58 protein-coding genes (2 of these 58 only partly in view) are annotated in these 55176 nt (G+C 63.5%); 37 read left to right on the forward strand and 21 right to left on the reverse strand.

Annotated elements, in window-relative coordinates:
* The 6 genes from ACOCG7_RS02365 to ACOCG7_RS02390 all read left to right on the forward strand — a co-directional run.
* Nucleotides 1–602: the end of a DUF3141 domain-containing protein gene (locus tag ACOCG7_RS02365; protein WP_073431544.1), read on the forward strand. 1720 nt of this gene lie to the left of the window's left edge; 602 of the gene's 2322 nt are visible here — the last part of the coding sequence; its start codon lies beyond the left edge, outside the window; it ends in the stop codon at nt 600–602.
* Nucleotides 527–1573, forward strand: coding sequence for a phosphate acetyltransferase (locus tag ACOCG7_RS02370; RefSeq protein ID WP_176035764.1), 1047 nt, complete (start codon nt 527–529; stop codon nt 1571–1573). The genes ACOCG7_RS02365 and ACOCG7_RS02370 overlap by 76 nt, the downstream gene beginning before the upstream one ends.
* A gap of 4 nt (nt 1574–1577) precedes the next feature.
* Nucleotides 1578–2756, forward strand: coding sequence for an acetate/propionate family kinase (locus tag ACOCG7_RS02375; RefSeq protein ID WP_073431542.1), 1179 nt, complete (start codon nt 1578–1580; stop codon nt 2754–2756).
* Nucleotides 2757–2768: 12 nt separating this feature from the next.
* Nucleotides 2769–3560 (forward strand): enoyl-ACP reductase FabI, encoded by a 792-nt coding sequence (gene fabI / locus ACOCG7_RS02380; RefSeq protein ID WP_073431541.1) that lies wholly within the window; start codon nt 2769–2771, stop codon nt 3558–3560.
* Between the two features lie 23 nt (nt 3561–3583).
* The gene (locus tag ACOCG7_RS02385; RefSeq protein ID WP_073431540.1) at nt 3584–3838 is read left to right on the forward strand and encodes a hypothetical protein; all 255 of its coding nucleotides are present in this window, start codon (nt 3584–3586) and stop codon (nt 3836–3838) included.
* A gap of 131 nt (nt 3839–3969) precedes the next feature.
* Nucleotides 3970–4887: a hypothetical protein gene (locus ACOCG7_RS02390; RefSeq protein ID WP_347142853.1), complete on the forward strand. Its 918-nt coding sequence runs from the start codon at nt 3970–3972 to the stop codon at nt 4885–4887.
* Between the two features lie 80 nt (nt 4888–4967).
* Here the strand turns inward: ACOCG7_RS02390 and ACOCG7_RS02395 are convergent, their stop codons facing one another.
* The 4 genes from ACOCG7_RS02395 to ACOCG7_RS02410 all read right to left on the reverse strand — a co-directional run bounded on the left by ACOCG7_RS02395 (nt 4968) and on the right by ACOCG7_RS02410 (nt 6546).
* Entirely contained in the window at nt 4968–5588 is a 621-nt protein-coding gene (locus ACOCG7_RS02395; RefSeq protein ID WP_277998139.1) for a serine O-acetyltransferase, read from the reverse strand.
* Between the two features lie 146 nt (nt 5589–5734).
* Nucleotides 5735–5911, reverse strand: a complete 177-nt coding sequence (locus tag ACOCG7_RS02400) for a hypothetical protein (protein ID WP_227470565.1) — start codon at nt 5909–5911, stop codon at nt 5735–5737.
* A 98-nt stretch (nt 5912–6009) separates the two neighbouring features.
* Nucleotides 6010–6219, reverse strand: a complete 210-nt coding sequence (locus ACOCG7_RS02405; protein ID WP_227470563.1) for an NAD-dependent epimerase/dehydratase family protein — start codon at nt 6217–6219, stop codon at nt 6010–6012.
* Nucleotides 6220–6234: 15 nt separating this feature from the next.
* Nucleotides 6235–6546, reverse strand: a complete 312-nt coding sequence (locus ACOCG7_RS02410; protein WP_073431537.1) for an H-NS family nucleoid-associated regulatory protein — start codon at nt 6544–6546, stop codon at nt 6235–6237.
* Nucleotides 6547–6681: 135 nt separating this feature from the next.
* Here ACOCG7_RS02410 and ACOCG7_RS02415 point away from each other — a divergent pair, with 135 nt between their 5' ends.
* Nucleotides 6682–7308, forward strand: coding sequence for a TetR/AcrR family transcriptional regulator (locus ACOCG7_RS02415; protein ID WP_073431536.1), 627 nt, complete (start codon nt 6682–6684; stop codon nt 7306–7308).
* 66 nt (nt 7309–7374) lie between these two features.
* Here ACOCG7_RS02415 and ACOCG7_RS02420 read toward each other — a convergent pair whose 3' ends face one another.
* From ACOCG7_RS02420 to ACOCG7_RS02430, 3 genes are all read right to left on the reverse strand, one after another.
* Complete coding sequence (locus tag ACOCG7_RS02420) at nt 7375–8679, reverse strand: SUMF1/EgtB/PvdO family nonheme iron enzyme (RefSeq protein WP_073431535.1); 1305 nt, start codon at nt 8677–8679, stop codon at nt 7375–7377.
* A gap of 130 nt (nt 8680–8809) precedes the next feature.
* Nucleotides 8810–9598 carry a helix-turn-helix domain-containing protein gene (locus ACOCG7_RS02425; protein WP_421376685.1) on the reverse strand — a complete coding sequence of 263 codons (789 nt, stop codon included), beginning with the start codon at nt 9596–9598 and terminating at the stop codon, nt 8810–8812.
* Nucleotides 9599–9808: 210 nt separating this feature from the next.
* The gene (locus tag ACOCG7_RS02430) at nt 9809–10288 is read right to left on the reverse strand and encodes a universal stress protein (RefSeq protein ID WP_421376687.1); all 480 of its coding nucleotides are present in this window, start codon (nt 10286–10288) and stop codon (nt 9809–9811) included.
* Nucleotides 10289–10576: 288 nt separating this feature from the next.
* Between ACOCG7_RS02430 and ACOCG7_RS02435 the strand changes: the two genes are divergently transcribed.
* Nucleotides 10577–11266: a FadR/GntR family transcriptional regulator gene (locus ACOCG7_RS02435; RefSeq protein WP_073431533.1), complete on the forward strand. Its 690-nt coding sequence runs from the start codon at nt 10577–10579 to the stop codon at nt 11264–11266.
* Between the two features lie 159 nt (nt 11267–11425).
* On the opposite strand, the gene ACOCG7_RS02440 is transcribed toward ACOCG7_RS02435, so the two are convergent.
* Nucleotides 11426–12019, reverse strand: coding sequence for an acyl-homoserine-lactone synthase (locus ACOCG7_RS02440; RefSeq protein WP_073431532.1), 594 nt, complete (start codon nt 12017–12019; stop codon nt 11426–11428).
* Between the two features lie 153 nt (nt 12020–12172).
* On the opposite strand from ACOCG7_RS02440, the gene ACOCG7_RS02445 reads away from it, so the two are divergent.
* Nucleotides 12173–12490, forward strand: coding sequence for a hypothetical protein (locus ACOCG7_RS02445; RefSeq protein WP_083082817.1), 318 nt, complete (start codon nt 12173–12175; stop codon nt 12488–12490).
* Here ACOCG7_RS02445 and ACOCG7_RS02450 read toward each other — a convergent pair.
* Entirely contained in the window at nt 12474–13178 is a 705-nt protein-coding gene (locus tag ACOCG7_RS02450; RefSeq protein WP_114163937.1) for a helix-turn-helix transcriptional regulator, read from the reverse strand. The two genes, ACOCG7_RS02445 and ACOCG7_RS02450, sit on opposite strands and share 17 nt — an antisense overlap.
* A 520-nt stretch (nt 13179–13698) precedes the next feature.
* Between ACOCG7_RS02450 and ACOCG7_RS02455 the strand changes: the two genes are divergently transcribed.
* The 6 genes from ACOCG7_RS02455 (at nt 13699) to ACOCG7_RS02480 (ending at nt 20081) form a co-directional block, all read left to right on the forward strand.
* Nucleotides 13699–14634 carry a dihydrodipicolinate synthase family protein gene (locus ACOCG7_RS02455; protein WP_114163936.1) on the forward strand — a complete coding sequence of 312 codons (936 nt, stop codon included), beginning with the start codon at nt 13699–13701 and terminating at the stop codon, nt 14632–14634.
* Nucleotides 14635–14697: 63 nt separating this feature from the next.
* The gene (locus tag ACOCG7_RS02460) at nt 14698–15636 is read left to right on the forward strand and encodes an SMP-30/gluconolactonase/LRE family protein (RefSeq protein ID WP_073432132.1); all 939 of its coding nucleotides are present in this window, start codon (nt 14698–14700) and stop codon (nt 15634–15636) included.
* Between the two features lie 276 nt (nt 15637–15912).
* Complete coding sequence (locus tag ACOCG7_RS02465) at nt 15913–17082, forward strand: ABC transporter substrate-binding protein (protein ID WP_421376690.1); 1170 nt, start codon at nt 15913–15915, stop codon at nt 17080–17082.
* A gap of 115 nt (nt 17083–17197) precedes the next feature.
* Nucleotides 17198–18277 (forward strand): ABC transporter ATP-binding protein, encoded by a 1080-nt coding sequence (locus ACOCG7_RS02470; protein ID WP_073432134.1) that lies wholly within the window; start codon nt 17198–17200, stop codon nt 18275–18277.
* On the forward strand, nt 18274–19152 hold the full coding sequence (locus tag ACOCG7_RS02475) for an ABC transporter permease (RefSeq protein WP_073432135.1): 879 nt from the start codon (nt 18274–18276) through the stop codon (nt 19150–19152). Before ACOCG7_RS02470 ends, ACOCG7_RS02475 begins: the two co-directional genes overlap by 4 nt.
* Nucleotides 19152–20081 (forward strand): ABC transporter permease, encoded by a 930-nt coding sequence (locus tag ACOCG7_RS02480; RefSeq protein ID WP_083082811.1) that lies wholly within the window; start codon nt 19152–19154, stop codon nt 20079–20081. The genes ACOCG7_RS02475 and ACOCG7_RS02480 overlap by 1 nt, the downstream gene beginning before the upstream one ends.
* 34 nt (nt 20082–20115) lie before the next feature.
* Here ACOCG7_RS02480 and ACOCG7_RS02485 read toward each other — a convergent pair whose 3' ends face one another.
* Nucleotides 20116–20721 (reverse strand): short chain dehydrogenase, encoded by a 606-nt coding sequence (locus tag ACOCG7_RS02485; protein WP_421376693.1) that lies wholly within the window; start codon nt 20719–20721, stop codon nt 20116–20118.
* Between the two features lie 216 nt (nt 20722–20937).
* On the reverse strand, nt 20938–21387 hold the full coding sequence (locus ACOCG7_RS02490) for a DUF3005 domain-containing protein (RefSeq protein WP_073432165.1): 450 nt from the start codon (nt 21385–21387) through the stop codon (nt 20938–20940).
* Between the two features lie 345 nt (nt 21388–21732).
* Here ACOCG7_RS02490 and ACOCG7_RS02495 point away from each other — a divergent pair, with 345 nt between their 5' ends.
* The 3 genes from ACOCG7_RS02495 (at nt 21733) to ACOCG7_RS02505 (ending at nt 23854) form a co-directional block, all read left to right on the forward strand.
* Nucleotides 21733–21966, forward strand: a complete 234-nt coding sequence (locus tag ACOCG7_RS02495) for a hypothetical protein (RefSeq protein ID WP_073432138.1) — start codon at nt 21733–21735, stop codon at nt 21964–21966.
* Between the two features lie 131 nt (nt 21967–22097).
* Nucleotides 22098–23024: a serine O-acetyltransferase EpsC gene (gene epsC, locus ACOCG7_RS02500; protein WP_073432139.1), complete on the forward strand. Its 927-nt coding sequence runs from the start codon at nt 22098–22100 to the stop codon at nt 23022–23024.
* A 29-nt stretch (nt 23025–23053) separates the two neighbouring features.
* Nucleotides 23054–23854, forward strand: a complete 801-nt coding sequence (locus tag ACOCG7_RS02505) for an AraC family transcriptional regulator (protein WP_421376695.1) — start codon at nt 23054–23056, stop codon at nt 23852–23854.
* A 3-nt stretch (nt 23855–23857) separates the two neighbouring features.
* Here ACOCG7_RS02505 and ACOCG7_RS02510 read toward each other — a convergent pair whose 3' ends face one another.
* The 3 genes from ACOCG7_RS02510 to ACOCG7_RS02520 all read right to left on the reverse strand — a co-directional run bounded on the left by ACOCG7_RS02510 (nt 23858) and on the right by ACOCG7_RS02520 (nt 26307).
* Nucleotides 23858–24373, reverse strand: a complete 516-nt coding sequence (locus ACOCG7_RS02510; RefSeq protein ID WP_421376697.1) for a metal-dependent hydrolase — start codon at nt 24371–24373, stop codon at nt 23858–23860.
* A 141-nt stretch (nt 24374–24514) separates the two neighbouring features.
* A complete protein-coding gene (locus ACOCG7_RS02515) occupies nt 24515–24871 on the reverse strand; it encodes a sugar ABC transporter ATPase (protein WP_084561516.1) in 357 nt (118 codons plus the stop codon).
* 284 nt (nt 24872–25155) lie between these two features.
* A complete protein-coding gene (locus ACOCG7_RS02520) occupies nt 25156–26307 on the reverse strand; it encodes a porin (RefSeq protein ID WP_073432143.1) in 1152 nt (383 codons plus the stop codon).
* A gap of 626 nt (nt 26308–26933) precedes the next feature.
* Between ACOCG7_RS02520 and ACOCG7_RS02525 the strand changes: the two genes are divergently transcribed.
* Nucleotides 26934–27464 (forward strand): hypothetical protein, encoded by a 531-nt coding sequence (locus ACOCG7_RS02525; protein ID WP_421376700.1) that lies wholly within the window; start codon nt 26934–26936, stop codon nt 27462–27464.
* A gap of 217 nt (nt 27465–27681) precedes the next feature.
* Nucleotides 27682–29634: a PhoX family protein gene (locus ACOCG7_RS02530; protein WP_073432145.1), complete on the forward strand. Its 1953-nt coding sequence runs from the start codon at nt 27682–27684 to the stop codon at nt 29632–29634.
* Nucleotides 29635–29899: 265 nt separating this feature from the next.
* Here ACOCG7_RS02530 and ACOCG7_RS02535 read toward each other — a convergent pair whose 3' ends face one another.
* Nucleotides 29900–30328, reverse strand: a complete 429-nt coding sequence (locus ACOCG7_RS02535; RefSeq protein ID WP_421376702.1) for a hypothetical protein — start codon at nt 30326–30328, stop codon at nt 29900–29902.
* Nucleotides 30329–30568: 240 nt separating this feature from the next.
* Here ACOCG7_RS02535 and ACOCG7_RS02540 point away from each other — a divergent pair, with 240 nt between their 5' ends.
* The 5 genes from ACOCG7_RS02540 to ACOCG7_RS02560 all read left to right on the forward strand — a co-directional run bounded on the left by ACOCG7_RS02540 (nt 30569) and on the right by ACOCG7_RS02560 (nt 35515).
* Nucleotides 30569–31261, forward strand: a complete 693-nt coding sequence (locus ACOCG7_RS02540) for a CDP-alcohol phosphatidyltransferase family protein (RefSeq protein ID WP_083082798.1) — start codon at nt 30569–30571, stop codon at nt 31259–31261.
* 4 nt (nt 31262–31265) lie between these two features.
* Nucleotides 31266–32087 carry a HalD/BesD family halogenase gene (locus ACOCG7_RS02545; protein ID WP_073432148.1) on the forward strand — a complete coding sequence of 274 codons (822 nt, stop codon included), beginning with the start codon at nt 31266–31268 and terminating at the stop codon, nt 32085–32087.
* Nucleotides 32084–33103 carry a flippase-like domain-containing protein gene (locus ACOCG7_RS02550; RefSeq protein WP_421376704.1) on the forward strand — a complete coding sequence of 340 codons (1020 nt, stop codon included), beginning with the start codon at nt 32084–32086 and terminating at the stop codon, nt 33101–33103. Before ACOCG7_RS02545 ends, ACOCG7_RS02550 begins: the two co-directional genes overlap by 4 nt.
* A 25-nt stretch (nt 33104–33128) precedes the next feature.
* A complete protein-coding gene (locus ACOCG7_RS02555) occupies nt 33129–33893 on the forward strand; it encodes an NTP transferase domain-containing protein (RefSeq protein ID WP_083082796.1) in 765 nt (254 codons plus the stop codon).
* Nucleotides 33894–34111: 218 nt separating this feature from the next.
* Entirely contained in the window at nt 34112–35515 is a 1404-nt protein-coding gene (locus ACOCG7_RS02560; RefSeq protein WP_083082795.1) for an MFS transporter, read from the forward strand.
* Between the two features lie 79 nt (nt 35516–35594).
* Here the strand turns inward: ACOCG7_RS02560 and ehuA are convergent, their stop codons facing one another.
* The 4 genes from ehuA to ehuB all read right to left on the reverse strand — a co-directional run bounded on the left by ehuA (nt 35595) and on the right by ehuB (nt 38786).
* Nucleotides 35595–36419: an ectoine/hydroxyectoine ABC transporter ATP-binding protein EhuA gene (gene ehuA, locus ACOCG7_RS02565; protein ID WP_083083086.1), complete on the reverse strand. Its 825-nt coding sequence runs from the start codon at nt 36417–36419 to the stop codon at nt 35595–35597.
* A gap of 62 nt (nt 36420–36481) precedes the next feature.
* Complete coding sequence (gene ehuD / locus ACOCG7_RS02570) at nt 36482–37141, reverse strand: ectoine/hydroxyectoine ABC transporter permease subunit EhuD (RefSeq protein WP_073432152.1); 660 nt, start codon at nt 37139–37141, stop codon at nt 36482–36484.
* Nucleotides 37138–37797 carry an ectoine/hydroxyectoine ABC transporter permease subunit EhuC gene (gene ehuC, locus ACOCG7_RS02575; protein WP_073432153.1) on the reverse strand — a complete coding sequence of 220 codons (660 nt, stop codon included), beginning with the start codon at nt 37795–37797 and terminating at the stop codon, nt 37138–37140. Before ehuC ends, ehuD begins: the two co-directional genes overlap by 4 nt.
* A gap of 134 nt (nt 37798–37931) precedes the next feature.
* Entirely contained in the window at nt 37932–38786 is an 855-nt protein-coding gene (gene ehuB / locus ACOCG7_RS02580) for an ectoine/hydroxyectoine ABC transporter substrate-binding protein EhuB (protein WP_073432154.1), read from the reverse strand.
* Between the two features lie 232 nt (nt 38787–39018).
* On the opposite strand from ehuB, the gene ACOCG7_RS02585 reads away from it, so the two are divergent.
* The 9 genes from ACOCG7_RS02585 (at nt 39019) to ggt (ending at nt 50376) form a co-directional block, all read left to right on the forward strand.
* Nucleotides 39019–40416 (forward strand): PLP-dependent aminotransferase family protein, encoded by a 1398-nt coding sequence (locus ACOCG7_RS02585; RefSeq protein ID WP_083083084.1) that lies wholly within the window; start codon nt 39019–39021, stop codon nt 40414–40416.
* Nucleotides 40417–40569: 153 nt separating this feature from the next.
* Nucleotides 40570–41574 carry a hydroxyectoine utilization dehydratase EutB gene (gene eutB / locus ACOCG7_RS02590; protein WP_083083082.1) on the forward strand — a complete coding sequence of 335 codons (1005 nt, stop codon included), beginning with the start codon at nt 40570–40572 and terminating at the stop codon, nt 41572–41574.
* Entirely contained in the window at nt 41571–42572 is a 1002-nt protein-coding gene (locus tag ACOCG7_RS02595) for a cyclodeaminase (RefSeq protein WP_073432155.1), read from the forward strand. Before eutB ends, ACOCG7_RS02595 begins: the two co-directional genes overlap by 4 nt.
* 9 nt (nt 42573–42581) lie before the next feature.
* Nucleotides 42582–43814, forward strand: coding sequence for an ectoine hydrolase DoeA (gene doeA, locus ACOCG7_RS02600; RefSeq protein ID WP_083082791.1), 1233 nt, complete (start codon nt 42582–42584; stop codon nt 43812–43814).
* A 5-nt stretch (nt 43815–43819) separates the two neighbouring features.
* Nucleotides 43820–44848, forward strand: coding sequence for a N(2)-acetyl-L-2,4-diaminobutanoate deacetylase DoeB (gene doeB / locus ACOCG7_RS02605; RefSeq protein ID WP_073432157.1), 1029 nt, complete (start codon nt 43820–43822; stop codon nt 44846–44848).
* Nucleotides 44849–44855: 7 nt separating this feature from the next.
* Complete coding sequence (locus ACOCG7_RS02610; RefSeq protein WP_073432158.1) at nt 44856–45347, forward strand: Lrp/AsnC family transcriptional regulator; 492 nt, start codon at nt 44856–44858, stop codon at nt 45345–45347.
* 144 nt (nt 45348–45491) lie between these two features.
* Nucleotides 45492–47012: an NAD-dependent succinate-semialdehyde dehydrogenase gene (locus ACOCG7_RS02615; protein ID WP_073432159.1), complete on the forward strand. Its 1521-nt coding sequence runs from the start codon at nt 45492–45494 to the stop codon at nt 47010–47012.
* A gap of 41 nt (nt 47013–47053) precedes the next feature.
* Nucleotides 47054–48451, forward strand: a complete 1398-nt coding sequence (locus tag ACOCG7_RS02620) for an aspartate aminotransferase family protein (protein WP_083082789.1) — start codon at nt 47054–47056, stop codon at nt 48449–48451.
* Nucleotides 48452–48642: 191 nt separating this feature from the next.
* On the forward strand, nt 48643–50376 hold the full coding sequence (gene ggt / locus ACOCG7_RS02625; RefSeq protein WP_244745856.1) for a gamma-glutamyltransferase: 1734 nt from the start codon (nt 48643–48645) through the stop codon (nt 50374–50376).
* A 136-nt stretch (nt 50377–50512) separates the two neighbouring features.
* Here the strand turns inward: ggt and ACOCG7_RS02630 are convergent, their stop codons facing one another.
* Entirely contained in the window at nt 50513–51559 is a 1047-nt protein-coding gene (locus ACOCG7_RS02630; protein ID WP_073432162.1) for a S1C family serine protease, read from the reverse strand.
* Between the two features lie 178 nt (nt 51560–51737).
* Here ACOCG7_RS02630 and ACOCG7_RS02635 point away from each other — a divergent pair, with 178 nt between their 5' ends.
* On the forward strand, nt 51738–52130 hold the full coding sequence (locus ACOCG7_RS02635) for a VOC family protein (protein ID WP_073432163.1): 393 nt from the start codon (nt 51738–51740) through the stop codon (nt 52128–52130).
* A gap of 364 nt (nt 52131–52494) precedes the next feature.
* Here the strand turns inward: ACOCG7_RS02635 and ACOCG7_RS02640 are convergent, their stop codons facing one another.
* A complete protein-coding gene (locus ACOCG7_RS02640; RefSeq protein WP_412534878.1) occupies nt 52495–53766 on the reverse strand; it encodes an IS256 family transposase in 1272 nt (423 codons plus the stop codon).
* Nucleotides 53767–54077: 311 nt separating this feature from the next.
* On the opposite strand from ACOCG7_RS02640, the gene ACOCG7_RS02645 reads away from it, so the two are divergent.
* Together ACOCG7_RS02645 and ppk2 are read left to right on the forward strand one after the other, a co-directional pair.
* On the forward strand, nt 54078–54701 hold the full coding sequence (locus ACOCG7_RS02645; protein WP_143326548.1) for a hypothetical protein: 624 nt from the start codon (nt 54078–54080) through the stop codon (nt 54699–54701).
* Between the two features lie 278 nt (nt 54702–54979).
* Nucleotides 54980–55176: the start of a polyphosphate kinase 2 gene (gene ppk2 / locus ACOCG7_RS02650; protein ID WP_073430479.1), read on the forward strand. 730 nt of this gene lie beyond the right edge of the window; the window shows 197 of its 927 coding nt (coding positions 1–197); it begins with the start codon at nt 54980–54982; its stop codon lies off the right edge, out of view.

The following is a 55176-nucleotide window of genomic DNA, read 5'->3' on the forward strand; positions in this document are numbered from 1 at the left end:
AACATCGCGGCGCGGAAATCGTCAGCGCCTCGCTCGACCACTATCGGGCGATGCGCGACGCCGGCACCGAGTCGCTGTTCTTCAGCCTCTACACCGCGCCCTTCCTGCTTCATTTCGCGCAACGGTATCGCAGTCGCGAGATCGCCGTGTCCACGGCTACTAATCCGCGCGAACTGCCTTTCGTGAAGGAGGCATTGGCGTCAATCGCGCAGGGCGGCTACGACGAAGCGGTTGCGCGCGCGGCCTTCCTGCTTGGACGCAGCGGCGAGCCGCTCTCGCTTGCCCGGCTTGCGACGCAGCGTGAACTGGCTGAAGCCTACGCCGAATATCTGCCGAGCTTGCCGCCCGATCAGTGGCGGCGCGTTCGCGGCGAACAGGAACTCATCGCGACTTATGAGCCGCAACAGGCCATCGCGACGCTTCCCGCGCTGCTCGCCAAACCGGACGACCGCCAGCGGCTGCTGACGTTGCTGGACAGTCTGCTGGCCGACACGCGCGTGCAAAGCGTGCCGCCGACCGCGCACCAATGGGACGCGTTGCAACGCATTCGCGCGGTGCTCGGCGCGGCTCCCGCGGTGCGGCCAGAGCACGCTCTGTCATGAGCGTGCCCATATTTCCCACTGAGGACTCGTCCGTGGAACCCAGACACGCGAAGTATCGCCAGCTCATTGCCCACTGTCAGACACTCGCGCCGATGCCCACGGCCGTGGTCCATCCATGCGACAGAAGCTCGCTGGAAGGCGCCGTGGAAGCGGCGCGCAGCGGCCTGATCGTGCCGATCCTCGTCGGGCCGCGCGCTCGCATCGAATCGCTTGCCGCCGAGTGCAAGCTTTCGATTAGCGATTATCAGATCGTCGACGCGCCGTTCAGCGAGGCCTCGGCAGCCGCGGCCACGCAACTGGTGCGAGAGGGCAAGGCCGAGGCGCTGATGAAAGGCAGCCTTCACACCGACGAGCTCATGGCCGAGGTCGTCCGGCGCGATGCGGGGCTGCGCACCGGCCGGCGCGTCAGCCATTGCTTCGTGATGGACGTGCCCGCCCACGCGGACGCGCTGATCGTCACCGACGCCGCCGTGAACATCGCGCCGACGCTGGAGGAAAAGGTCGACATCCTGCAAAACGCGATCGACCTTGCGCACGCGCTTCAGTTTCCGGAGGTACGGGTGGCGATTCTCTCGGCCATGGAGACCGTCAGCCCAAAGGTGCCCTCGACCATCGAAGCCGCCGCGCTATGCAAGATGGTGGATCGGCGGCAGATCACGGGTGCGCTCGTCGACGGCCCGCTTGCGCTCGATAACGCCATCGACCCCGAGGCCGCGCGCATCAAGCAGATCGATTCGCCCGTGGCCGGGCGCGCCAATGTCCTCATGGTGCCCGACCTCGAAGCGGGCAACATGCTTGCCAAGAGCCTGTCGTTCCTCGCGGGCGCGGACGCGGCCGGCATCGTGCTCGGAGCGCGTGTGCCGATCATCCTGACGAGCCGCGCGGATTCGCTCATTACGCGGCTCGCCTCCTGTGCGGTGGCGGTGCTCGTCGCGCAGGCGCGGCGCGAAGCCGCGAAGATCGTCGGGTGACGTCATGGCAGATGTGATTCTGGTTCTGAACGCAGGCTCGTCGAGCATCAAGTTCTCCGCATTCGAGGAGCAGGGCGACGCGCTCGATCTGGTCGTGCATGGCCAGGTCGAGGGCCTGTACACGAGCACCGCGCGGTTCGAAGCCGTCGACCGTCACGGCGAGCACCATGCGAGTGAACGGAGCGACGGCGGCGAGCTGGACCACCGGCAAGGATTGGAGATTATCGGCGCGTTCCTGAGCGAGCATCGCGAAGGGCACAGCCTCGTCGCGATCGGCCATCGCGTCGTACACGGCGGGCAGCGCTTCAGCGGTCCCGTGCGAGTCACGCCTGACATAACGGACGAGTTGGAGAAGCTTACGCCGCTCGCGCCGCTGCATCAGCCGCACAACCTGAAGGCCGTCCGCATTCTCGGCGAATTGCAACCGGGCGTGCCTCAGGTGGCGTGCTTCGATACGGCTTTTCATCGCACGCAACCCGAGGTGGCCCAGGCGTTCGCGCTGCCCAGATCGATCACCGGCCTGGGCGTGCGGCGCTACGGCTTTCATGGGCTTTCCTACGAGTACATCGCGAGTGTGCTGCCCGACGTCGCGCCGAAGGCGGCAAGCGGACGCACCGTGGTCGCGCACCTTGGCAACGGCGCGAGCATGTGCGCGCTCGTGGCGGGCAGGAGCGTGGCGAGCACGATGGGTTTCACCGCCGTGGACGGATTGCCGATGGGTACGCGGTGCGGCAGCCTGGACCCCGGCGTCGTGCTCTACCTGATGGAAGCGCTCGGAATGGATGCGCATGCCGTCGAGGATCTGATCTATCGCCGCTCGGGTCTGCTCGGCGTATCCGGCGTATCGAGCGACATGCGCGTGCTGCTCGCCAGCGACGATCCTCACGCCCATTTCGCCATCGAGCTTTACATCTACCGCATATCGCGCGAGCTTGGCGCGCTTGCCGCGGCAATGGACGGGATCGACGCGCTGGTTTTCACGGCGGGAATCGGCGAGCATGCGGCGGCGATTCGCGAGGGCGTGGTGCGGCACGCGGCCTGGCTCGGCGCGGAACTCGACGCCGAAGCGAACCGCAACGGCGGAGCGCTCATCACCACGGCATCGAGCCGGATGTCGGCGTGGGTCATCCCGACCAACGAAGAGCTGATGATCGCGCGCCATACGCGCGAGGTTCTCAAATGAAGGAGCAACGTCATGTCGTCTGAACCCGCCGAGGGATTACGTCCTGTACTAGCGGGCATGAAAGCGCTGGTCACCGGCATTGCCAACGAACACTCGATTGCATACGGTTGCGCCAAGGCGTTTCGCGAGCTCGGCGCGGATCTGGCCATCACCTACGCCTCGGAGAAGGCGAAGCCTTATGTCGAACCGTTGGCGAGCGAGCTTGGCGCAGAGCTTCTGCTGCCGCTCGATGTCGGTGACGCGGCGCAGCTTCAATCGGTATTCGGGCAGATCGGGCAGCGCTGGGGACGTCTCGACATTCTGCTGCACTCCATCGCGTGGGCGCCGAAAGACGATCTGCATGGCGGACTGCTGCATTGCTCCAGCGAGGGCTTTGCGCGCGCGATGGACATTTCGTGTCATTCATTCGTGCGCATGGCGGCGCTTGCCGCGCCGCTCATGGACCAGGGCGGCACCCTGCTCACGATGAGCTATTACGGCGCCAACAAGGTCGTGCCGAACTACAGCGTGATGGGGCCGGTGAAGGCCGCGCTCGAAGCCTGCACGCGCTACCTCGCCTATGAGCTCGGACCGAAGGGCATTCGCGTGCATGCGATTTCGCCGGGTCCGCTCAAGACGCGGGCGGCCTCCGGCCTCAAGGACTTCGACCTGCTCCTCAACGAGGCGGTCGAACGCGCGCCGCTCGGCGAGCTGGTCGACATCATGGATGTGGGCTACACCTGCGCGTTTCTCGCCACGCCCTACGCGCGGCGGGTTTCCGGCGAAACGCTGTATGTCGACGGCGGCGTCAACATCATGGCCTGATCTGGCTTTGGAGAGAAAACATCATGGCTGAGCTTTTACTGGGTAATGTCGAAGAAAGCGTTCTGGACGAGGAAATCAGCGAGTTCCTGCAGAGATACGGCTTCCCTCCGTTCGATTCGATCGAGCGCGTGCCCGCGGGAATCGGACGGCCCGTCGCGCTGCTAATGTTCAGCAACCTTTCGGCGGAGGCACTCAACCTGCTCCGGTCGAGAATTCACAACATGTTCTGGAAGAATCACACCATCACTGCGCAGATCCTGCTGGAACGGGAAGACTGAGCCGCAAAAGAGGGCGACCAATGAGCATTCTGATCAGGCTGTTTCATCGTGAAGGCGCATCGGAAAAGCACACCCGGAATTCCGCACAGGTGAGCGACACCATCGAGCGCATTGCAAAACTGACTCCGCAGTTGCGGCTCGCGGAGCATTATCGTGAGCGCCTCGCGGCGTCGGTCACGACTTCGCTCGACTATGTCCGGGCATTGGTGGACGACATGCCGCCGGCACGCGAGGCGAGCGCATCCGCCTGGATGACGGACCCGTATATTCGGGCCTTTTTCGCCACGCCGGAAGAGGTGCCGCGCGTCCTGAGTCATGCCACTGAACTGCATGCCTATTTCGATGCCCACCCCTTGGCGAACGAGGTCTTCGCCGTGCTCGGCATGTCGATGACTGAACGGCGGACATTCGGCGTGGCGCAACACGAATCGACGGCGCGTACCGACGTGCAACTCACCACCGTGAGCTTCAGCGATCACCGGGCACGCGTATGCGCCGACACCGAAGACACGCTTCGAGAGGAGATCGTGCGCCGTGTGGTGGATCAGCTCGTGCTCGTCGCCATCGAACGAATCGGGGCGGACGTGTCGCGCCGCGGCGAGCTCGAGCAGGAGCGTGCGCTGCTCAAGACGCGCCTGGCTCTGTTGCAGCGGCAAGGCAGCGGGATGAGCGCCGTGTTGGGCGCGCAGCCGTTGTCCAGTTTCGTGGAGGTGGCGCACCTGCAAGCGGAGCTGGAAAAGAACGACGCGGAGATGGCGCGTCTGGGACTCGCGACCGAGGCGATCGACCGTCGTCTGGAGACTATTGCCGAGGTACTCGGCTCGCCTGCGGAACACCTGCATGTAGTCAAGCGGGAACTGCGGCTCGATCACATGAACGTGATCGCGGAGAACGGATACGCTCGCGAGGGCGCAACGATCGAATTGAGGCTCGCAAGCATGCCGGAAACAGCGGGTGCGATGCGGGCGTTTGCGCTGGTGCGATTCGCACGCGTCGATTTACTGCCGGCGCCCAGCATGGCCGATGAAGAGCGAAAGTTCCTGGTCTGACGCCGCCGCGAACGCTATCGCATCGTGTGTCGGGGTGCCTTAAGCGTCAAAGGGGCGAATGTGTGAATGAAGGGCGGCGGCTAAACCTCTGATCGTTGACGAGGCTCGGGATGCGACGTCACCCAACGCCGCGTGATGTATCGCCCTTCCCGGTTCAGCGCCGCGTCGTTGGTCATGACGCGCGCCGGGCTACCGGCGACGGTTACGCCTGCGACCACGTCTCTCGTCACTACGCTGCCCGCTCCGATCGTGACGTTGTCGCCGATAGTCACTGCTTCGACGATGCAGACGTTAGGGCCGATATATACGTTGTTCCCAATCGTGGCGGCCTTGCCGTGATTGCTGCCAATCGTGGTGCATTGGGAAATATTGCAATTCGAACCGAACACGGCGGTTTCATTGACCACGATGCCGCCAAAATGCGAAATGAAGAAGCCCGGACCAATCGTGGTTCCAACGGGAATGACGATTCCAAATTTTCGTTGAGTCGCACGCAACTTTGCCCGAAGCATGAAACCGATTACGCCGTTCCGGTGAGCGCTCGCCAGGCGAAACCAGAACATGTAGTTGAAGCCCTCGTTGCCAATGAACTTCCTCATGAAGCATTTCAAGTCGATTCGCCCCGCCACGCGAAAGAGGTCGCTTTTTATCAGTTCAATAGTTGTTTTCATCGTTTTTGGCAACCGTTGAAAAGTCTTCACCTCCGGTACCTTATACCCATTCGACGCCAGGATATGTGAGGTACAAAACCATCCGTGGGAAGTAAAAGCAGGCCCCTGCCCCCTAGCGTAACGAGCATGCGGCGAATCCATTTGCGGCGAATCGCACCATCGGTACAGCAAGGAACTCAACCACGTTGCCCGGCATTCCGTAGCGCCGACGACCCATTCAGGTGCCATTCCAGCGTTCTTGCTATCCCTTTTTCACAGCTCTCGATCGGACGCCATTGCAGTTCGCGCATCGTCTTGCTCGCATCGATCGCGTAACGCCAATCATGACCAGGACGGTCGGCGACGAATTTCACGAGACGCGCATGCGGCGCTCCGTCGGGTCGAGCCGGTCCATCAGCGTGCAGATGAGCGCCACGATATCGACGTTTCTCCATTCGTTGCACCCCCGACGTTATAGGTTTCTCCCACCGTCGCGGATGTTGGAGCCATTGCCGCACACCGGAATATCGGCTCCCTCGAGGCAGCGCCTGACGACGGTCGGGATGAATTTCTCTTCATGCTGGTAGGGGCCGTAGTTGTTCGAGCAATGAGTGGTCGATACCGGCAGAGCCTCGTCGAGATCGCCCGGCGCCTCGGCGCACTCGTCTTGCGCTGGGCTCACTAGGACCGGCCACGGCTAGTCCGATTCGGCGTCGTCGGACGGCTTGACCAGAAAATCGTTGTAGCTCCGGTTCCGGATCCAGGACGGCGCGCGGCCGCGGCCGCTCCAGGTGGCACCGGTCACGGGGTCCTGGTATTTCATCTGAAGCGGTTTGGTGTTGTAGGTGCCTCGCCGGTCGACGCGTAACTGGTTAGGCACGAGGTTGAAGAAGTTCATGACCTGGCGGACGTGTTCGATAGCCGCGTTCTGCTCCTGCTGCCAGGCGACCGATATCCGCTCATCGAGTTGCGCGAGCTGCTGCTTCAGCATCTTTACCCTGCTGCTCATGTTCTCTTTCCGTAATACATGACCAAGTTGTCGCCAGAGTCCGATAACCACATTGTGAGATTTCAAGTGAGATGTGAAATGCAATCGTAATACTATCGAGTTGAATTTTAAATATCAACTGATATCCTTCCGGCCATGTACACGGCGACCAAACCCCAGCGGCTGAGCCGCGAAGAAAGTCGATTGCAGACTCGGGCAGATTTGCTTGCTGCGGCGAAGCGGCTGTTTGTCGAGAAAGGTTTCGGTGGTACGTCTCTCAGGGATATCGCGGCCGAGGCAGGTTATACGCAGGGCGCTTTCTATTCGAACTTCGCGAGCAAGGAAGATCTGTTCGTGGAACTGATGCGAGAGCGGTCGAGGACGCAAGTGAGCGACATTGGCCGAACGTTGAGCGACCCGTCTGCGTCTGCGGACGACATATTGAACGCGTTGGAGGTCTGGGCGCAGACGCTCGATGCAGAGCCCGAATGGTCTGTGTTGGGCGTTGAATTCAAGCTTCAGGGACGCCGCAACCCCGTTTTTGCAACGGCCTCACAGGCGCTGCTGGACGCTCATCGTGATGGCCTTGCCTATTGCATCGGGCAGATTTTCGCCAGGCTGGAAAAAGTGCCGCCCGAATCGCCGACCGTATTGGCGGCGGCCTTCATGGGTCTCTCACAAGGCCTCGCGCTGCAGCGGTCGATGCTGGCCGAGGCGCCCATTGGACACATGATCATGGTGTTCCTGCGCAGCCTGTTGGCCGCGGCGCCGCGGGTGCGCTGATCTGCAAGAATGACCTTCGTTAAAGCGGAAGCCGGAGTTTGTTTCCAACTTCCGCTTGATGAGTCATCACCTCACGCACCGGAACCCCGCATACACATGCTGATAATGCGGCTGAAACCAGTTGCGGAACGCCGGTCGCAACATGCACCGCGCGGTGCGCGACGACCCGCCCTTGATCACGTAGTGCTGCCCGTCGAAAAAGTTGGCCGAATAGCCGGGATAAAACGGAAACGCTTCAAACCCCGGCAGTGCGTCGAACAGCGTCGACGTCCATTCCCAGCCATTCCCGAATTGACCTTCGACACCGAACGCGCTGACGTTATCCGGATACGCGTCGACCGGCTGCGGGTCCCAACTGCGAAAATCGAAATTGCCCGACGCGGCATGCGGCGCACCCTGCGCCGCGCGTTGCCATTGCGCCTCCGTGGGCAGCGCCTTGCCGGTCCAGCGTGCGTAGGCGCTCGCTTCGGCGTGGCTCACGTAGACGGGCCAGTCGAGCGGCAGCGGCACTTCGTCGAACATCGTGCGCAGCATCCATGCGCCTTGATCTCCGTCGGGCCGCGACCAGCAGGCGGGGTGCTCGATCTGCTCGGCTTGCCTCCACGCCCAATCGTTATCCGACCACCATTTGCGCTCGCGATAGCCGCCTGCCTCGATGAACTCGCGAAACGCGCCGTTCGTCACCATGTAGCGATCGATCTCGAAGGCGGGCACGTCGACGCGCATTTCGCCGAACTCGTTGTCCCAGCCGAAGCGGCCGCCGTCGCGCGGCATGCCGAGCAGCGCGGCGCCGGCCGGCACGCCGACCATCGAAGACAATTCGCCGCCGCGTTCGCCACGTGTGCGTACCGGCTCGCGCAAGTCCGTGACCTTCTGTTCGAGCGGTAGCTGATGCAGCATGTACGCGAGCGTTTCGGCATGCATCAGCCGATGCTCGATCGCGACATTCAGCAACTGCTCCGACGCGTCGGCTTGCGTGCCGCCGCGGCCGACACGCGCCGAGTCGGTCAGCGCATCGAGCTCGCGGTCGATCTGTTCGCGCGCGCGCGAACCATATGCGCGCACCGTGTCGAGCGACGGCCAGTCGCCTGGCTGATCGGTCGGAAAACCGCCGTCGACGGGGTCGATGCCGAAAGCGAAGAGCTGATCGAGCCGCGGGTCGAACGCCGGCAGATCGCACAAACGCTGATCGAACAGATTGCGATCGAACGCTTCCAGATGGCCGATGTAAAACACGATCCGGTGGCGCTCCCGGATCGGCCGTTCGTACAGAAACTCGGGTTTGACGATGGAAAACAATGCGTCGGTGACTTGACGCGCGTCGATGAGACGCTGGACGAGCGGGTGGTGCGGGGCGGGGTCGCGATTCATTTCGCCGGGTCTCCTTGCGGGGGACGGACTAAGACTGTACCCGGTCGCAGCAGCCATGCCAAGGCGAAAGCGCGCCGAAAAAGCATGTGGACGGGGGTCCGGCGGCGCGAGCCAGTCCCCGGCTCGCGGCTCAGACCTGCCGCAATCCTTCGAAATCGACGATGCGGATGCGCTTGCCTTGCGTGTCGATCAGGCCACGCTTTTGAAATCTTGACAGGGTGCGGCTCACGGTTTCGAGCGTCATGCCGAGATAGCTGCCCATGTCCTCGCGCGTCATGCGCAAGTTGAATTCCGCCGATGAATAGCCCCGCTGCGCATTGCGCTCGGAAACGTCGAGCAGGAACGCGGCGACACGTTCGTCCGCCGACAGCGAACCGAGCACCATCATCTGCGCGGCCTCGCGCACGATCTGCTCGCCGAGCAGCTTATGCAAACGCTCCTGCATCGGGCCGCTTTCGCGGCACAACGATTTGAGCGCGTCGTACGGGACGATGCAAACGGTGCTGTCTTCGAGCGCGAGCGCGCTGCATGCATGCACGTCGTCGCTGATGCCGTCGAGACCGAGCGCCTCGCCCGCGATGCGCAGGCCGGTCACCTGATCGCGGCCGTCACGATGCGCCATGACGGTTTTCATCGAGCCGGAGCGCACGGCGTAAATGTTGTCGAAGCGGTCGCCGCTGCGATACAGCGCTTCGCCGCGCCGCACGGAGCGCGCGGCGCAGATCAGCGTTTCGAGCTTCGACAGTTCGGCGGACGACAAACCTTGGGGCATGCAGAGCTGCCGCATCGCACAGCTCGAACAGCGCGCGGCGGTGCGCGCGGTCGCCCTCGGCGGCGCGATGTGGCGGCCGCGCAGCGGCGATTGCGCGGCGGGTTCGGCACTGCCGATGGAGCGAGCAGCAACGGTGGGAGTCAGCATGTTCGGCAGCCATTGATCGGGATGACAACGGATTGTCCCACCGGCCATGCGCGCCGCTTAGCGGCAAAACGACGCGTTCGCACGGTCGGGTCGCTTGCGCGACGTCAGACTGTTTGGCGTCGCGAATTGCCGCGCGTCGTGAGAAGGCGGAGCTCGCGGCTCTAGCCGTCGACGCAGCGCCGCCGCACTCGTGATGCGCCGCGAAGCGCGTCACGACGCCGAGCCGGCTTCCTTGCTTTCCTTGGCCGCGGCGGATGGAATCAGCAGCACGGGCAAGCTCGCTTGCCGTACGCAACGCTCGGCCACGCTGCCGAGAATCAGACGCTGGAAACCGCGCCTGCCGTGCGTGCCCATCGCCAGCAGATCGGCGTTGAAATCGGCGGCCGCCTTCAGCACGACCGCGGAAACGTCGTCGAGCGACGACGCTTCGGTTACCACGAGTTCGCCCTTCACGCCTTGCGCGGCCATGAACCTGGCGAACTCCGCGCCGAGTTCCTTGCCTTCGTCGATGAGACGATTGCGCAGAACCGAAGGGTCGTAGCCCGGCGCTTCGAAGTACAACGGCGTGTTCTCGACCACATACAACGGCTGCAAAACCGCACCCGAGGATTTGGCGAGCGCGAGCGCTGCTTCGAACGCACGGCGCGAGGTCTGGCTGCCATCGACCGCTACAAGGATGCGTTGGTACATATCGACTCCGTGTCAGAAGGATTCGGATTGCCACAGCCGCTTGGCGGACCGGGCGGCTTGACGGTGCATGACCGCTTCGAGTTTTAATGATCGCTGAAAAACGGCCATGCGGCCGGATGTAAATCAAACACTTGTCAAATTCGACGACACCGCCGCCTGACGCGAGAGCGCCGTGCAGCAAGCACTGGCGGCCTTCATCGCAATCCATGACGCATATCGCCGGCTAGGGTGAAACATGATTTGCCTTACAATCAAAACCTACTCAGACAAGCTGCTTCAGCCCCGCTGATGAACGAGCGCAAAACGACGGGCTTGCCCGACAAAATCTACGGCGACATCCTCAATCGCATTCTCGAAGGCGAATACAAGGAAGGCGAACGGCTGCCCACCGAGCATGCGTTGGCCGAACGCTTTGCGACTTCGCGGCCGACCGTGCGCGAAGCCCTGGCGCGCTTGCGGGCGGACGGCATCATCATGACGCGGCATGGTTCGGGCACCACGGTCGCGCGGCGGCCCGATCCGGATGTGCGCCGTTTCGCGCCGCTCGAAACGCTGTCCGACATCCGCCGCTGCTATGAGTTTCGTATCGTGACGGAAGCGGGCGCGGCGGAGCAGGCGGCGCTCAAGGCCGACGCCGACGACATCGCCGCGATCCAGCACGCGTGGGAGCAACTGGAGCGCATCATCGAAACACGGGGTATCGGCGCAAAGGACGACTTCATGTTCCACCTGGCGGTGGCGCGCGCATCGAAGAATCCGTTTTTCATCACGGTCATGTCGTTTATCGAAGAGCAAATCGTGTTCAGCATGAACCTGTCGCGCAATCTGTCGCTCGTGAAAACGGTGGAGCGCCAACGGCTCGTGCAGGCCGAGCATATGGCGGTGCTCGACGCGATTCGCCGTAAGGACGCGCCCGCGGCCGGAAGGGCGATGCGGGCGCATCTCGAGAATGCGCTGGAGCGGATGTTCGGCTCCTAGGCTGGGACGTTCGCGTGCTTCACCGCAGTGTTGCGGGCGGAGCATGGAGCGGCACTGCGTCGCCGCACCACCGGGCCGTCCAGCTCCCGGCCCGGGGCGTGCGATTTGCCCGCTTGGTTGCCACCAAGCGGGCACGACCAAGCGGCCAACAAGCAGCCACTAAGCCGCGGCGGCGATCGGCCCGAACAGCGCGGTACGGGTTTTCGGACTCACCGCGATGTCCAGCGCGACGGCCCGCTCCACACCGATCTGCAACGGCGCGCCGAGCCGGCTGATCTCGATGCCGGTCTTGCGCAGCAGCCGTTCGATCGGCGTCGTCGTCACCGTGACGTAGCGCGTGATGCCCATGCGGTCCGCGAACGTGACGAGCTCGTGAATCGCCTGCATGGTCACATCGGCAAAGCCGAACGACTGCTCCTCGCCGCTGGTTTCGATCGCGAAGCGGCTCAGTTCCCAGATGTGCCTGCCGACCGGCGCCTCCGCGCCGTGCAGCAATTGCGGGAACGTGTCCTTGAGCATGTTGGGGCCTTCGGTGGGCATCAGGCGCCAACAGCCGCGCACCTGCCGGTCCTCGCCTTGAATCAGCATGTAATGCGGCCCGAGTGCGTCGTAGCCGTCTATTTCCATGCCCGCGATAGTGGGGATGTCCCATCCCAGACGCCCGTGAAAAACGCGGGCTCGTAGACGGTACATTTCGTTGATATCGGCGTTGTCGAATTCCTGCCGCATTCCAATCCGGATTGCTGTTTGCATGACGTTCTCCTGAACGTGTTGGGGTACCCAATACGCAGGAAAACTTATGCATTCTGAATCTTTGCGCTACCTACCTACCTGGATAGGTGTGCATGCTTATCGGATAACGCAGAATTCGAGACAGCATCTGCACATAACCGACGGGACACGACAATGGAACTCCTCGAAAATCACTGGAAACCGCAAACCGATATTCAAACGCGCCCCGCGCAGGCTCCCTCGGCCGTGGACCGCGTTTTGATCATTGCTTACCGCAAAAAGAAAAAAGAGAGCCAGCGCCGTTTCTGGGCGCGCTTCGGCGTAACGCAGTCGCGCGGCAGCCGGTTCGAATCGGGCGCTGAGATTCCGGCGCCGGTCTCGATCCTGCTGGGTCTGTACTTCACGAAAACCGTGTCCGACGCGGATCTCGGCCGGGCCGAACGGGTGCTGTATAGCCGCGACGCGGCCGCATTGTTCAACCCGGGTCAATAAGCCCGAGCTGCGCCGCAATCACGGCCGCCGCGCGGCGCGAATTCACACCGAATTTCGTCCTGATGTTTTTCATATGGAAGTTCACCACGGCTTCCGAACAGTTCAGGATGTGGGAGATTTCCCATGTGGATTTACCGCGCGCGGTCCATTTCAGACATTCACGTTCACGCGGCGTGAGTTTGGGCAATAAGGTCTGAGTGTGGGTATTCAAATGGCGCTGGGCGGTGTCGATCACCAGGTCGCGCAATAACACCAGGTTCGGCAACGCAACGTCGATATGACGCCAGAAGGCGTCGGTCGGGTTGCTGTCGTTGACGAAGCACATCATGCCGGCTTGCTGGTTGGGTCCGTGAATCGGCAAGGTCACCCCGGCACGCAGGCCATGCCCGCGAGCTTCCTCGTACATTGACTGCTGCTCGGCGGTAGTAAAAATGTCCGGCGACCAGATCAATGGCGTGGCGCGTGTCGCGCAATGGCTGACGGTCGGGTCGATGTGAGCCAGTCCCTGATCGTCATAGGCGCGGCGCCATGCCGGCGCATAGGTGCTGCGCACGTAAGCGTCTTCCAGGCGCATGGTCGGGCGCGGCAGCATCGCGATCAAAAGCCTGTCGAAACCCCATGTTTCGGCAAGGTCGACAATCGCGCTGAACCATTCCGCTTCGTCGACGGCGTTCTGCAGCGGCGCCATCTGCTCGATAAAGTGTAACGGCAATTTTCAACTCTCTCAGGCTCGCAACGTCCCGTTGCGGTTTAATTGCGGTACGGTATTCCGTCCGGCTGTTTTGTATTCACAATCTAACACTAAAAATAACTTCGCAAAGCCGACATCTAATGTGCATAAAGGCGTTGCGAGGGGCGGCCAGGGAGCGAATGAAACGCAGCCCATGCGAAATTCCCTGAACGCCACGACGATTCCGATAAAAGTGGTGAAACTCTTCGCGGCAACCGGTCTGTTTTTTCATCGGCCTGCATTATTAGCTAATTCAGGCTAATAACCCTCTTCATAATCGCGCGATACCTTCCCACTCGACATGTCGGATTTCGTTGCCCGTTTGCGGGGCTCCGTGTCCTTGGCCGCTCATTGTCATATAACGACGCGTTTCCGGCTTTGTCGCTGACCATTCTCAGATTCCTGCAAGTTGTTTGACAAATTTGCGGGCCCAATGCTAACTTCAATGCCCCTACCTGTTCACCGGGTTTGAGGCGCCATGAACGAATCTCCCATACTCGACAGTGAATTCGCCGCTTCGGTCATGGCCGTGCCGCCGCTGGCGCGCCGCGCCGACTACGCGCTCGATCCCGCCGCAAACCTGGCGCTGATTCGCCACATCGAAGCCGGCGGCGTGCGCACCTTGCTGTATGGCGGCAACGCGAATCTTTATCACGTCGCCGTCAGCGAATACCGCGACTTGCTCGATCTGCTCGCCGACGCCGCGAGCCCGGGCACGCGCGTGATCCCGGCAATCGGTCCCGACTACGGAAAAATGCTGGACCAGGCGCGCATCCTTGCGCAAAGCCGTTATCGGACGGCGATGGTGCTGCCGCTCGGCGGTTTCACGACCTCCGGGGGCGTCGAGGCGGGGCTGACGCGCATCGTCGACACGGCAGGCATTCCCCTCACGCTGTACATCAAGAACGAAGACTACGTCGAGGTCGACACGCTGGCGCGCATGGTCGACCGTGGCACGCTGCTGGCCGTGAAATACGCGATCGTGCGCGCCGATCCCGCGAACGATCCTTATCTGCGCCGCCTGCTGCAACAGGTGCCGGCCGCCAAAGTGGTGTCCGGCATGGGCGAGCGGCCGGCGCTCGTGCACGTGCGCGAGTTCGGTCTCGCCGCATGGACCACGGGTTCGGGATGCATCGCGCCGCGCATGGTCATGGCGTTGCTGCACGCCGTCAAGTCCGGCGATCGGGACACGGCGCAGCGTCTCCACGATGCCTTCCTGCCGCTCGAAACCTTGCGCGACGATATCTCGCTGATCCGCGTGCTGCACGACGCGGTCACGTTCTCGAAGATCGCCGACATGGGGCCGATTTTGCCGCTGCTCAGTTCGACGCCGCCCGAACATCATGCGAAGATCGAGCACGCCGCGCGGGAACTGCTTGCGTTGGAACGGCGGTTCGCACAAGCCGATGCATGACGGCGCCTCGCCACGCCCGCCCATGCCTGCCACACCATCAACCCGACACCAGAAAGCACCAGCATGACCGACAACAGCCGACGCTATCCCGATCCGTCCGTCCGCGTGCTCGATCCGCGCTTCAAGTCGCTGATCCTTGCCTCCGCTTCCGTCGAGTGTCTGTATCAAGGCACGCGCTGGTCCGAGGGGCCGGTCTGGTTCGGCGACGGCCGCTATCTGCTGTGGAGCGACATTCCGAACGACCGCATCCTGCGCTGGGACGAACCCAGCGGCACGGTCACGACCTATCGCCAGTCGTCGAACAACGCGAACGGCCATACGCGCGATCGCCAGGGCCGACTCGTCAGTTGCGAGCATCTGACGCGCCGCGTCACGCGCACCGAATACGACGGCTCGATCACCGTGCTCGCCGACCGTTATCGCGGCAAGCGCTTCAATTCGCCGAACGACGTCATCGTGAAGTCGGACGGCTCGATCTGGTTCACCGATCCGACCTTCGGCATTGACAGCTTTTACGAGGGCGAGCGGCAGGACTCGGAACTGCCGGCATGCGTGTATCGCATCGACGGCCAATCCGGTGAAGTCAGCGTGGTCGCCGACGGCGTGCTCGGACCCAACGGCCTCGCGTTTTCGCCGGACGAGTCGGTGCTGTACATCGTCGAGTCGCGCGGCGAGCCGCGCAAGATCCGCGCGTTCGACGTCGACGGCAACGGCCTGGCGCTGTCGAACAATCGCGTGCTGATCGACGCCGGCCCCGGCACGCCCGACGGCTTTCGCGTCGACGTGCACGGCAATCTGTGGTGCGGCTGGGGCATGGGCACCGACGAACTCGACGGCGTGCGCGTTTTCACGCCGCAAGGCGAGCCCATCGGCCACATTGCGTTGCCGGAACGCTGCGCGAATGTGTGCTTCGGCGGCCGCCATCGCAACCGGCTGTTCATGGCGGCAAGCCACGGGCTCTATTCGCTCTACGTCAACACGCAGGGCGTGCAAGGCGGCTGAGTTCGGCGCGCGTCGGCGCGCATCGACGCGCATCGACGACTTGCCTGACAAGTGCTCGTCAACGCCGGCCGCGGGCTTCGGGTTTGCCCTCGGATGACGCGCGCAAACCATTGAGCTAGAAGGATTCCAGCCACAATCCCACGATTTCGTGAGCAAATCGCCGCCGTGAGTATTTGCTTGACATCGGCAGTCCCGCTTCGCTATGTTCCTCTGGTAGATCACCGCCCGCAGCGCATCTGACCGGCGGACTTCCATACCAAGAAGCGAGGAGACGCAATGACTGTTTCACGCAGGTTGTCGCTCAAGCTGGTGTCCGTATGTGTCGCGGCGAGCGCCGCTTTCGCCTCCGCCGCGCACGCGGCCGATCCGGTCACGCTCAATATCGTCGACGTGGCGGGCGATCTTCAACTCACGCAAAAGGGTTTCGAGGCCTTCAAGGCGAAGTACCCGAACCTCGTCGCCAACATCACGTTCACGAACGCGCCCGCGCCGCAGTTGCCCGGCAAGATCAAGGCGATGCAGGCCGCGGGCCGCTCCGATATCGATCTCGTGCTCACCGGCACCGACGCGCTGGCGGCCGGCATCGAACAGGGTCTCTGGACGAAACTGCTGCCGGACAATGCGGCGGCTTTCCCCGGCGTGCTCGACAAATACGCGCCGGGTCCGCGCAAGATGCAGGATCTCGCGCAAGGCTACGGGCTCGAGGTCGCGTACATGCCGGCCGGTCCGCTGCTCGAATACAACCCCGCGAAAGTCAGCGATCCACCGAAAACGCCCGAGCAACTGCTGCAATGGTGCAAGGCGCATCCCGACAAGCTCATCTATGCGCGGCCGGCCAACTCCGGGCCCGGCCGCACGTTCCTGATGGGGCTGCCCTACGTGCTCGGCGACAAGGATCCGCAAGACCCGATTCACGGCTGGGACAAGACGTGGGCGTTCCTCAAGCAACTGAACGAATGCATCCCCTACTATCCGGGCGGCACCTCGGCGGTCATGAAGGAACTCGGCGAGGGCACGCGCGACATGACCGTCACGGTAACCGGCTGGGACATCAATCCTCGCGCGCTCGGCATCGTGCCGGCTGAATTCAGGGTGCAGGCGTTCGACAACATGACGTGGGTCAACGACGCGCACTTCATGGTGATTCCGAAGGGCGTGCCCAAGGAAAAGATCGAGGTGCTCTACAAGCTGATGAACTTCATGCTCGAACCCGCGCAGCAGGCCATGACCTATGACGATGGTTACTTCTATCCCGGTCCCGCGATCAAGGGCGTGACGGTCGAACAGGCGCCCGCGCGCAGCCAGGACGTGCTGAAGAAGTACGGCCGGCCGGAGTACGCGAAGCTGCTGGCGGAACGCCCGCACGTGTTGCCGCTGAATGCGAGCGCGATGGTCGCGGCATTCAGGAAGTGGGACACCGAAGTCGGCGCGCAGAAGACCAAGTAGTTCGCGCCGGGAGTCAGCGCTTCTATGTGTTTGCGCCGATGCGATCCGCGCAGCGCGCGTATCGCGCGTATGACGCGCATCACGACATCGCCAGGGAACCGCCAGGAAATTCGCCATGAAGCATCACTTTGAGCAGTTGCGGCTCGACGCCGTGAGCCGCAGTTTCACGAACGCGGAAGGCCAGGCCGTCGCGGCGCTGCAAGGGCTCGACCTCGACATCCGGCGTGGCGAATTCATCGCGTTGCTGGGGCCCTCCGGTTGCGGCAAGTCGACGGCGCTCAACTGCATCGCCGGCTTGCAGCCCTTGAGCGGCGGCGGCATCTGGCTCGACGACAAACGCATCGACGTCTTGCCGCCGGAAAAGCGCGGCTTCGGCATGGTGTTCCAGAACTACGCGTTGTTTCCGCATATGAGCGTGCTCGATAACGTCGGCTTCGGTTTGAAAATGCGCGGCGTCGGCAGGAGCGAAACCATGCGCCGCGCGCGCGAAGCGTTGCAACTCGTGCAACTGGTCGGGCATGAACGCAAGCTGCCCGGTCAATTGTCCGGCGGCCAGCAGCAGCGCGTGGCGATTGCGCGCGCGATCGTGATCGAGCCGCCGCTCATTCTGATGGACGAACCGCTGTCGAATCTCGACACCAAACTGCGCATTGAAATGCGCGCCGAGATTCGCCGCATCCATAGTCAGCTCGAACGCGCGACGCTCTACGTGACGCACGATCAGGACGAAGCGCTTTCCATGGCCGATCGCATCGTCGTGATGAAAGAGGGCGTGGTGCAGCAGATCGCCACGCCGAAAGAGGTCTATACGCGCCCGCAGAATCTGCATGTCGCGCGTTTCATGGGCTACCGCAACGTGGCCGATTTCATGCTCGAAGGCACGCAAGGCGAGGGCGTCGCGGTGAGCGCGAACGGCGTGCGCCTGATCGGCACGCCGATGGCCGGCTTCGACAGCAAGCGCGTGAGCGTCGCGCTGCGTCCCGAGGATATGGAGCGCGCGGCGCCCGGCGCGGAAAACGCTTTCGATGCGCTCGTGACCACCGTCGAATACGGCGGCCGCGATTCGCTGCTGCGCGTGAAAACCGCGTTCGGCGATTTGTGGGCGCGCGTTGGCGGCGAATTCCAGGAGGGCGAGCGAATCAGCCTGCGCGTGCCGCCGTCGCGCACGCTCGTCTACGAAGGAGAGGCTGCATGAACACGCCCACGCTGTCGCCGCCGCTCGCGCCGCGCGACGCCAAGGCGTGGCTCGTCGCGCCGGCGCTGATCTTCATCGTCGCATTGTTCATTTACCCGTTCGCATATGGGCTGATCCTGTCGTTCCAGCCGATGAACGGCAGTGGACCGTGGGCCAACTATCTGACGTTCTTTACCGACACGTCGATGTGGCCGACGATCATCGTCACGCTCAAGCTCGCCGTGCCCGCCACGCTCATCAACGTCGGCGTGTCGGTTCCGGTCGCGTTCGCGCTGCGCCGCCACTCCCGTTATCAGAAGTTCATCACCACCTTGCTGGTGATTCCGGTGACGCTCGGCACCGTGCTGATCGCCGACGGCATGCTCACGTACTTCGGTCCGAACGGCTGGTTTCCGCAGGCGTTGCAGGGCCTGCATCTCTATACGAGCGAAGTGCGGCTCACGCATAACTTCTGGGGCGTGCTGATCTCGCTGATCGTGTCGGGGTTCCCATTCGCGTTTCTGCTGACGCTGTCTTATGTGACCGGCATCGACCCCACGCTCGCGAGCGCGGCGGCGACGCTCGGCGCAAGTCCGTGGCAGCAGTTTCGCCGCATCTATTTGCCGCTGCTCGTGCCGGGCTTGACGATGGCCGCGTGCCTGTCGTTCGTGCAGGCGTTCTCGGTGTTTCCGTCGGCGGTGCTGCTCGGCGCGCCCGCCGGCCCGACGCGCGTGATGTCGATCGCCGCGGCCGAAGCCGCATTCGAAAGCTACGACTATTCGCTCGCCTCCGCGATCGCGATGGTGATGGGCTTCGTGCAATTGCTGGTGGTGGTCGCGATGCTCGGCGCGCGCCGCTTCTTCTACAGCGGTCCGGTAACGGGAGGCAAGGGCTGATGACGACCGATCGCCAAGCGGCGCACGCTTCCTGGTCCACGTCCGCATCGAAGGAACACGACGACGGCGCCCGCCAGCCCGGCAAACGCGCGAAGCAGCGCGCCAGCGTGCCGGGGCGTGTGTGGCGCGTGCTGGTGTGGGGCGCGATGCTGTTCTTCCTCGTCAACGTGGTGTTGCTGATCGCAACCGTCGCGGTGAACTCGGTGGCGACGCGCTGGTTCGGCACCCTGTTGCCGCAAGGCTTCACCCTGCATTGGTATGCGCAGGCGTGGAGCGATTTTCAGTTGGCGAGCGTGTTGTGGGTCACGGTCGAAGTGGTCGGCGCGGTGGTGCTGCTGTCGGTGCTGCTCGGCGTGCCCGCGGCCTACGCGCTGGCTCGCGTGCAATTTCCGGGCAAGCGCACGGCGATGCTGATCTTCCTGCTGCCGTTGATGGTGCCGCCCGTCACCTACGGCATTCCGATGGCGACGGTGATGTACAAGATCGGCCTGGCCGGCACGCTCTCCGGTGTGATTCTTGCGAACCTCGTGCCGGCGCTGCCGTTCGTGATTCTGGTGATGACGCCGTTCATCGAACAGATCGATCCCAATCTCGAAGCGGCGGCGCGTATTTTCGGGGCCAACACGTTCCGCTATTTCCGCTACGTGCTGCTGCCGCTGCTGGTGCCCGGCATGCTCGCGGCCGCGCTGCTGGTGTTGGTGCGCACCATCGGCATGTTCGAACTGACGTTCTTCACGGCGGGGCCGGCGACGCAAACGCTCGTGGTCGCGTTGTACTACGCGGTGTTTTCAACCGGGGTGCGAGCGCCGCAATCGATCGACGCGATGGCGATGATCTACATGGCGATCACGTTGATCTGGGTGCTGATCGCCCTGCAATTCGTGAGCCCGACGCAAATCGTCTCGCGCGTGAAGGAGCAGAAGCACTGAAACGCTCAACGCTTCATGCGGCACGCACTCGCATTCAATAGCCCACGCGATACACCCGGCCCGTCTGCGCGCCCTCCACGCTGCGCAGATAGGCCAGCGCCGCGCGTTGCGCCGTCACCGGTTCGAAGCCGCGAAAGTAGGGCGCGTAAGCGTCGAGCGATTCGGTCAGCACGGTCGGGCTGACCACGTTGATGCGAATGCCGCGCGGCAGTTCGATCGCCGCGCCGCGCACGAAGCCTTCGAGCGCCTGGTTGACGGTGGTGGCGTTCGCACCCAGGCGAATCGGCTCGTCGCCGACAATGCCGCTCGTCAGCGTGAACGAGCCGCCGTCGTTCACGTATTGCTGGGCGGCCAGCACCACGTTGATCTGGCCCATCAGCTTGTCGCGCAGGCCGATCCAGAACTGTTCGATGCTCATCTCCGGTAAGGGACCGAAATGCAGCTTGCCGGTGGTGGTGACCACGCCGTCCACCTTGCCGATCTCGCGAAAGAGCCGCTCGATGCTCGCCGGATCGGTGCTGTCGACGCGGTGCGTGCCGCGCGTCGCGCCTGCTTCGATGACTTCGTGGCGCGCCTTGAGTTCCGCGCTCACTGCCTGGCCAAGCGTGCCGGTGGCGCCGATCACGACGATCTTTTTCATTGACTGCTCCGCTGAGGGTTAACGTGGGGTCGATTGTGCGGGCAGCCGCTCGCAAGAAAAAGCCGCGTGCATGCGCAGGTCTTGCAACCCCCGGTTTCTAATCGGGCCAGGCGCGCGCCATTATTCAAACGATGCGCGCCAACGATGCACGCCGACGATTCGCTGATTAACGGGCGCGTGCGCCGGAATTCAAACGCGCCGTTGAAACGCGAACACTCATTTCACCCGGTGTAACTCGATCACTCGCGTGGGGCGCAGATGATTAAGAGCGTAATGAATGCGGCCGCGCTCGTCGCGGCTGCCGGCCTCGCGCGGCTCGTCGAACCGGGGATCGGCCGAATGGGGACCCTGCGGCTCGACCATGCCTTTGTCGATGACCGTATAGCCCGGTTCGAGCGCGAGCAGCAGATGATTGCCGCCGACGCGGCTGTCGAAGCCGGCCATGCCGTCGTGCGCCTCGGGCACGCTGTTGGTGAGCGTCGCGTTGCTCATGGTGATTTCATCGGCCGCGATCGGGCCATAGCCGGCGAGGCGGGCGGCTTCGTAGTTCTTGCCGTCGGTGTCCACCGTGCTGTCGTGCGTGCGATCGTTGTGCAGCTCCGCCGTGCGCGGACCGACGTGCGGTTGCCTGGTCGTCTCCGCTGGTTTGTCGATATCGCTGTTCATCATGCATTCTCCTTGAAGAGGACATGGTCGAAGCACAGCAAAACCCATTCCGGTTGGCGCAATGCTTTAACGCTGAAGTCGCATCGCGGCGTTCGTCGCGATTCAATGTGATGGGCATTTCACATGGCGATTGCGTCCGGGATTCTTTTCGTTTTTTTTAATGGACGCGTATTTTCTACAGAGTATGATCTTACTCCGACGAGCGAAGCGCGGTCGCATTGGCTATATTTTTTCCGGTACGTTCCACATCATCGGCACGGATGTGCATGAACGGAACAAGCGACAAACACCGGCGAAAGCGCAGCGCTACTCAAACATTTACGGGGCCGTCAGGGCGGGTGACACATGCACTTCGATGCTGCATTCACACATCGCGGCTATTTGCTGAATTGCGCGCCGGCGCGCGCGGTCGATGGCACGTGGCAACCGTATGTGGTCATCTCCCGGTCGAGCGACGGCGAACTGGTCGCCAACCGTTTCTTTCCTCAAGACTTGCGTTTTCCTGACGAAGCCGCCGCCATCGCCCACGCCCGCGATTGGGCCGTGCGCTGGATCGACGCGAGCAGCGTGACGATCTGAGCGCCTCCGGCAGGCGAACACTCGCAAGGCGGGCGGCAGCGCGCATGCGGGGCCGCGCGAGCCGCCCTAAAACGCGGTAATCTCTCGGGACAATCACTCCGAACCGTGCCTTCGCACGGCGCTGTCCTTCTATGCCTAACGTGCCTTCCCATGACTGGGGTCTCGAACAGATCGTCGCCGACCTGCGCGCGTCGCGTGAGGAATTGCATCGCACGCGGCATCCGCTGGGCATTCGCGAACTGCCGTCGCGCGAAGCGGTGGTCAGCATCGTCACCGGCCTGCGCGCGGCGCTGTTCCCCACGCACTACGGCGCCCCCGATCTGACTGACGAAACCGTCGACTACTACGTCGGCCACACGCTCGAGAGCACCTTGCGCCTGCTCGCCGAGCAGATCCGGCGCGCCCTGCGATTCCTGCCGGAGTTCGCCGGAACGCCCGACGCCGAACTCAAGGAGCGCGCATTCAACGTCGCGCGCGAATTCGCCACGCAGTTGCCGGGCATCCGCGCGCTGCTGGTCAGCGACATTCAGGCGGCCTTCACCGGCGACCCGGCCGCGCAGCACATCACCGAAATTCTGCTGTGCTACCCCGGCGTGTGGGCGATGACGCACCACCGCCTCGCGCACGCGCTGCATCGCCTCGGCGTGCCCTTGCTGGCACGTTTCATCAACGAGATCGCGCATTCGGCAACCGGCATCGACATTCACCCCGGCGCGACCATCGGGCCGAGCTTTTTCATCGACCACGGCACGGGCGTGGTGATCGGCGAAACGGCGATCATCGGCGAGCGCGTGCGGGTGTACCAGGCGGTGACGCTCGGCGCGAAGAGCTTCGCCGCGGATCTCGACGGCGCGCTGATCAAGGGCAACGCGCGTCATCCGATCGTCGAGGACGACGTGGTGATTTATGCAGGCGCCACGATACTTGGCCGCGTGACGATCGGGCGCGGCTCGGTGATCGGCGGCAACGTGTGGCTCACGCACAGCGTGCCGCCGGGCAGCAGCGTGTCGCAAGGCAAGGTCCGCGAAGGCGAGCGGACCGACGAGGGGCGTCAGTGATGCAGGGCCCGGCGCGCGGCCGCGTTCACATGCCTCGCTGCGCGATTAGCGGCGTCGAGGCGACCGTGGCGCAAACGGCGCACGCGTTTCCGCGTCATTCGCACGACAGTTTCGGCGTGGGCGTGATCGTCAGCGGCGGGCATCGGTCGGCGAGCGGGCGCGGCATGGTGGAAGCGCGCGCGAACGACGCGATCATGGTCAATCCCGGCGAGGTGCACGACGGCAGTCCGCTCGACGAGCGTGGCCGCGCATGGCGCATGTTGTACTTCGAGCCGTCGCTGCTGGCCGGCGTCGCTCGTGAGCTGACCGGCGCGGCGGCGCGCGAGATCGAACTCACGCAGCCGGTGGCGCATGATCCGCTGCTGAAACGTCTGTTCGAGCGGCTGTTCGCCGTTGCCGTGGAAGCGCCGCAAGTGCCGGACGATCTGATGCGCGAGGAAGCATTGCTCGAACTGCTCGGGCATCTGGTGCGAGCGCATGCGACGCACCCGGCAGGTTCAGCGTCGACCCGTTTGCTCGGGCCGGTCGCGCGAGCAAAAGCGCGCATCGACGACGATCCGTCGTCACCGCTCACGCTTGCCGATCTCGCCGCCGATACCGGCATGAGCCGCTTTCAGTTGCTGCGAGCCTTTGCGCATGAGATGGGGTTGCCGCCGCACACGTACCGGATGCAGCGGCGAGTGGTGCTGGCGAGGCAGTTGATCGCGCGCGGCGCGACCCTTGCCGACGCGGCGGCTTCGGCGGGTTTCGCCGATCAGAGTCACATGACGAGGGCGTTCGTGAGGCTGTTGGGCGTGACGCCCGCCAACTATGCGGCCGCCATGCGGTAACGCCTAGCCGATTCTCAGATGCCGCAGCAAGGCCGCCGCCTGTGCGCCAGGCAACCAGGTGTGCGCGCCGACAAACCATGCCGCGACCCACGAAGCGCCCACCACGATCAAATCGCAGCGACCGCTATTCCACAGGTTGAGCGAATGCCGCCCGGCAATCCACGGCACGCCCAGGGGATTCGGCCAATCCGCGAGCAAATGCATCAAGCCGCCGCAAGCGAAGCCGAACGCCGGCGCGGCATAGAGCGAATGCCCGAGCCAGTGATAGGAAACCGCGAGCAGCGCGAGCCATCCGAGGCCCCAATGCGTCAACGTGCGATGCGTGATCCACAGCCGCCGCGCCCGCGACCACCACGCCACTTCCAGCCAATCCGGCGCCGTGCTTCCCGCCATCCCGGCGATAAAGCTCAGCAACACGCCGATATGAAACGAACCGCCGCCGCCGATGCGCGCGACAATGGCCGCCGCGATGACGCCGGCTGCAAAACCGGTTGCGTGATGTGCTTTGCTGGATGCCATCGAACTCGCGGCACGGCGCCGCCGCATAAAAGACCAGGGGCGGCTATGTTCGCAGATGAGCGGATAAAAAAATAGCCGACACGCCAGATTTAAATTGGCGTATCGGCGTGGCCTTCAAAACATCGTGCTGTGGTGCAAACGTCAGGTGGCGCAGCGCGCGATGCTGAAGCGCATTTCCGGTTCCGGCGGATCATCCGGCGCATTCGCGGGGTGCGTCACCTTGACGACCGAACCGGCGTTCAACGGCGTCAACGTGACGAAGTACGAGTTGTTCGAGTCGGAGCCGACCGCGATCTCGGTTGCTCCGCCTACGCGCGACATACGCACACGCGACAAACGGCTTTCAAGGCAATTGGCGATATAGGCCGGGGCGCGCGGCGAGGATACGTAGATCATCGGTTGCGACGCATCGTGAGCGGTGGGGCCGCTGGAAGAACCGCAGGCAGCGAGTGAGGCGATCACGGCGGCAGCGGCAACAGGCAGAAGAAGTCTTTTCATGGTTCGGTCGTCGGCGTCCCCGGTGGTGCATGGGAACCTGGTGCGCGGGCGAAGCGCGACGCGATTTGAAACAACGCCATGCTTCGCGACGAAGCCGCCGTTCCGCCGCAACGAACTCGCGGCAAGGAAGGCAGCCGGACCAGTATACCGATCGCACGCTTGCGGCGTCACCCTTGCCGCGTCGAAACGCGGTCCCATGAAAAAACCCGCGCGCGATTATGTCGCGCGCGGGTTTGCTTGCCAGGCGGATGGATATCCGCCTCGCACTTGCCAAACGAAAGAACCTAGAAGCGGTGACGCAGGCCCACAGCCGCGGCAACCTGATTGCCGGTCGAGGAAGGCGCCAGCGTGTTGATTGCCGCCACGTTCGAACCGAAGTTGCCGAGTTCGCCGGATGCATGCTGATACACGCCTTCCACATACACGTCGGTACGCTTGCTCAGCGAGTAGTCGCCTTGCAGCGACACCGTGTGCCACTTCGGATCGCCCGAGCCGTTCGAACCGGACAGCTTGCCGTCGGTGAACGTGTAGGCAGCAGCGAGGCTCAATGCCGGCGTCAGCGCATAACGGCCGTTCACTTCATAGTTGTCCAGGTGCAGGTTCGTGCCCGCGATGCCAGGCAGCGTCGTGCCGCCGACGTTCACGCCGCTGATGCCGTCGAGTTGCGTATGCGTGTACACGAAACCTGCCGTTGCCGGGCCGTACGTGTAGTTGATGCCCGCGCCATAGGTGCGTTGCAGATCCGCTGCGATCGCCGCGGTGCCGTCGCCTTGCGAGACGGCGCCGCTCAGGTTCGAACTGCCGGACTTGTTCAGTTGCAGGTAAGCCGCGGCGAAGCTCAACGGGCCGTTATCGTACGAGGCGCCGGCGCTCCACGCGCGGTTGTTCGAGAACTGGCCGGCCGAATTGCTGAAGCCGTACAGGCCACCGAACTTGAGGCCCGCGTAGTTCGCGCTCGTGTACTTCACGGCGTTCTTGATCGAGAACGAGTTGTCCAGATTGTCGTTGTCGAACGGATGAGCGGCCAGGTTGTTGCCGTAGCCCGCGCCCGCTTCCGACAACGGCGCGAGGTAATCGACCACGGAATCGTATTGACGGCCGAGCGTCAACGCGCCGTACTGATCGCTCTTCAGGCCGACGTAAGCCTGGCGATTGAACATCGTGCTGTTTTCCGAAAACTGGCCGTTGTTCAGGTTGAAGCCGCTTTCCAACGTGAAGATCGCGTGCAGACCGCCGCCGAGATCTTCGCTGCCGCGCAGGCCGAAGTAGGTGTTCGACACCGAACCGCTACCTTGTTGCCAATTGCTGTGGCCGCCCTGGTTGTTCGAGTACACCAGACCGGCGTCCAACGTGCCGTACAGCGTGACGCTGCTTTGTGCATGAGCGGTGATGGCAAACGCGCCCATGAGGCTTGCTGCGATGAGGGTTTTTTTCATGTTGAGATAACTCCGGGACAGTGCATAGAGAATCGCATTCCAGTGCTTATCGCCGACTTCGTCGGGTGCCTGACGATCCGCTGCGAAGTGTATGCCTGCTATTCCGATGTTTAATCACATATGACGCAACAATGAATTCTCGAATCGGTAATGGCGAATTTGAATTGTGTAAGTGCGAGTAAATAAAGAACAATCCGATCATGTGTGGATTCGAGGCTGAGCTTGTCAATGCATGCGGTGTTGCTGACTCGCGACGCCGCACGTGGCGGCTTACGCGGCAGGTTGTCGCGCATGCCGCTGAGGCGTGGGCCATTCACCGTGTTTCGCGCAATGCAGTGTTCCCATTCGCATGGTCTATTGCGGCTAATTGCAGTTCTACAATGGCTTGCCCTCTAACCAAGGGTTGCCTTTTTCATTTTTACGCGCGGCTTTCGGGCCGCGTTTTTTTGCGCCTTTTTTATAACCGGTTTATAAGTTCCCGCGCATGGCGAAATGGAATATGTCGATTGGCGAAATGCCCGTCCCGGCTTGTCCGTTCGTCAGGGGAGCGCGTCGGGCGCTTGCGGCACGGGTAGAATTGCAGGTTCGAAATATGTCTCCGCCCCGCGAACGTGAGTGAACCTGCAATGACCGATACCCCCCTTCCATCGTCCGACGCCGCTGATATCACGGAAGGCGCGTCCGCGATGGACGAACCGCTGCATGAAGCGCGTCTGTGGCGCGACGACGGCTGGACCGCGCGCGTCATCAAGAACGAAGACGACGAAGGCTGGGCCGTCGAGATGATCAAGGACGGCGAGGCTGAACCGGCGCTCGTCGGGCCGTGGACGATGGGCCGCAACAAGAAGGACCCGAAGCCGCTCGACACGTCGGCGTTCAACACGCTGGTGAAGACCGCTTCCGAAGTGCTGCGCCGCCATGAGCAGCAACTGCGCGCGCAACTGCGTAAGGAAGTGCGGGTGGCAACCGCCGACGGCAACGACGAACTCGACGTCACGCTCGACATCGTGCCGGATGAAGACGAGCCGTATGCGCTTCTGACCGCGCTCGACACGTTCGGCGAGCAGCTCGCGCAAGTGCAGGTCGCGCCCAACTTCAAGCTCAGCAAGGCGAGCGCGGCGGCTTGGGTCGAAAACGGATTTCGCCGTCCGGGTTGAGTCCGGGTTGGGTCCTGGTTAAAGGCGACGCGGTCCGGTTCAGCCAACCGATCGCCGACGAAAGGCGAATCAAGGTATTACCGCAAGCTGTCAATATACTTTCACATTCGCTTCATAGAATCCTCGCGTCATAGCGGCGCGAGCGTGAACCATGCGGTTTTGAGTGCGTGCCGACTGTGCATTTCCCCACGCTACCGAAACCCTGGATCACGACAACATGGCAGAGCCGCTCGATCTTTCCCGCCGTAAAGCCCTGAAACTACTTGCCGGTGTACCGATGCTGCCGTTGGGCGGTCTCGCCACGGCGTCGATGCTCACCGCGTGCGGCGGCAGCGACGACCTGGCGACGCCGGTCAAACCCGTGGCCAACTTCGTCTCGGCCGCCTTCAACAGCATGGCCGCGCCCACGCTGGCCGACCCCGCCGCGATGGCGAAAACCACGGTCGGCTCGACTCTCACCGTGCAACTGAGCGACGGCAGCAGCCGCACCTTCAAGCTCGCCTATCAGCCGTTCTTCATCACGGGCGACAGCGTGCCGAACATCAAGGGCGGCACGATCCTGGCGGGCGGCTATTTCGACATCAACAATCAGCCGATCATCGACACCTCGGTCGCGGGTAAGGAGCGCCAGTTCTATTCGGATTGCCCGGACGGCAGTTCGCTGATTCGACTCGACAATCCGACGGTGAAGGGCCTCAAGGGCAACGCGGTGTTCGCCGTGGTGCAGTTCGAATACGCGACGCGCGATCAAAGCCTCAAGTCGATGTACGGCCAACTGCCGTCGCCGATCGCGGTGCTGACGCTCGATCAGGACCCGGCTACCGGCAAGCTCACGCTGGTGGGCTATCACAACGTCGATACGTCGCCGGCGCACGGCTTGTGGATCACCTGCGGCGCGAGCCTGTCGCCGTGGAACACGCATCTGTCGAGCGAAGAGTACGAACCCGACGCGACGACGATCGCGGCCAATAGCCAGTTCAAGGGCTTCAGCCGCAGCCTCTTCGGCAACGAAACGACCGCGAATCCGTACCACTACGGGCATCTGCCGGAAGTGACCGTGAATCCCGACGGCACCGGCACGATCAGGAAGCACTATTGCCTCGGCCGCATCTCGCACGAACTGATTCAGGTGATGCCGGACAAGCGCACCGTGCTGATGGGCGACGATGCGACCAACGGCGGTCTGTTCATGTTCATCGCGGATCGCGAAGCCGATTTGTCCGCGGGCACGCTGTATGTCGCGAAGTGGACGCAGGTGTCCTCGAGCGGCGCGGGCGCGGCAACGCTTTCGTGGATCAACCTGGGCCACGCGACCAGCGCCGAGATCGAAACGCTCGCCAATCAGCTCACCGCGGCCGACATTCTGGACGTCGCGACCAAGGACCCGCTCGATACGAGCTACACGAAGATCAACTACAACGGCACCTTCAACTGGGTGCGCATCAAGCCGGGCATGACCAAGGCGGCGACCTTCCTCGAGACGCACCGCTACGCGGCGCTCGCCGGCGGCAGCATGGGTTTCACGAAACTCGAGGGCACGACGGTCGACATCAAGGACAAGGTGCTGTATTCGGCGATGTCGCGCGTCGAGAAATCGATGGTGCGCGGCAACGTCGCGTCGACCGATGTTGCCGTCGACAAGGCGATCAGCGCGGGCGCGGTGTACGCGCTGAACATGAAGGGCGGCCAGCTCGATCGCAGCGGCGGCGCGATCAATAGCGAGTGGGTGCCGGTGGACATGGCGCCGCCCGCGGCGCTGGTGGGCCAGGATCTCGCCGCCGCCGACGCGCTCGGCAACACCGCGAACCCGGACCGCATTGCGAACCCGGACAACCTCAAGTTCTCGGAAAAACTGCGCACGCTGTTCATCGGCGAGGACAGCGGCATGCACGTGAACAACTTCCTGTGGGCGTACAACGTCGACACGAAGACGCTCTCGCGCGTGCTGTCGTGCCCGGCGGGCGCGGAATCGACGGGCTTGCACGCGGTCGACGAAATCAACGGCTGGACCTACGTGATGAGCAATTTCCAGCACGTCGGCGACTGGGAAAGTCCGCTGCACGACAAGGTCCAGGCGACGCTCGATCCGCTGGTGCGCGCGAACTACAAGGACCGCTTCGGCGCGACCGTGGGGTATCTGACGGCGGACCCGACGGGGATCAAGTTGTAAGGACGAATGGCGCGAAACCCGCGCTGGCAGAAACGAAAGAGGTGAGGCCCCGCTTGGGGCCTCATAACTTCGCGGGTGCGCCTGGTCGGTGTGAACCGGCTTTAACCAGCACGGCTGGACTCTGCTAACCACGAGGTAAATGCACGAAGCAGATCGACGCCCTTGCAGGCCGCGAAAATCCATCCGCCGCGACCATGCCTTCCCGGCAGATAGCGGCAACACTAGCCAACCGGCCATTCGTGCCACGCCGCGACCACCGCTCCCCTCAACTCCGCTTGCAAAAAATCGCCGTCACGAGCGGCGCGACACGATGCACGATCGCCGTGCTGCCGGTTCCGGCCACGGCGTTGCGCACCTTGGATTCGCTGCCGAACACCACGACGCCGTAGGCCGAACTGGCGACCGGTTCGCCATCGCCGACCCGGAACATCGGGTCGTCTTTTTCGTAGCCGACCACCGCGAACACATGAAAACCGAACGCGCTCAGATCGGCGCCCGACGCCGGCGTAAATGCGTTGATCGAATTGCTTTCCACGCGCCACGGCTTGGGATCGATGGCACGTTGCTCGGCAAGATCCGCGATGAACTGATGGCCGCTCTCATTGCAGGCGAGCGGCGCATCGAGGACGGTGGCATAAGCGATGAGCGGCAGCGCGGCGGCGAGTGCGAGAAGCACGGGAAAAAAACGTTTCATGAGCGTGAACGGCGACCCCTATTCGATGTAGTGTATTCACAACGGGTAGCGCATGGATGCCTGGACCCGCGGGAGCGTTGCGCATCTAGGCGATCAGCGTGGCGGGCGCAACTCGACCCGCACTTTATCCCGGTTCGGCAAATCCTGCTTCACGACGGACATGAAGCGGTAATGAACGCACCTCAAAGAAACCTACGGGAAGAAAGCAATATTTCACGATCCCGTATATATTTCCGGGTTATGAATTCGAGCCCCCTTCCTCCCACGAACGTTCCGCCGCCCAGAACATGGGACGCGCGGCTTGCCCGCCGGCTCGTCACGCCGCTCGTCAACACGCGCATCACGCCCAATCATCTGACCACGCTGCGTTTGATGATCGGCGTCGCTGGCGCGCTCTGTCTTGCGCGTGGCGGATTCGAATGGGCCAATGCGGGCGCGTTGCTGATCGTGCTGTCCAATTTCGTCGACCATACCGACGGCGAACTCGCGCGCATCGGCGGCAAGTCGAGCCGTATCGGTCATTTTTACGACCTTGCCAGCGATGCGATCGTCACCATCCTGTTGTTTGTCGGCATGGGTATTGGCGTGGGCGCCACGCGGATCGGCGGCTTGCCGGTATCGTCGGGCTGGCTCGGCGCCGTGGCCGGCATTGCCGTCGCGGTGATTTTCTTCCTGCGCATGCGTATCGAGGAAATGGCCGGCAAGGCGGGCACGAAGCAGGCATCGGTCGGCGGCTTCGAAACCGAAGACGTGCTGTATCTGCTGCCCCTCGTCACGCTGACGAGCGTGGTGATGCCTTTCGTCGTGGCCGCGTCGATCGGCGCGCCGCTGTTCGCAATCTGGGTGGTGGTCGACTACTGGCGCGTGACGCGCCGCGCCGCGCGCCCGGCCGAGGCCGCCAGCGGCTTTCCAAAACAGTCAAATGTGGGCTAAGTGAATGAGTACGCACGCCGAAGACGACGTGATCGCGCCAATTTCAGTTGAAGATTCCCCGGCCTCGTCGCCGGTTGCGCCGGCGCCCAATGCCGACCGCGCGGTCGCAAGCCGCACGCGCGCGTTCGATACGCCGCGCCTCGCAAGGCAGTTCGCCGATCAGGGCGCCTTCCTCTATCTGGAAGACTTTCTCGCGCCCGAGGTCACCGCCCAGTTGATTCAAAGCGCGCACGGCCTGCTCGATGAAGTGAACCGCAACTATCTGCCGGGGCACAAGCAGGGCGGCAGCGTGAGCCGCCATACGATCGACCGCCTCGCGCCGTTCATCGCGGAGCTGTATCGCTCGAAGGAGCTGATCGGCTGGCTGGAGCAACTGAGCGGCGACAAGCTGCAACTCTCGCCCGCCGACGACCCGCACGCGTATGCGCTCTACTACTACACGCGGGCAGGCGATCACATCGGCTGGCACTACGATACTTCGTACTATGACGGCCGCCGCTATACGCTGCTGCTCGGCGTGATCGACGAATCGTCGTGCCGCCTCGACTACGAACTGCACACGCGCAATCCTGACGTGCCCGACCAACCGGGCTCGGTGCAAATCCCGCCGGGCGGCCTCGTGTTTTTCGACGGCGACAAGCTGCGCCATCGCATCACGCCGGCCGGCGCGAATGAAATGCGCGTGTCGCTCACTTTCGAATACGTCACCGACGCGAACATGCGCCCGTGGCGCCGTTTGATCTCGAACATGAAGGACGCGATCGCGTACTTCGGTTTTCGCCAGGTTTTCCGTCAAATGACTCATCGCCGCAAGGACCGCGCATGACTCGCGCGGCTCTGATTCTGTTGTCGATCGGGATGGCGCTGTTCGTCGGCCTGCTCGCGTGGCAGGGTTTCGGTTCGGTCGCCTCGACGCTGCTCGCGGCGGGCTGGGGGCTCGCGCTCGTCGCGGCGTTCCATCTCGTGCCGCTCGCGCTCGACGCTGGCGCGATCTCGGTGCTGCTGCATCGGCATCCCGAGCGCGCGCATCATCATTTGTCGCTGCGCGACGCGCTGTTCGCGCGCTGGATCGGCGAATCGGTGAACAGTCTGTTGCCGGCCGGCCAGATCGGCGGGCCCGTGGTGATGGTGCGGCAACTCTCGCAGCGCGGCATGCCCATGCGCGACGCGGCCGCCGCGATCACCGTCAGCACGACCGCGCAAGCGCTCGCGCAAATCATCTTCGCGTTGCTCGGCTTGCTGCTGTTCGGCGCCTACACCGCGCACGGCGCGCTGCACGACCTGCAAACCGCGACGCTGATCGCCACCGGCGTACTGGGCGCGATGATCGTCGGCTTCTACTTCGCGCAGCGGCGCGGCATGTTCGGCAGGCTGCTCGGCGTGGTCTCCAAGCTGTTCGGCAAGCGCGACTGGTCCGCGCTGATGACGCGCGCCGAAGCCGTGGACGCGGCAGTGCAGGCCATGTACCGCGAGCGCGGCCGCGTGGCGGTCAGCTTCGCGTTGAGTCTCGCGGGCTGGATCGTCGGCACGGTGGAGGTGTGGCTCGCGCTGCGCCTGCTCGGCCATCCGGTCGACTGGGTCGACGCGCTGCTGCTCGAAAGTCTCGGGCAAGCGATTCGCGGCGCGGCGTTCATGATTCCCGGCTCGCTCGGCGTCCAGGAGGGCGGCTATCTGCTGCTCGCGCCGCTGGTCGGCTTGCCGTCGGACGCGGCGCTGGCCTTGTCGCTCAGCAAGCGCGCGCGTGAAATCCTGCTAGGCTTGCCGGGTCTGCTGGTCTTGCACTTCAGCGAACGAAGCTGGCAACGGCGGCGCGCCATGCAGCGCGTGCCGGTTGCCGATTAATCCGTTTCTTTTCAAAGGACCGCGCATGCGTGCCATCATCCTCGCGGCGGGCCTCGGCCTGCGTCTCCAGCAACCGCCGGAAGCCCAGTTCCCGAAGTGCCTCTTGCAGTTCGACGGCATGAGCCTGCTCGAACGGCATCTGCACATGCTCGAAACCGCTGGCGTGACGGACGTCGTGCTGGCGCTGGGTTTTCAGCCGGAATCGGTGCAGGGTGAGTTGAAGCGCATCAACTGGCCGCACGCGGTGGAAACCGTGCTGAACACGCGTTTCGATCTGGGCAGCGTGCTGACGGTGCACACGGTGGCCGAAGCGCTGACGCGCGGCGGCGACGTGCTGCTGATGGACGCCGACGTGCTCTACGACGAGCGCATTCTGCACGCGCTGGTGGCGGGCGAAACCGTTAACCGCCTGTTGATCGACCGTGATTTCGAAGCCGGCGACGAGCCCGTCAAGCTGTGCCTGAAAGACGGCGTGCCGGTCGAATTGCGCAAGCAGCTTGCCGTCAATCTCGAGTACGACACCATCGGCGAATCGGTAGGGTTCTTCCGCTTCCGCGAGGAAACCGCGCGGCGTTTTGCGCAGATCGTGGCCGGGTACGTTGATAGTGGCCGCGCGAACCTGCCGCACGAAGAAGCGGTGCGCGACCTGCTGCTGGAACGCAGCCAGGTGTTCGACACCGCCGACGTGACCGGCGCGCCGTGGATCGAAATCGACTTCCCGAACGACGTCGCGCGCGCGAACGTCGAGATCCTGCCGCAGTTGCAACCGCTGGTCAGCGCGTCGCGCTAAATCTTCCGCATGGCAGAGTGAGTCGGCTGCGTGCCGGCTCACCTCGCTTCGCTGCTCACCTCGTCTTTCAAGTTTCCTTGCGCGCTTGACTCTCGCGCGCGGCATCGACGCGCGGCATAAAACCCGTGTTCAGAAGCCGCGTTCGGCAGCATATATCGCGGATGCGATGCGATAATCGCGGCTTTACACCGACGGCCTCGCATCCCGTCGTCATGCCAATGCCTCTCGCTTTAGGCACTTTCATCGTTCCGCTGATCGTCGCGTGCGCGATGTTCATGGAAAACGTGGACGGCACGATCATCGTGACGTCGCTGCCGGTTCTGGCGCGCGATCTGGGCCAGGATCCCATCACCCTCAAGCTGGCCGTCACCGCGTATGTGATCGGCCTCGGCGTCTTCATTCCGATCTGCGGCTGGGTTGCCGACCGCTTCGGTTCACGCACGGTGTTTCGCACGGCCATCGGCATTTTCATGGCCGGCTCGCTGATGTGCGCGGCCTCCACCTCGCTCGGCATGTTCGTGGCCGCGCGCTTCGTGCAGGGCATCGGCGGCGCGATGATGGTGCCGGTGGGGCGCATCATCATTTTCCGTTCGGTGCCGAAGTCCGACTTCATCCGCGCGGTCAACTATCTGACAGTGCCGGCCTTGCTCGGGCCGGTGATGGGGCCGCCGCTCGGCGGCTTCATCACGACGTATCTGCACTGGCGTCTGATCTTCTTCATCAACATTCCGATTGGCCTGTTCGGCATCTGGCTCGCGAACCGGCACATCGCCAACGTGCGCGAAGCGCATCCCGGCCGGCTCGACTGGACCGGCTTCGTGCTATCCGCGAGCGGCGCGTCGCTGTTCATGCTGGGGCTTTCGCTGGTCGGCAGCGGTCTCGTGTCGAACAGCCTATCGGTCAGCATGTGCGTGATCGGCGTACTGCTGTTGGCGATTTACGTGCTCTACGCAAGCCGCGTCGAATTGCCGGTGCTCGATCTGCGCCTGCTGCGCATTCCGAGTTTTCACGCGAGCGTGGCGGGCGGCTCGCTGTTTCGCATCGGCCTCGGCGCCGTGCCGTTTCTGTTGCCGCTCGCGTTGCAGGAAGGCTTGGGCATGAGCGCGTTCGTGTCGGGGTCGATCACCTGCGCGTCCGCGTTCGGGTCGATCTTCATGAAGGCGGCGGCCTCGCGCATTCTCTGGCGCTTCGGTTTTCGCACGGTGCTGATGTTCAACGCGGCTTGCGCGGGTCTCGTCATCGCGGTCTATGGATTGTTCTTCCCCGGTACGCCGCATTGGCTGATCTGGTGCGTCGTGCTGTTCGGCGGCTTCTTTCCGTCGCTGCAATTCACGTCGCTGAATTCGCTGGCGTATGCGGACATTCCGAGCCGCGACATCGGCCGCGCCACGAGCGTCGCGAGCGTGATCCAGCAGATTTCGCTGGGACTCGGCGTGACGATCGCGGGCATCGTGCTGCAGATTTCACACGACGTGCAGGGTCATTCGACCATCGTGTTCTCCGACTTTTGGCCCGCGTTTCTCGTGGTCGGCCTGTTCTCGTTCATGTCGATTCCGGTGACCGCGCGCTTGCCGCACGGCACCGGCGATGAACTCGCGCGCGGCAACCGTGGCACCGCGTGAATCGTGAGCGGCGTGCGTCGCAGGCGCGGCGCCTTTTACTTTTTTTGTCAGCCTCGATGCTCCCCTTTGGGAACCTCGACTAAACCGCTTCCTTCACCGCTCTCAGGAACTGCTGCGTGCGTTCATGCCGGGGCGCGGAGAAGAACTGCTGCGGCGGCCCCTGCTCGATGATCTTGCCTTGCGAGAAAAAGCACACACGGTCCGCGAATTCGCGCGCGAAACCCATTTGATGCGTGACCATCAGCATCGTCAGATTGTGCTCGCTGCCGAGTCGCCGGATCACGTTCAGCACCTCGCCGCACAACTCGGGATCGAGTGCTGAAGTGACCTCGTCGAACAGCATCACTTTCGGACGCATGGCGAGCGCGCGGGCAATCGCCACCCGCTGCTGCTGACCGCCCGACAACTGCGACGGATAGTGATTGCATTTATCCTCCAGCCCGACCAGCGACAGCAGATCGCGCGCACGCTCGGTCGCTTCCTTGCGCGAGAGCCCCAACACCTGCATCGGCGCTTCGATCGTGTTGGCGAGCGCGGTCATGTGCGGGAACAGGTTGAAGCTCTGAAACACCATGCCGATCTTGCTGCGCACGCGCCGCAAATGCTTGAGCGAGGCGGGCACCAGCACACCGTTCTTGCGCATGTGCGTGAGCGGTTCGCCGTCCACTTCGATCATGCCGTCGGTCAGCGGGTCGAGCGTCATCAGTACGCGCAACAGCGTCGATTTGCCGGAGCCGCTCGGGCCGATGATCGCGACCTTCTCGTTGCGGCCGATTTCCAGATCGAGCGCGTCGAGCACCGTGAGCGCGCCGTAGCGCTTCGTCACGCCGGCAAAGCGCACCATCGGCTCCTCCTGGGTGCCGCCCTGCGGGACAAGTACTGAGGCGGGATCGTCTCGTTTCATCGGTTTCTCCACGGATAGGTCCGCATGCGGCGGGGTAGGGATGTCGAGGTCGGTTTTCACGGTCATGGCAGCCTCAAGCTGTATTCGAGCCGCCGCACGAGGTGCGCGAAACTCACGCTGATGAGCAGGAAGAAAATGCCCGCAAGCGTGATCGGTTCAAGGTAGCGAAAGGTTTCCGAACCGATGTTCTTCGCCTGCTGCATCAATTCGACGACGGTGATCGCGGAGAGCACCGGCGTGTCCTTGAACATCGCCACCAGATAATTGCCGAGCGCCGGAATCACGGGACGAATCGCCTGCGGCAGAATCACGCCGCTATAGGTGCGCCACGGCGACAACGACAGCGCGCACGCCGCTTCCCACTGGCCGCGCGCCACGCCGTTCAAGCCTGCGCGATACACCTCCGACGTGTAGCACGCATAGTGCAGCGCGATCCCGACCGTGCCCGCGGTCAGCGCCGACATCGTGATGCCGTACACCGGCAACACATAGAACAGCACATACACCTGGATCAGCAGGGGCGTGCTGCGAATGAATTCGACGATGAAGCCGACCGTCCGCGCGAGCGGCTTGATCGGGCTGCGGCGCAGCACCGCCAGCACGAGCCCCAGCACCAGCGCGATCGCAAAACCGATCAACGTGATGAAGATCGTGTACATCGACGCGCGCAGCAGCGCCGGCAGAATCTGCTCCGCGTAATGCAGGTCGAAGAAGCTGTTCATCGGACGGCCCTCTGAATGATGCCGTGACTCACGCGGCGCTCGAAATGCCGCATCAGCGCGACGAGGATTTGCGCGAGCACGAAGTAGATAACCAGCGTGAGCACGAAAATCTCCGCGGTCTTGAAGGTCGCCTCGTCGAGTTGGCGGGCGCGAAACGTCAGGTCCGACAGCGTGATCAGCGACACCAGCGAGGTGCCCTTGAGCAATTCGATCATCAGATTGGTGGCGGGCGGCAGCGCGTTGATCATCGCTTGCGGCAGGATGATGCGGCGCATTCTGGAAAGCGGCGACATGTTGAGCGCGAGCGCCGCCTCGAACTGGCCGCCCGGCACCGAACGCAGTGCACCGCGCAGGATCTCCGAACCGTAGGCGCCATAGTGCAAACCGAGGCCGACGATCGCCACGGTAAACGGCGTCATCTCGATGCGAAACGGCGGCAGCGGCAGCACGAAGAAAAACCAGAAAAGCTGCACGAGCAACGAGGTGCCGCGAAAAATTTCGACGTAGGCATTGCCGAGCCAGCGCAGCGGCGTCCACGGCGCGAGCTTGGCGGCGGTCGCGACAAACGCCATGACGATGGCGAGCAAGGTGGCGCAGGCGGCGATCTCGATCGTCACGAGCGTGCCCTGGAGCAACAGGGGAAACAGTTCACGCATGGCGGTTCCTCGCTTGCATGACGGCGCGTGCGGTTGCACGCGCCTGGGGGAACTTCACGGCCGGCGCATGCCGGCGCGTGCGGACTTCGGGTGAATGCGCGCTCGGTGGGCGAGCCGTTGCGCTCGGTTGAGGATTACTTGCCGCAAATCTCGGCGGCGGTGCGCGTGGTCAGATTCGTCTTGTCGAAACCGAAGGGCGCCACGGTTTGCAGATGATCCGGCGTGCCGAGCCATGCCTGCAATTGCTGATTGACTGCGTCGCGCAGATCGGCGTCCTCGGGACGGAACGCGAGCGCGCCGTAGCCGATGTGCTTCGGATCGTCCGTGAATTTGGCGACCGCCTCGACCTGGTCGGAGGCTTTCGCGGCGAGGCCCTTCATCGTCAGCGCGGTGCCGGCCGCGGCGTCGGCGCGACGTGCGCGCACCGCCTGCAATTGCGCGGTGGTGTCGGGCACCTGCATGAGCTGCGCATCCTTCACGCCCGCATCGCGCGAATTGGCGAGTTCCACCGCGCCGGCCATGACGGCGAGCTTCACGTCGGACTGTTTGCCGATATCGGCGTAGGAATGCAGATTCTTCGGATTGCCTTTCAGCACCAGCAGCGTGTCCTGAATCTGGTATTGCGGATTGGCGAACGCGACCTGCTTGCAGCGTTCCGGCGTGATGTACATGCCGGCCGCGATCACGTCGAAGCGGCCCGCGCGCAGGCCGGGAATCAGCGAGCCCCATTCGGTCAGCACGCCGTCCACTTTCTTCACGCCCATCTTGGTGAATATCTTGCGGGCGATCTCCGGCGATTCGCCGGTCACCTTGCCGTCAGGCGTCGTGTAGGCAAACGGCGATTCGTTCGCATAGCCGATGCGCACTTCCCCGGTGCGCTGGATGCGCTGCAACGTCGTTTCCGCCGACGCATGTTGCGCCTGCGTCGCCAGAGCCGCTGCCGCGACGCAGAGGGCTCCCAGCAGTCGTGAAGTGCGCTTCGCTTTCATATCGATCCCATTGTGTGGCGTGGTGAATGCCGCGCCGCATCATGCGGTGCGGCAGCCGAAAGGGCTTGCGTTGCCCGCGATCCGCTTGCATCGCGTCGAACCCGTGAACGCAGCATACAAAGCCATTTTTTTGTTTGCGATTGCTCTAGGACAATAATTTTCCCGTATCGTTTGGCCGCACTATGGAAGTCGAAGCAGACAAGGGCGGGGGCCTGGAACCGTGGAGGCAGCGTTGATCGAGCAGTGGCGGGAGGCCGTGCGCGCGGTGCATGGCGTGGAGTCGAAATATAAACGGCTGGTGAAGGCGATTGCCGGCGACATCGAGAGCGCGTCGTTGCCGGCCGGCGCGCGCCTGCCGCCGCAGCGCGACGTGGCCGCGGAACTGGCGATCAGCGTGCAGACGGTCACCAACGCCTATAAGGAACTGGAGCGCCAGGGGCTGATCCGCTGCGAAGTGGGGCGCGGCAGCTTCGTGGCGGCGCGCGTGACCGAAACCATGTCGAGCTACATGCTCGATACGGCCGAGCGCTCGGTGGTCGATTTTTCGATCGCGCGCATCGTGCATACGCCGGAGCACGACGCCATGTGGCGCAAGGTATGCGCGACGCTCTCCACGCTCGACGACCAACCGTGGATTCGCGCGTTCCGGCCGATTGCCGGCTTCGAGCACCATCGGCAGGCGGGGATGGCGTGGCTCGCGTCGCTGGGCATGCCCGCCTCGCCCGACACGCTGCTCGTGACGAACGGCGCGGCGCACGGCATCTTCCTCGCGCTGGCATCGCTCGTCGGCCCCGGCGACACGGTGCTGTGCGAAAGCCTCACCGACCACGGCGTGATCGGCTCCGCGAATGTACTGGGATTCACGCTGAAGGGTCTCGAGATCGACGAGTATGGCATTCATCCCGAACACTTCGAGGAGATGTGCGACAGCGAGCGCATCACCGCGCTCGTCTGCACGCCCACGCTGAACAATCCCACCGTCGCGCTGATGCCGGATTCGCGGCGCCGCGCGATTGCGCGCATTGCCGAGCGCTACGGCGTGTACGTGATCGAGGACGACGTCTACGGCCCTTTGCCCGCCAAGGCCGCCACGCCCATATCGAGCCTGATCCCGGAGTTGTCGTTCTACTGCACCAGCATGACGAAATCGGTGCTGACCGGTTTGCGCATCGGCTACCTGACCACGCCGCGGCGGCTCGCGCTGCGCGCCGAAAGCGTGCTGCGCGTGAGTAGCTGGATGGCGACCTCGCCGATGGCCGAAGTGGCGACACGCTGGATCGTCGACGGCACGGCCGAACGTCTCGTGCAGATACAACGCGAGCGGCTGGGACGGCGTCAGGCGCAATTGCAGCAGACGCTCGGCAGCTACGTGCTCGGCGCGCATCCGCACGCGTTGTCGGCGTGGCTGCGCGTGCCGGATCACTGGCAGGCGGACAGGCTGGTGAGGGAGTTGCGCAACCGCGATATCGCCGTGACCTCGCCCGATCCTTTTCTCGTGCGCGGCGCGGACCGGCCGAACGCGGTGCGCGTTTGCGTCGGCGCCGAAGTGAATGAAGAGACCTATAACGGCGCGCTGGAAATCATGCGCGACGTGTTCGAGCAGTACCCGCAGGTGCACGATTTCACGTGAGAGCGAGCGACATAAACGAAATGAACTAGGACAATAGAAATCGTTTTTTAGAACATTAGACTGGGCTGCATTGAAGACGATGCGGCCGCAATCAGCCCACTCATGCAGGCGCGGCGGCATCGGCACCGAATCCTTTCGTGCAAGGCCGAGTTCATGTCCGTACTGTCGCTAGCCGATGTCTATCGCGCGCGTCGCCGTATCGAGGGGCGCGTCGTTCGCACGCCGCTGATCGAATCGCAGACGCTGTCGGCCGCAGCCGGTACGCAGGTCTTTCTCAAGCTGGAAACGGTGCAACCCACCGGCAGTTTCAAACTGCGCGGCGCGACCAACGCGCTCGCGCGTCTCGCCGAACGAGGCTGCCGCAAGGTCATCACCGCATCCACGGGCAATCATGGCCGCGCCGTCGCGCATGCGGCGCGCGCGCTGGGTGTCGAAGCAACGGTGTGCATGTCGGCGCTCGTGCCCGGCAACAAGGTCGAGGCGGTGCGCTCGCTCGGCGCGCAAGTGCGCATTGTCGGCAACAGCCAGGACGACGCGGAACACGAAGCGCTGCGGCTCGTCCGCGAGGAAGGCTTCGCCTATGTGCCGCCGTTCGACGATCTGCACGTGATCGCGGGCCAGGCGACGATCGGACTCGAAATCGTCGAAGCATTGCCGGACGTCGCGAATATCGTCGTGCCGCTATCGGGCGGCGGCCTCTTTGCGGGCGTTGCATTCGCCGCTAAAAATGCGAATCGCGCGATCGGTCTGACCGGCGTGACGATGGCGCGCGGCGCCGCGATGCACGCGAGCCTCACGGCCGGCCGGCCCGTCCTCGTGGACGAAGTCGAAACGCTCGCGGATTCGCTCGGCGGCGGCATCGGCCTCGAAAACCGCTATACGTATGCGCTCACGCGCGATCTGATCGACGAGACCGTGCTGCTCGACGAGGCGTCGATCGCGCGCGGCATCGTCCATGCGTACCGGCACGAGCGGCTCGTCGTGGAAGGCGCGGCGGCGGTCGGAATCGCCGCGCTGCTCGACGGCGCATTGCCGGCCGAACGCATTCAACGTGGCCCGCTCGTGCTGATCGTCACGGGCGCCAACATCGATATGAAGCTGCATCACCGCATCGTCGAATCCACGCCGGTGCAATCCGACCCGCTCAATCCTCTATGACCTCGATCACGCTCCTTGGCGAAGCGCAGCTTCGCGAACTCGTGCCGCTCGATCGCGCCGCGATCGACCAGGTGGAAGCGGCCTTTCTCGCCCTCGCCACCGAGGCCGTCGCGATGCCGCCGATCCTGCGGCTCGATCTGCCCGAACACAACGGCGAAGTGGACGTGAAAACCGCGTACCTGCCGCGCTTCGACAGTTTCGCCATCAAGGTGAGCCCCGGCTTTTTCAATAACCCGGCGCTCGGTTTGCCGAGCCTCAACGGGCTGATGCTGGTGCTTTCCGCCAAGACGGGTTTGACCGAGGCGGTGCTGCTCGACAACGGCTATCTGACCGCCGTACGCACCGCGGCCGCGGGCGCGGTCGCCGCGCGCTGGCTCGCGAGGCAGCACACGCCGCAAGTCGCGGTGCTCGGCGCCGGCGAACAGGCGCGTTTGCAGTTGCAGGCGTTGACGCTCGTGCGCCGCGTCGAACACGTGCGCGTGTGGGCGCGCAATCCCGCCAATGCGCGGCGTTTCGCCGAAGAGATGAGCGCATCGCTGGGCGTGCCCTGCGAGGTCGCGCGCGACGTTCATCACGCGTTGGCCGAGGCGGACGTAGCCATCACCACGACGCCGAGCCGCACGCCGTTGATCGAAGCGGCGCATCTGCATCCGGGTTTGCACATCACGGCAATGGGCTCGGACGCCGAACACAAGAACGAGATCGCGCCCGATGCGTTGGCGGCGGCGCGCTATATCTGCGACCGCGCGCAGCAGACGCGCGTGCTCGGCGAACTGCATCACGCGCTGAATGCGGGCACGATGCACGCCGACGCCGCCGTGACCGAACTGGGCCAGGTGATCGCCGAACAGGCCGCGGGCCGCGTCGACGATTCGGACGTGACGATCTGCGACCTGACCGGCACCGGCGCGCAGGACACCGCGATCGCGGCGCTCGCGCTGCAGCGAGCGCGCAGCGCGGGCGTGGGAACGATTTTTCGCAACGACGTGAAGGGCTGAGAGGGCACGATGGCTGAGACAACACAACTGGAACGAAAGGCGGGCGTGAGCGCACAAGCGCCGGTCGTGCGTTTGCCGTTCGAGCGGGCCGAATACGCCACGCGTATCGGCAAGACGCGCAAGGCGATGCAGGCTGCGGGGATCGAATTGCTGATCGTGTCGGACCCGACCAACATGGCGTGGCTGACCGGTTACGACGGCTGGTCGTTCTATGTGCATCAATGCGTGCTGCTGGCGCTCGACGGCGAGCCGGTCTGGTTCGGCCGCGGCCAGGACGCCAATGGCGCGAAGCGCACGGTGTTCATGCAGCACGAGCAGATCATCGGTTACCCGGATCATTACGTGCAGTCCGCCGAGCGTCACCCGATGGACTATCTGGCGCGTGAGGTGATCGAGTCGCGCGGCTGGGGCGCGTTGAAGATCGGCGTGGAAATGGACAACTACTATTTCAGCGCCGCCGCCTATCGCTCGCTCGTCAATCATTTGCCGAAGGCGCAATGGCGCGATGCGACCGCGCTGGTCAACTGGCAGCGCGCGGTGAAGTCGCCGCGCGAGATCGAATACATGCGGGTCGCCGCCCGCATCGTCGAGAAGATGCACGCGCATATCGTCGAGCGTATCGAGCCCGGCATGCGCAAGAACGATCTGGTGGCCGAGATCTACTCGGCGGGGATTACGGGTGTGGACGAACATGGCGGCGACTATCCGGCCATCGTGCCCTTGCTGCCGACCGGCGCGGACGCCGCCGCCCCGCATCTGACGTGGGACGACACGCCGTTCGCGAGGAACGCCGGCACCTTCTTCGAAATCGCCGGCTGCTTCAAGCGCTACCACTGCCCGCAGTCGCGCACCGTGTATCTCGGCAAGCCGCCGAAGCATTTCATCGAAGGCGAACGCGCGGTAATCGAGGGCATCGAAGCCGGGCTTGCCGCGGCCAAACCCGGCAATACCTGCGAGGACATCGCCAACGCCTTCTTCGCGATGCTGCACAAATACGGCATCGAAAAGAACAGCCGTTGCGGCTATCCGATCGGCGCGAGCTATCCGCCGGACTGGGGCGAGCGCACGATGAGCCTGCGCCCCGGGGACAAGACCGTCCTCGAACCCGGCATGACGTTCCACTTCATGCCGGGCCTGTGGCTCGACGATTGGGGACTCGAAATCACCGAAAGCATCCTGATTACCGAGACCGGCGTCGAGACGTTTTGCAACACGCCGCGCAAGCTGTTCGTGAAGGAGTAGCGCACATGCGGGCATCACCCATTCAGCCGACGGTCGATTTCGATGCCGACGGCGAACAGCACGGTTTTCTGAAGCTGCCGTATTCGCACGATGCGTCCGCATGGGGCGCGGTAATGATCCCGATCAGCGTGATTCGCAATGGCGCGGGCCCCACGGCGCTGCTCACCGGCGGCAATCACGGCGACGAGTACGAAGGGCCGATCGCGTTGTCGAAGCTCGCCGCGACGCTGAAGGCGGCTGACGTGAAGGGCCGCGTGATCATCGTGCCGTTCATGAACTACCCGGCGTTTCGCGCGGGCAGCCGCACGTCGCCGATCGACCGCGGCAATCTGAATCGCAGTTTTCCGGGCAAGCCGGACGGCACGGTCACCGAGAAAATCGCGGACTATTTCCAGCGCTACCTGTTGCCGCTCGCGGACTACGTGCTCGATCTGCACGCGGGCGGCCGCACGCTCGACTTCGTGCCGTTCGCCGCGATTCACGTGCTGGCCGACGCACGCCAGCAGGCGCAGTGCGAGGCGGCGATGCGCGCGTTCGGCGCGCCGTATTCGATGCGGATGCTCGAACTCGATAGCGTGGGCCTGTTCGATACGGCGGTGGAAGAGGCGGGCAAGGTGTTCGTGTCGACCGAACTCGGCGGCGGCGGAACCGCGACGGCGCAAAGCGTGGCGGTGGCCTCGCGCGGCGTGCAAGGCTTTCTGCTGAATGCGGGCATTCTCGATCGGCGTAAGGCAGCGGACCGGCACACTCCTCGCACCACCACGCTGCTCGATATGCCCGACGGCTCGTGCTATACGACCAGCGAACATGACGGCCTGCTGGAGATGTGCAAGGACCTCGGTGACATGGTCGAAAGCGGCGAACTGATCGCGCGGATTTACGACGCGTCGCGCACGGGCGTCGCGCCCGTTGAATATCGCGCGCGCCGCAGCGGCCTGCTCGCGGCGCGGCATTTTCCCGGGCTCGTGCGGATCGGCGATACGGTGGCGGTGGTGGCGGATGTCGTCGAGCGCGGCATACCGGTGAACGTTTGATCGCGCGATGAAACTCGACCGCTACGACCTCGCGATTCTGCGCATCCTCGCGCGCGACGGACGCATCACCAAGTCGCGTCTCGCCGAGGAAATCAATCTGTCGATTTCGCCGGCGTGGGAGCGCGTCAAACGTCTTGAAGAGAGCGGCGTGATTCGCGGCTACCGCGCGGATATCGATTGGGTGCGCGCGTTCAAGGGCAGCCGCGTGGTGGTTGAAGTGACGCTCGCGCGGCATACCGCGCAGGACATGCGGCGCTTCGAGGAACGCGTGAGCGCGGCGTCCGAAGTCGTGCAATGCCATGCGACGGGCGGCGGCGTCGATTATGTGATGCACGTGATGTCGCGCGACATCGATCACTATCAGCGCTTCATCGATTCGCTGCTGACCGACGAGCTAGGCATCGAAAAGTACTTCACGTATATCGTCACCAAGGTGGTGAAGAGCATGCCGGAAGGCTTGCCGGATTGGGCGGACGAAGCCGTTGGCGAAAGCGGTTGAAGCAGCGCGGCGGCATGGCCCGAAATTCACCACACGCCACGGCGAAATCCAGAAAAAACCCGCACCTGTGGACGCCGGAACCAAAAAAACCGCCTCGCTGCGGAACGTACAGTGACAGACATACATCGCACACAGGAGGTCGTCATGTTGCTGGGTCATCCGGTTCTCTTCAAGTCGCTGTGCTACGTCGACGGACGCTGGGTGCACAGCGCCAGCGCCACCAGCGTCGCCGTGCTCAATCCCGCCGATCAGCGGATACTCGGCCACGTGCCGATGCTCGACGCGTCGCAGATCACCGAAGCCGTCGACGCCGCGCAACGCGCGTTCTCGACGTGGCGCTGGCTGCCGGTCGCAAAACGGTCCGCGCTGCTGCTGCGATGGCATGAACTGATCCTGCGGCATCAGCATGATCTGGCCGCGATTCTGTCGCTCGAACAGGGCAAGCCGCTGGCGGAAGCACGCGGTGAAATCGCTTATGGCGCGAGTTTCGTCGAGTGGTTCGCGCATGAAGTGCGGCGTTTGAACGGCCGCACGATTCCCACGCATATCGACGGCGCGCAACTCGGCACCATGATCGAACCGGTCGGCGTGGCCGCGTTGATCACGCCGTGGAATTTCCCCTGCGCGATGATTACGCGCAAGGCGGCCGCCGCGCTGGCGGCGGGTTGCACCGTCGTCGTGAAGCCCGCGCACGAAACGCCGTTCTCGGCATTGGCGCTTGCGCAACTCGCGGAAGAAGCGGGCTTTCCGGCAGGCGTCTTCAACGTCGTGCTCGGCGAGCCGCACATGGCGATGGAAACGCTGGTGAGCGATACGCGGGTGCGTTCGGTGAGCTTCACCGGTTCGACGCGCGTCGGTTCGCTGGTCATGCAGACGGCGGCGAAAGCGGGCATCAAGAAAACAGCGCTGGAGCTGGGCGGCAACGCGCCCTTCATCGTGACCGAAGACGCCGACCTAGACCAGGCTGTGCGCGTGGCGATCGCCGCGAAGTTTCAAACCTCGGGGCAGGACTGCTGCGCGGCGAATCGCATTTTCGTCGCGCGTGCGGTGTATGAAGCATTCGTCACGCAATACAGCGACGCCGTGAAAAAACTCAACGTGGGCGCGGCATTCGAAGCCAACGTGGACGTCGGCCCGCTCATGCATCAGGCCGCTTTCGACGCCACCGCGGCGCGCGTGGCGGACGCCAGCGCGAAGGGCGCGCGCATCACCGTGGGCGGCGCCGCGCATGAACGCGGCGGCTGGTTCTTCCAGCCGACCGTGGTCGCCGACGCCGCGCCCGGCATGCGCATCTACGACGAGGAAAACTTCGCGCCGATCTCGGCCGTCTCGCCGTTCGATTCGCTCGATGAAGTGATCGAACGCGCGAACGATACCGAATACGGGCTCGCCGCCTACGTGTGCGCGAGAGACCTCAACACGGTGTTTCAACTGATTCGCCGCCTCGACTTCGCGATGGTCTCCGTGAACGGCGTGAAGTTTACCGGCGCGCCGATTCCGTTCGGCGGCATGAAGGCATCCGGCCTCGGCCGCGAGGGCGGGGCCGAGGGCTTCGAGCCGTTCGTCGAGACGCGCTATTTCTGCCTCGGCCAACTCGGCTTGCCGGTGACCGACAGCATGCCCGCTCACCGCACGAACACCGCGCCGCACGCGGCAGCGGCCTGAACCCGCACAACGCATTCAACGATTCAACGAAGGAGCTTTCCATGACCCAACTCGACCAACTCTTCGACGCCGACCGCGCGCATTTCATGCACCCTTCCACGCACGCTCACGACCATGCGAGCGGCGCGCTGCCGGGCCGCATCGTGACGGGCGCGAAAGGCGTCCGCATCGAAGACCACCAGGGCAAGTCGTATATCGACGCGTTCGCGGGCCTGTATTGCGTGAACATCGGCTACGGCCGCACCGAAGTCGCCGAAGCGATCTACGAGCAGGCGAAGAAGCTTGCCTACTATCACACCTATGTCGGCCATTCGACCGACACGATCATCGAACTGTCGTCGCGCATCATCGACTGGGCGCCGCAGGGCATGAAGAAGGTGTACTACGGCCTGTCCGGTTCGGACGCCAACGAAACGCAGATCAAGCTCGTCTGGTACTACAACAACGTCAAGGGCCGGCCGAACAAGAAGAAGGTCATCTCGCGCCAGCGCGGCTATCACGGCTCGGGCATCGTCACGGGCAGCCTGACCGGCTTGCCGAGTTTTCATCAATGTTTCGACTTGCCGATCGAGCGCGTCAAACATACGGTGTGCCCGCATTGGTATCGGCATGCGCCTGCCGGCATGAACGAGGCGCAGTTCGTTGCGTATTGCGTCGAGGAACTGGAGAAGCTGATCGCGCAGGAGGGCGCCGATACGATCGCCGCCTTCATCGCCGAACCGGTGATGGGCACGGGCGGCATCCTGCCGCCGCCGGCCGGTTACTGGGCGGCGATCCAGCAGGTCTTGAAGAAGCACGACATTCTGCTGATCTGCGATGAAGTGGTGTGCGGTTTCGGGCGGCTCGGTTCGAAGATGGGCGCGCAGCACTACGGCATCACGCCGGATCTGATCACGGTGGCGAAGGGCTTGACCAGTGCTTATGCGCCGCTGTCGGGCGTGATCGTCAGCGAAGGCGTGTGGGACGTGATCGACAAGGCTTCGCAGGAATTCGGCGCGATGGGTCACGGCTGGACCTATTCGGGTCATCCGATTTGCGCGGCCGCGGCGCTGGCGAACCTCGATATTCTCGAACGCGAGAACCTCACGCAGAACGCGGCGCAAACGGGCGCGTACCTGCTCGAACAACTGCACGCCGCATTCGACTCGCATCCGCTCGTCGGCGAAGTGCGCGGCGCGGGCATGCTGGCCGCGCTCGAATTCATGGCCGACAAGGACGGACGTCAGCCTTTCGCCGCGGCGTTGAAAGTGGGGCCGCGCGTCTCGGCCGCCGCGTTGGAGCGCGGCTTGATTGCGCGCGCGATGCCGCACGGCGACATTCTCGGCTTCGCGCCGCCGCTCGTCACCTCGCGCAGCGAGGTGGATGAGATCGTGAAGCTCGCGCGCGCGGCGGTGGATGAAGTCGCTTCGCAGGTGCTCACGCCGGCGGCTTCGGCTTAAGCGGCATGCCCGGTTGGCAGCCTGGCGGCGGCTAACCGAGGCGGGCCCCTGAACCCGGCTAACAGCACGCCCGTTTGTGTACCGCGCATTGCAACTACGGAATGCACGGCTTCGCAAACGGGCGCTTCGCATGTTATAAGCCCAAGACAGCTTTCGTGACCGTCCGATGAAAGAGTCTTGGGGGATATGCAATGAAGTTGTTCGGCAACGCCAAATCGTCCGCCAGTGCATTCGCGCTGGTCGCACTCGTTTCCCTTTCCACCGGCTTTCTCGAGGCCACGCCGGCCGTCGCGAAGCCGCCCGCGAAAGCCCAGCCCGCCGTACTCACCGCGTCCGCCATTGCGGTCGCGGACAAATATAGCGCCGACGCCGCCGAGCAGATTTTCAAGGAAGGCGGCAATGCCGTGGACGCGGCGGTTGCCATCGCCTTCACGCTGGCCGTGACGTATCCCGAAGCCGGCAACATCGGCGGCGGCGGCTTCATGACGCTTTATGTCGACGGCAAGCCGTACTTCCTCGACTATCGCGAGCGCGCGCCGCTGGCCGCGACCAAGAACATGTATCTCGACGACAAGGGCGAGGTCATCAAGGGCATGAGCCTGTACGGCTATCGCGCGGTGGGTGTGCCGGGCACCGTCGACGGCATGTGGCAGGCGCAGCGCCGCTTCGGCAAGCTCAAATGGAAGCAGGTGCTGGCGCCGGCGATCCACTATGCGCGCGACGGTTTCGAGGTGAGCCAGCAACTGCAGAAACGCCGCGACGACGCGGCTAAAGAGTTCGCCGGCAAGACCAACTTCGACACCTACTTCGGCAATCTGAAAGAGGGCGTCACCTTCAAGCAAGCCGATCTCGCCGCCGTGCTGCAGCGCATTTCCGATCAGGGCGCGAAAGACTTCTATCAAGGCAAGACGGCGGATCTGATCGCGGAGTCCATGCGCGGCCACGGCCTCATCACGAAGGCCGATCTGCAACAGTACAAGGCCGTGTGGCGTCAACCGATCCAGGCCGACTGGAAGGGCTATCGCGTGTACACCGCGCCGCCGCCGAGCTCGGGCGGCATCGGGCTCGTGCAACTGCTGAAGATGAAGGCCGACCTCGCGTCCGACTTCAAGGACGTGCCGCACAATTCCGCGCAATACATCCATCTGATCGCGGAAATCGAAAAGCGCGTGTTCGCCGACCGCGCGCAATATCTCGGCGATCCCGACTTCTACAAGGTGCCGGTCGCGCAATTGACCGACGAGGCGTATATCGCCAAACGCGCCGCCGAAGTCAATCCGAAGGAGCCGTCGGACACGAAGAGCGTGCAGCCGGGTCTGGGCACCTCGATGCCGGAGAAGGCGGAAACCACGCATTTCTCGGTGGTCGACAAGTGGGGTAATGCGGTGGCGAACACGTACACCATCAACGGCTATTTCGGCTCGGGCGTGGTGGCGGATCGCACCGGCATCGTGCTGAACGACGAAATGGACGACTTCTCCGCGAAGCCGGGCGTCGCCAACATGTTCGGCGTGGTGGGCAGCGACGCGAATTCGATCGAACCGAAGAAGCGCCCGCTTTCCTCGATGAGCCCGACGATTCTGACGAAGGATGGCAAGGTGTCGCTCGTGATCGGCACGCCGGGCGGCTCGCGCATCTTCACGTCGATCTTCCAGGTGATCAACAACGTCTACGACTTCAATATGCCGTTGAAGGAAGCGGTTGGCGCGATGCGTTTCCATCACCAGTTGCTGCCGCCGAACACGATTTTCACGGAGTCGTATAAGCCGATCGACGGCGACCTTGCCAAGGAGGTCGAAGCCAAGGGCTATACGCTGAAGCAGCAGGGTTTCAACGGCGATATTCAGGCGATCAGGATCGACGGCGACACGCCGGAAGCGGCGGCCGATCCGCGCGGCCGTGGTGTGACGCGGGTGATTCAGTAAGCGGGCCCGCGCATGGCAGGCGGCGCGTCTCGATGGACGCGCCGTATCAAGACGAAGACGGAGACGAAAAAGCCTGGCCTGGCGCCCGAACCGATCGAGCGCCGGGCTTTTTTTCGTCTACGGGAAGCCCATCGCGTCAACTCACCTGTTCGACCGGCGTCAACGTCAATTCGACCCGCTGCGCGCCGCGCAGCACCGTCACGTTGACGGGCTTGTCGATACGCGACGCGTCGAGCGCGCGTTGCAGGCTGTCCACGTCGGGCACGGCAAGCGTGTCGATCGCGACGATCGTATCGTCGGTGCGCAGGCCGCCGAGCGCGGCCGGACTGCCCTTGACGATCTCCATGACGTGTACGCCGCTTTCCAGGCTCAAGCCGAAATAGCGCTGCACGCGGCGCGACAGCGGCGTCGTGGTGCCGGCCACGCCGATATAGGCGCGCCGCACGCGGCCGTGCGCGAAGATCTGCATGATGACCCACTTGGCGGTATCGATCGCGGTGGCGAAGCAGATCGCCTGCGCGCCCGGAATGATCGCGGTATTCACGCCGATCACTTGCCCCGCCGAATTGATCAGCGGACCCCCCGAATTGCCGGGATTGAGCGCCGCGTCGGTCTGGATCACGTCATAGATCATGCGGCCCGAGTTCGAGCGCAGCGAGCGCCCGAGCGCCGAGACCACGCCGGTCGTCACCGTTTGCGCGAGGCCGAGCGGATTGCCGACGGCGATCGCTATTTGCCCCACGCGCAGCTTCGACGATTCGCCCAGTTCGACGTGCGGCAACGGTTCCGGCGAGCCGATGCGCAACACGGCCAGATCGCTGCCGGGGTCGTCGCCGACCAGATCGGCGTCGAATTTCGCGCCGTCCGCGAGCGTCACCTGAATGTGCGTCGCGCCGTGCACGACGTGGCTGTTGGTGAGCAGATAGCCGTCGGGCGTGAACAGAAAGCCCGAGCCGGTGCCGCCGCGCGCGCCGCGTCTGTCGCGCGCGGACGGCTCGCCGGGCAGCCGGCGTTCGACGGCAATGAAGGCGACCGCCTGCTGCACGCGTTCCAGCGCGCCGATCACGGTGCGGGAATAGGCGTCGAGCAGCGCGTCGTCGGATAAGGGGTTGAGTGGATTCGGCCCGGGGGCGTCGGATGCGGCGCGCGACAGGTCATCGATGAAGCGTGGACGGCTTCCCATGGCGATGCTCCGGATAAACAGGCATGCAGATGCGGGGCGGGGCCAGGGTTTTCAAGTGCGGCGCGAGGCGGCGCGTGCCGGCGTGGCTATGAGACACTTTCCCCAAGGCACACGCCGGACACCCTGCCCGCAGGTCGCAGTCACGAGCCGCGCCGCGAACCCAAGGAGACAAGCCGCCATGAACTCACCTTCGACGCCATCGAGCGCGCCGGCCGAACCACGGATCGAATCGCTCAGCGCGATCACGCTCGCCACCGCCGACATGCCGCGCGCCGTGCTGTTTTATCAGGCGCTCGGCTTTCCGATGAACTACGGTGGGCCGCAGGCGGCGTTTACATCGTTCGCGTTCGGCGGTTCGTATCTGAACCTGATTCTCGACACACGCGCGCCGGTCGCCTGGTGGGGCCGCGTGATCGTCCACGTGTCGGACGTCGACGCGCTCTACCGCAAGGCGCTCGCGGCGGGATTGAAGCCCTCGCTCGAACCCTCCGATGCGTCGTGGGGCGAGCGCTATTTCCACATCACCGATCCTGACGGCCACGAACTCAGCTTCGCGAGACCGCTGCGCTAGCGCTCGGGCACTCGCAATCCGGTGTGCGTGGGGACGAACACCTCTCGTTTGGGTCGGTGCGCATGTCATGGCGCAATTCCATGCACGCTTATCCGGGGCCGAAAGCGCGGTACGGGCGGCGAGCAGGATCACGGCGGGCACAATCAAATCGAGGGGACGCAAATGTTCGGCTGCCTTCACCACTATCAGTTGTCTCGGTTCGGGCAGCGAGTTGCAAAATGGTTTTCTGGCGGGCTTGACTGTCTGGCAAGCGGAAAAGGCGCGTATCGACGGGCTGCGGTTTTGGCACGAAGTCGCACCGGTTGAAGGTTTCCCGTCGAGCGCGAACCTGTCCGCATTTTTGTGTGCGAGGCGATGGGCGGAGTTACCCGCGTGCGTTGGTGAATCGCTCACCAAACAGGATAGCAAACTGGTTCATGGCGGATGACCAGTCGAATGCCGCCCGTACTGATTTTGCCAGCACGTTGCGCAGCGCCAGCCAGAGCAGCTTGATGGCGGCCTCGTCGTTGGGGAAGTGGCCGCGGGTCTTGATGATCTTGCGCAGCTGCATGTTCAGACTCTCAATGGCGTTTGTGGTGTACACGACCCGGCGTATCTCGGGGGGAAACACGAAGAACGGCGTGACGTTCTCCCACGCTCGTCGCCACGACTGCACGATCGTCGGGTACTTCGCTCCCCATGGGCCTTCGGCGAAGGCCTCCAGGGCCTGCAGGGCGGCCGGTTCGCTCGCGGCTGCATAGATCGGACGCAGCGCCGCGGCGACGCTCTTGCGGTCCTTGTAGCTCGCGTACTCCAGACTGTTGCGGATCAGGTGCACGATGCAGGTCTGCACGGTCGTGCGCGGGTACGCCGTGCCGATCGCCCCGGCCAGGCCCTTCAGGCCGTCGACCACCGCGATCAGGATGTCCTGGCAGCCGCGCGTCTTCAGTTCATTGAACACCTTGAGCCAGAACTTCGCGCCCTCGGTCTGTTCGATCCACAGGCCGAGCACGTCGCGCTGGCCATCGGCCTGGATGCCCAGCGCCAGATAGACGGCCTTGTTGCTCACCACGCCGTCGTCGCGGATCTTCACGCGCAGCGCGTCGAAGAACACCACCGGATACATCGCCTCGAGCGGGCGGCTCTGCCAGGCGAGCGTCTCGGCCATCACCTCGTCAGTGACCGAACTGATGAAGTCGGGGGAGACCCCGGTGCCATAGCTCTCGGCCAGGAACGCCTGGATTTCGCGCACGCTCATGCCCCGCGCGTACATCGCGATGATGCGTTCGTCGAAGCCCGTGAAACGGCGCTCGTGTTTGGGAATCAGCAGCGGCTCGAAACTCCCCTCGCGATCGCGCGGCAGATCGACCCTGAGCGGGCCGCGCTCGGTGATCACCGTCTTGCCGCTGGCGCCATTGCGTTCGTTGGTCTGCTCGGAGGGTTTGGGCTGACCGGGCCGGTAGCCCAGATGCATGTTCATCTCGGCGCCCATCGCGCGCTCGATGAGCGCCTTGTTGAACGCGAGCATCAGGTCCTGGACCTCGGCGGGCGTCATCGGCCCCTTGACCAGTTCATCGAGCAGCGCTTCAGGCAGGGCAGGCAGCGGCCCTCGGGCCGCTGCCTGCGAAGCGACGGTGCGTTTCTTCTTCATCGGCATATCCATGACTTTGATCCTTCATGATATGCCTCGCCCACGAAATTACGGATAGGTCCTCGAGCGCCACTGTTTCCCACATTCATCCGCTTGGATTGGTAGGAAATTTTAAGGTGGCAGCGGAGTTGATTACGCTCGAGATGCTGAATGCCGTGGATCCGGCCGGATCAGTCGAATATCACCGGCAGATCCTGCCATATTTGAACAAATACGCGAAAGGGTATGCAATCATTGGGCCATAACTCGCAGCGTGAATCCGGTAGCAGATACGGGAGATGTTGCAGCTGTGACTCAACAGATCAACGGAGGACAAAATGGACATGCCGAAAGACTCATTGCGTACAACAGAGTTGCACCGATTTTGGGGCTTCCGCAAGAAACGAATTAAACGTTTTTTGGAATGCCTTGCTTGCTGCCTTTTGCTTTCGTCCGCCTCGTTGGCTAATGCCAACGGAGACGAACGTGCTGTCTGCCCCGCTGTATCGCCATCCATGGGTGTATTTTCCGCAGAGAAAATATACAAAAACTCGGTCGTTTCGATCGAAAAGAACGATGCAGATCACACGATAAACTTATCGATTTACCGACCGAATTCGAACGACTGCGAAAAGACTGTCTTCGCGAAATACTCTATAGAAGGCGGAGCGCCGAATGTCGACTCCCTGTTTTTCATGAATCTCGATGGCAAGCCAAATATTTTCACCATTGTTCATTGGGATGTAAATTCTCGCGGAATCGGTACATACGGAAAATACTACCAAATATTTGCATATACCTCGGACGAACAAGGCCGACTGATCGAAAATAAGAGGGTGGTCGACAACAGCGCAATGACCGGAATGGATGGCTATCAAGAGGGAGAGCAAACCTTGTTTCCCTATAAGACTGCAGGCGCCGTGAAATCCTTCTTCAAGTGCAATAAGGCAAAGTGCAAGTAATATTTCATTTCTCGAACCGAACCGTAGACCCGTGCTGAATCTGTCACTCGCCACGCGGCGCACCTAGCGCAAAAAGGCCGAGCGGCCGATTCAACGCACCACCAACGCCACCACCAACGCCACCACCAACGCCACCACCAACGCCACCACCAATACGCCACCACCAATACGCCGCCGCGGCGGTAACATGGATGACACTTGGCGCTTCGATAATCGAGCGCGTCCGCGTCGCGCTTGCCGACGCGCGCTTAACCGTTTCCGTTGCCAGGAGAGCCGCAATGAAAGAGCAGGATCCGAGACCTGAAGCCGAGATGCTGGCAGAGCGGCAACGCCGTTTCGAGGAGGACCTCATCGATGCGTACGACGAGGAACTCGAAATGGAGGTCGACGACCGCATCATCGACGGCGCCGAAGGCTTCACGCTCGAGCATCGCGAGGCGCGCAAGATGTATTTCCGCGAACTGTTCCGGCTGCA

The sequence above is a fragment of the Paraburkholderia sp. DD10 genome (assembly GCF_049177125.1).
Classification (GTDB): domain Bacteria; phylum Pseudomonadota; class Gammaproteobacteria; order Burkholderiales; family Burkholderiaceae; genus Paraburkholderia; species Paraburkholderia terricola.

What these genes read in the sequence shown, in the direction of transcription:
- ACOCG7_RS02445 (WP_083082817.1), top strand. Translation starts at nt 12,173, where the DNA reads ATGGAACTCCTCGAAAATCACTGGAAACCGCAAACCGATATTCAAACG.
- ehuD (WP_073432152.1), bottom strand. Translation starts at nt 37,141, where the DNA reads ATGAACAGCTTCTTCGACCTGCATTACGCGGAGCAGATTCTGCCGGCG.
- ACOCG7_RS02595 (WP_073432155.1), top strand. Translation starts at nt 41,571, where the DNA reads ATGACCTCGATCACGCTCCTTGGCGAAGCGCAGCTTCGCGAACTCGTG.
- doeA (WP_083082791.1), top strand. Translation starts at nt 42,582, where the DNA reads ATGGCTGAGACAACACAACTGGAACGAAAGGCGGGCGTGAGCGCACAA.
- ACOCG7_RS02440 (WP_073431532.1), bottom strand. Translation starts at nt 12,019, where the DNA reads ATGCAAACAGCAATCCGGATTGGAATGCGGCAGGAATTCGACAACGCC.
- ACOCG7_RS02525 (WP_421376700.1), top strand. Translation starts at nt 26,934, where the DNA reads ATGACCGATACCCCCCTTCCATCGTCCGACGCCGCTGATATCACGGAA.
- ACOCG7_RS02410 (WP_073431537.1), bottom strand. Translation starts at nt 6,546, where the DNA reads ATGAGCAGCAGGGTAAAGATGCTGAAGCAGCAGCTCGCGCAACTCGAT.
- ACOCG7_RS02630 (WP_073432162.1), bottom strand. Translation starts at nt 51,559, where the DNA reads ATGGGAAGCCGTCCACGCTTCATCGATGACCTGTCGCGCGCCGCATCC.
- ACOCG7_RS02385 (WP_073431540.1), top strand. Translation starts at nt 3,584, where the DNA reads ATGGCTGAGCTTTTACTGGGTAATGTCGAAGAAAGCGTTCTGGACGAG.
- ACOCG7_RS02435 (WP_073431533.1), top strand. Translation starts at nt 10,577, where the DNA reads ATGAACGAGCGCAAAACGACGGGCTTGCCCGACAAAATCTACGGCGAC.
- ACOCG7_RS02560 (WP_083082795.1), top strand. Translation starts at nt 34,112, where the DNA reads ATGCCTCTCGCTTTAGGCACTTTCATCGTTCCGCTGATCGTCGCGTGC.
- ACOCG7_RS02485 (WP_421376693.1), bottom strand. Translation starts at nt 20,721, where the DNA reads ATGAAAAAGATCGTCGTGATCGGCGCCACCGGCACGCTTGGCCAGGCA.
- ehuC (WP_073432153.1), bottom strand. Translation starts at nt 37,797, where the DNA reads ATGCGTGAACTGTTTCCCCTGTTGCTCCAGGGCACGCTCGTGACGATC.
- ACOCG7_RS02645 (WP_143326548.1), top strand. Translation starts at nt 54,078, where the DNA reads ATGGACATGCCGAAAGACTCATTGCGTACAACAGAGTTGCACCGATTT.
- ACOCG7_RS02620 (WP_083082789.1), top strand. Translation starts at nt 47,054, where the DNA reads ATGACCCAACTCGACCAACTCTTCGACGCCGACCGCGCGCATTTCATG.
- ACOCG7_RS02505 (WP_421376695.1), top strand. Translation starts at nt 23,054, where the DNA reads ATGCCTCGCTGCGCGATTAGCGGCGTCGAGGCGACCGTGGCGCAAACG.
- ACOCG7_RS02515 (WP_084561516.1), bottom strand. Translation starts at nt 24,871, where the DNA reads ATGAAAAGACTTCTTCTGCCTGTTGCCGCTGCCGCCGTGATCGCCTCA.
- ACOCG7_RS02370 (WP_176035764.1), top strand. Translation starts at nt 527, where the DNA reads ATGGGACGCGTTGCAACGCATTCGCGCGGTGCTCGGCGCGGCTCCCGC.
- ACOCG7_RS02455 (WP_114163936.1), top strand. Translation starts at nt 13,699, where the DNA reads ATGAACGAATCTCCCATACTCGACAGTGAATTCGCCGCTTCGGTCATG.
- ACOCG7_RS02640 (WP_412534878.1), bottom strand. Translation starts at nt 53,766, where the DNA reads ATGCCGATGAAGAAGAAACGCACCGTCGCTTCGCAGGCAGCGGCCCGA.
- ggt (WP_244745856.1), top strand. Translation starts at nt 48,643, where the DNA reads ATGAAGTTGTTCGGCAACGCCAAATCGTCCGCCAGTGCATTCGCGCTG.
- ACOCG7_RS02610 (WP_073432158.1), top strand. Translation starts at nt 44,856, where the DNA reads ATGAAACTCGACCGCTACGACCTCGCGATTCTGCGCATCCTCGCGCGC.
- ACOCG7_RS02470 (WP_073432134.1), top strand. Translation starts at nt 17,198, where the DNA reads ATGAAGCATCACTTTGAGCAGTTGCGGCTCGACGCCGTGAGCCGCAGT.
- doeB (WP_073432157.1), top strand. Translation starts at nt 43,820, where the DNA reads ATGCGGGCATCACCCATTCAGCCGACGGTCGATTTCGATGCCGACGGC.
- ehuB (WP_073432154.1), bottom strand. Translation starts at nt 38,786, where the DNA reads ATGAAAGCGAAGCGCACTTCACGACTGCTGGGAGCCCTCTGCGTCGCG.
- ACOCG7_RS02635 (WP_073432163.1), top strand. Translation starts at nt 51,738, where the DNA reads ATGAACTCACCTTCGACGCCATCGAGCGCGCCGGCCGAACCACGGATC.
- ACOCG7_RS02475 (WP_073432135.1), top strand. Translation starts at nt 18,274, where the DNA reads ATGAACACGCCCACGCTGTCGCCGCCGCTCGCGCCGCGCGACGCCAAG.
- ACOCG7_RS02520 (WP_073432143.1), bottom strand. Translation starts at nt 26,307, where the DNA reads ATGAAAAAAACCCTCATCGCAGCAAGCCTCATGGGCGCGTTTGCCATC.
- ACOCG7_RS02425 (WP_421376685.1), bottom strand. Translation starts at nt 9,598, where the DNA reads ATGCTGACTCCCACCGTTGCTGCTCGCTCCATCGGCAGTGCCGAACCC.
- ACOCG7_RS02375 (WP_073431542.1), top strand. Translation starts at nt 1,578, where the DNA reads ATGGCAGATGTGATTCTGGTTCTGAACGCAGGCTCGTCGAGCATCAAG.
- ACOCG7_RS02465 (WP_421376690.1), top strand. Translation starts at nt 15,913, where the DNA reads ATGACTGTTTCACGCAGGTTGTCGCTCAAGCTGGTGTCCGTATGTGTC.
- ACOCG7_RS02450 (WP_114163937.1), bottom strand. Translation starts at nt 13,178, where the DNA reads ATGGCGCCGCTGCAGAACGCCGTCGACGAAGCGGAATGGTTCAGCGCG.
- ACOCG7_RS02490 (WP_073432165.1), bottom strand. Translation starts at nt 21,387, where the DNA reads ATGAACAGCGATATCGACAAACCAGCGGAGACGACCAGGCAACCGCAC.
- ehuA (WP_083083086.1), bottom strand. Translation starts at nt 36,419, where the DNA reads ATGAAACGAGACGATCCCGCCTCAGTACTTGTCCCGCAGGGCGGCACC.
- fabI (WP_073431541.1), top strand. Translation starts at nt 2,769, where the DNA reads ATGTCGTCTGAACCCGCCGAGGGATTACGTCCTGTACTAGCGGGCATG.
- ACOCG7_RS02535 (WP_421376702.1), bottom strand. Translation starts at nt 30,328, where the DNA reads ATGAAACGTTTTTTTCCCGTGCTTCTCGCACTCGCCGCCGCGCTGCCG.
- ACOCG7_RS02555 (WP_083082796.1), top strand. Translation starts at nt 33,129, where the DNA reads ATGCGTGCCATCATCCTCGCGGCGGGCCTCGGCCTGCGTCTCCAGCAA.
- ACOCG7_RS02430 (WP_421376687.1), bottom strand. Translation starts at nt 10,288, where the DNA reads ATGTACCAACGCATCCTTGTAGCGGTCGATGGCAGCCAGACCTCGCGC.
- ACOCG7_RS02495 (WP_073432138.1), top strand. Translation starts at nt 21,733, where the DNA reads ATGCACTTCGATGCTGCATTCACACATCGCGGCTATTTGCTGAATTGC.
- epsC (WP_073432139.1), top strand. Translation starts at nt 22,098, where the DNA reads ATGCCTAACGTGCCTTCCCATGACTGGGGTCTCGAACAGATCGTCGCC.
- ACOCG7_RS02550 (WP_421376704.1), top strand. Translation starts at nt 32,084, where the DNA reads ATGACTCGCGCGGCTCTGATTCTGTTGTCGATCGGGATGGCGCTGTTC.
- ACOCG7_RS02510 (WP_421376697.1), bottom strand. Translation starts at nt 24,373, where the DNA reads ATGGCATCCAGCAAAGCACATCACGCAACCGGTTTTGCAGCCGGCGTC.
- ACOCG7_RS02530 (WP_073432145.1), top strand. Translation starts at nt 27,682, where the DNA reads ATGGCAGAGCCGCTCGATCTTTCCCGCCGTAAAGCCCTGAAACTACTT.
- eutB (WP_083083082.1), top strand. Translation starts at nt 40,570, where the DNA reads ATGTCCGTACTGTCGCTAGCCGATGTCTATCGCGCGCGTCGCCGTATC.
- ACOCG7_RS02420 (WP_073431535.1), bottom strand. Translation starts at nt 8,679, where the DNA reads ATGAATCGCGACCCCGCCCCGCACCACCCGCTCGTCCAGCGTCTCATC.
- ACOCG7_RS02480 (WP_083082811.1), top strand. Translation starts at nt 19,152, where the DNA reads ATGACGACCGATCGCCAAGCGGCGCACGCTTCCTGGTCCACGTCCGCA.
- ACOCG7_RS02615 (WP_073432159.1), top strand. Translation starts at nt 45,492, where the DNA reads ATGTTGCTGGGTCATCCGGTTCTCTTCAAGTCGCTGTGCTACGTCGAC.
- ACOCG7_RS02545 (WP_073432148.1), top strand. Translation starts at nt 31,266, where the DNA reads ATGAGTACGCACGCCGAAGACGACGTGATCGCGCCAATTTCAGTTGAA.
- ACOCG7_RS02415 (WP_073431536.1), top strand. Translation starts at nt 6,682, where the DNA reads ATGTACACGGCGACCAAACCCCAGCGGCTGAGCCGCGAAGAAAGTCGA.
- ACOCG7_RS02460 (WP_073432132.1), top strand. Translation starts at nt 14,698, where the DNA reads ATGACCGACAACAGCCGACGCTATCCCGATCCGTCCGTCCGCGTGCTC.
- ACOCG7_RS02540 (WP_083082798.1), top strand. Translation starts at nt 30,569, where the DNA reads ATGAATTCGAGCCCCCTTCCTCCCACGAACGTTCCGCCGCCCAGAACA.